At 66.2% G+C, this 54,876-nt stretch carries 61 protein-coding genes and 2 tRNA genes (2 of these 63 running past the window's edge); 29 read left to right on the top strand and 34 right to left on the bottom strand.

The genetic code is table 11. The annotated features are described in order from the left end of the window. Both AAFN89_RS08150 and AAFN89_RS08145 read left to right on the top strand, forming a co-directional pair. Positions 1-447, top strand: partial view of a phytanoyl-CoA dioxygenase family protein gene (locus AAFN89_RS08150; RefSeq protein WP_347537840.1) — the final stretch only. It extends 747 nt beyond the left edge of the window; the window shows 447 of its 1,194 coding nt (coding positions 748-1,194); its start codon lies beyond the left edge, outside the window; its stop codon occupies positions 445-447. Next, entirely contained in the window at positions 447-1,256 is an 810-nt protein-coding gene (locus tag AAFN89_RS08145) for an SDR family oxidoreductase (RefSeq protein ID WP_347537838.1), read from the top strand. The genes AAFN89_RS08150 and AAFN89_RS08145 overlap by 1 nt, the downstream gene beginning before the upstream one ends. Positions 1,257-1,263: 7 nt before the next feature. Here the strand turns inward: AAFN89_RS08145 and AAFN89_RS08140 are convergent, their stop codons facing one another. Beyond that, entirely contained in the window at positions 1,264-2,274 is a 1,011-nt protein-coding gene (locus AAFN89_RS08140; protein WP_347537836.1) for a GlxA family transcriptional regulator, read from the bottom strand. An 85-nt stretch (positions 2,275-2,359) separates the two neighbouring features. Continuing rightward, positions 2,360-2,554, bottom strand: a complete 195-nt coding sequence (locus AAFN89_RS08135; RefSeq protein WP_347537834.1) for a hypothetical protein — start codon at positions 2,552-2,554, stop codon at positions 2,360-2,362. A gap of 134 nt (positions 2,555-2,688) precedes the next feature. Here AAFN89_RS08135 and AAFN89_RS08130 point away from each other — a divergent pair, with 134 nt between their 5' ends. Further along, positions 2,689-3,909: a TIGR03862 family flavoprotein gene (locus AAFN89_RS08130; protein WP_347537832.1), complete on the top strand. Its 1,221-nt coding sequence runs from the start codon at positions 2,689-2,691 to the stop codon at positions 3,907-3,909. Positions 3,910-3,912: 3 nt separating this feature from the next. Here AAFN89_RS08130 and AAFN89_RS08125 read toward each other — a convergent pair whose 3' ends face one another. The 7 genes from AAFN89_RS08125 to AAFN89_RS08095 form a co-directional block, all read right to left on the bottom strand. Beyond that, positions 3,913-7,431 carry a hypothetical protein gene (locus AAFN89_RS08125; RefSeq protein ID WP_347537830.1) on the bottom strand — a complete coding sequence of 1,173 codons (3,519 nt, stop codon included), beginning with the start codon at positions 7,429-7,431 and terminating at the stop codon, positions 3,913-3,915. A 73-nt stretch (positions 7,432-7,504) separates the two neighbouring features. After that, positions 7,505-8,158 carry a protein phosphatase CheZ gene (locus AAFN89_RS08120; RefSeq protein ID WP_347537828.1) on the bottom strand — a complete coding sequence of 218 codons (654 nt, stop codon included), beginning with the start codon at positions 8,156-8,158 and terminating at the stop codon, positions 7,505-7,507. A 33-nt stretch (positions 8,159-8,191) separates the two neighbouring features. Further along, positions 8,192-8,578, bottom strand: a complete 387-nt coding sequence (locus AAFN89_RS08115) for a response regulator (protein ID WP_347537826.1) — start codon at positions 8,576-8,578, stop codon at positions 8,192-8,194. A 141-nt stretch (positions 8,579-8,719) separates the two neighbouring features. After that, positions 8,720-9,559, bottom strand: a complete 840-nt coding sequence (locus AAFN89_RS08110; RefSeq protein WP_347537824.1) for a hypothetical protein — start codon at positions 9,557-9,559, stop codon at positions 8,720-8,722. A 4-nt stretch (positions 9,560-9,563) separates the two neighbouring features. After that, positions 9,564-10,037, bottom strand: a complete 474-nt coding sequence (locus AAFN89_RS08105; protein ID WP_347537822.1) for a DUF6468 domain-containing protein — start codon at positions 10,035-10,037, stop codon at positions 9,564-9,566. Beyond that, on the bottom strand, positions 10,034-11,107 hold the full coding sequence (gene fliM, locus AAFN89_RS08100; protein WP_347537820.1) for a flagellar motor switch protein FliM: 1,074 nt from the start codon (positions 11,105-11,107) through the stop codon (positions 10,034-10,036). Before fliM ends, AAFN89_RS08105 begins: the two co-directional genes overlap by 4 nt. Before the next feature lie 25 nt (positions 11,108-11,132). Beyond that, positions 11,133-11,645, bottom strand: coding sequence for a flagellar basal body-associated FliL family protein (locus AAFN89_RS08095; RefSeq protein WP_347537817.1), 513 nt, complete (start codon positions 11,643-11,645; stop codon positions 11,133-11,135). Between the two features lie 272 nt (positions 11,646-11,917). Here AAFN89_RS08095 and flgF point away from each other — a divergent pair, with 272 nt between their 5' ends. From flgF to AAFN89_RS08065, 6 genes are all read left to right on the top strand, one after another. After that, positions 11,918-12,652, top strand: coding sequence for a flagellar basal-body rod protein FlgF (gene flgF / locus AAFN89_RS08090; RefSeq protein WP_347537815.1), 735 nt, complete (start codon positions 11,918-11,920; stop codon positions 12,650-12,652). 15 nt (positions 12,653-12,667) lie between these two features. Beyond that, positions 12,668-13,453 (top strand): flagellar basal-body rod protein FlgG, encoded by a 786-nt coding sequence (flgG, locus tag AAFN89_RS08085; RefSeq protein WP_347537813.1) that lies wholly within the window; start codon positions 12,668-12,670, stop codon positions 13,451-13,453. A 13-nt stretch (positions 13,454-13,466) separates the two neighbouring features. Continuing rightward, positions 13,467-14,426 carry a flagellar basal body P-ring formation chaperone FlgA gene (flgA, locus tag AAFN89_RS08080; RefSeq protein WP_347537811.1) on the top strand — a complete coding sequence of 320 codons (960 nt, stop codon included), beginning with the start codon at positions 13,467-13,469 and terminating at the stop codon, positions 14,424-14,426. Between the two features lie 28 nt (positions 14,427-14,454). Continuing rightward, a complete protein-coding gene (gene flgH / locus AAFN89_RS08075) occupies positions 14,455-15,216 on the top strand; it encodes a flagellar basal body L-ring protein FlgH (RefSeq protein ID WP_347537809.1) in 762 nt (253 codons plus the stop codon). 291 nt (positions 15,217-15,507) lie between these two features. Beyond that, a complete protein-coding gene (locus AAFN89_RS08070; protein ID WP_347537807.1) occupies positions 15,508-15,690 on the top strand; it encodes a PLD nuclease N-terminal domain-containing protein in 183 nt (60 codons plus the stop codon). Positions 15,691-15,732: 42 nt separating this feature from the next. Further along, positions 15,733-16,014 (top strand): hypothetical protein, encoded by a 282-nt coding sequence (locus AAFN89_RS08065; protein ID WP_347537805.1) that lies wholly within the window; start codon positions 15,733-15,735, stop codon positions 16,012-16,014. A 30-nt stretch (positions 16,015-16,044) separates the two neighbouring features. Here AAFN89_RS08065 and dksA read toward each other — a convergent pair whose 3' ends face one another. Then, on the bottom strand, positions 16,045-16,464 hold the full coding sequence (gene dksA, locus AAFN89_RS08060; RefSeq protein WP_347537803.1) for an RNA polymerase-binding protein DksA: 420 nt from the start codon (positions 16,462-16,464) through the stop codon (positions 16,045-16,047). A 167-nt stretch (positions 16,465-16,631) separates the two neighbouring features. Then, positions 16,632-17,066, bottom strand: coding sequence for a flagellar assembly protein FliX (locus AAFN89_RS08055; protein ID WP_347537801.1), 435 nt, complete (start codon positions 17,064-17,066; stop codon positions 16,632-16,634). 191 nt (positions 17,067-17,257) lie between these two features. Between AAFN89_RS08055 and AAFN89_RS08050 the strand changes: the two genes are divergently transcribed. From AAFN89_RS08050 to fliW, 6 genes are all read left to right on the top strand, one after another. Then, on the top strand, positions 17,258-18,376 hold the full coding sequence (locus tag AAFN89_RS08050; protein ID WP_347537799.1) for a flagellar basal body P-ring protein FlgI: 1,119 nt from the start codon (positions 17,258-17,260) through the stop codon (positions 18,374-18,376). Next, on the top strand, positions 18,376-18,693 hold the full coding sequence (locus tag AAFN89_RS08045) for a rod-binding protein (RefSeq protein WP_347537797.1): 318 nt from the start codon (positions 18,376-18,378) through the stop codon (positions 18,691-18,693). The genes AAFN89_RS08050 and AAFN89_RS08045 overlap by 1 nt, the downstream gene beginning before the upstream one ends. Next, positions 18,690-19,127, top strand: coding sequence for a hypothetical protein (locus AAFN89_RS08040; protein ID WP_347537795.1), 438 nt, complete (start codon positions 18,690-18,692; stop codon positions 19,125-19,127). The genes AAFN89_RS08045 and AAFN89_RS08040 overlap by 4 nt, the downstream gene beginning before the upstream one ends. Before the next feature lie 28 nt (positions 19,128-19,155). Beyond that, a complete protein-coding gene (gene flgK / locus AAFN89_RS08035; RefSeq protein WP_347537792.1) occupies positions 19,156-21,276 on the top strand; it encodes a flagellar hook-associated protein FlgK in 2,121 nt (706 codons plus the stop codon). 12 nt (positions 21,277-21,288) lie between these two features. Beyond that, positions 21,289-22,491 (top strand): flagellin, encoded by a 1,203-nt coding sequence (locus AAFN89_RS08030; protein WP_347537790.1) that lies wholly within the window; start codon positions 21,289-21,291, stop codon positions 22,489-22,491. 82 nt (positions 22,492-22,573) lie between these two features. Continuing rightward, a complete protein-coding gene (fliW, locus tag AAFN89_RS08025) occupies positions 22,574-23,068 on the top strand; it encodes a flagellar assembly protein FliW (RefSeq protein WP_347537788.1) in 495 nt (164 codons plus the stop codon). A gap of 60 nt (positions 23,069-23,128) precedes the next feature. Here the strand turns inward: fliW and AAFN89_RS08020 are convergent, their stop codons facing one another. After that, entirely contained in the window at positions 23,129-23,404 is a 276-nt protein-coding gene (locus AAFN89_RS08020) for a hypothetical protein (protein WP_347537785.1), read from the bottom strand. Positions 23,405-23,591: 187 nt separating this feature from the next. Between AAFN89_RS08020 and AAFN89_RS08015 the strand changes: the two genes are divergently transcribed. The 6 genes from AAFN89_RS08015 (at position 23,592) to AAFN89_RS07990 (ending at position 26,599) form a co-directional block, all read left to right on the top strand. Further along, positions 23,592-23,852, top strand: a complete 261-nt coding sequence (locus tag AAFN89_RS08015) for a hypothetical protein (RefSeq protein ID WP_347537783.1) — start codon at positions 23,592-23,594, stop codon at positions 23,850-23,852. Positions 23,853-23,915: 63 nt separating this feature from the next. Further along, positions 23,916-24,446: a hypothetical protein gene (locus AAFN89_RS08010; RefSeq protein WP_347537781.1), complete on the top strand. Its 531-nt coding sequence runs from the start codon at positions 23,916-23,918 to the stop codon at positions 24,444-24,446. A 123-nt stretch (positions 24,447-24,569) separates the two neighbouring features. Further along, a complete protein-coding gene (locus AAFN89_RS08005; RefSeq protein ID WP_347537779.1) occupies positions 24,570-24,947 on the top strand; it encodes a response regulator in 378 nt (125 codons plus the stop codon). A gap of 15 nt (positions 24,948-24,962) precedes the next feature. Then, positions 24,963-25,442 carry an MgtC/SapB family protein gene (locus AAFN89_RS08000; protein ID WP_347537777.1) on the top strand — a complete coding sequence of 160 codons (480 nt, stop codon included), beginning with the start codon at positions 24,963-24,965 and terminating at the stop codon, positions 25,440-25,442. A gap of 60 nt (positions 25,443-25,502) precedes the next feature. Further along, complete coding sequence (locus AAFN89_RS07995; protein WP_347537775.1) at positions 25,503-25,745, top strand: Lrp/AsnC ligand binding domain-containing protein; 243 nt, start codon at positions 25,503-25,505, stop codon at positions 25,743-25,745. Further along, complete coding sequence (locus AAFN89_RS07990) at positions 25,742-26,599, top strand: alpha/beta hydrolase (RefSeq protein WP_347537773.1); 858 nt, start codon at positions 25,742-25,744, stop codon at positions 26,597-26,599. Before AAFN89_RS07995 ends, AAFN89_RS07990 begins: the two co-directional genes overlap by 4 nt. A gap of 2 nt (positions 26,600-26,601) precedes the next feature. Here AAFN89_RS07990 and AAFN89_RS07985 read toward each other — a convergent pair whose 3' ends face one another. Next, positions 26,602-27,771 (bottom strand): aminotransferase class V-fold PLP-dependent enzyme, encoded by a 1,170-nt coding sequence (locus tag AAFN89_RS07985; protein ID WP_347537771.1) that lies wholly within the window; start codon positions 27,769-27,771, stop codon positions 26,602-26,604. Between the two features lie 115 nt (positions 27,772-27,886). Here AAFN89_RS07985 and AAFN89_RS07980 point away from each other — a divergent pair, with 115 nt between their 5' ends. Both AAFN89_RS07980 and AAFN89_RS07975 read left to right on the top strand, forming a co-directional pair. Beyond that, positions 27,887-28,873, top strand: a complete 987-nt coding sequence (locus tag AAFN89_RS07980; RefSeq protein WP_347537769.1) for an SDR family NAD(P)-dependent oxidoreductase — start codon at positions 27,887-27,889, stop codon at positions 28,871-28,873. A 70-nt stretch (positions 28,874-28,943) separates the two neighbouring features. Next, positions 28,944-30,881 carry a nucleoside-diphosphate sugar epimerase/dehydratase gene (locus AAFN89_RS07975; protein ID WP_347537767.1) on the top strand — a complete coding sequence of 646 codons (1,938 nt, stop codon included), beginning with the start codon at positions 28,944-28,946 and terminating at the stop codon, positions 30,879-30,881. A gap of 7 nt (positions 30,882-30,888) precedes the next feature. On the opposite strand, the gene AAFN89_RS07970 is transcribed toward AAFN89_RS07975, so the two are convergent. From AAFN89_RS07970 to AAFN89_RS07905, 14 genes are all read right to left on the bottom strand, one after another. After that, complete coding sequence (locus tag AAFN89_RS07970; RefSeq protein ID WP_347537766.1) at positions 30,889-31,764, bottom strand: DUF2189 domain-containing protein; 876 nt, start codon at positions 31,762-31,764, stop codon at positions 30,889-30,891. A 179-nt stretch (positions 31,765-31,943) separates the two neighbouring features. Continuing rightward, a tRNA-Phe gene (locus tag AAFN89_RS07965) sits at positions 31,944-32,019 on the bottom strand. Between the two features lie 80 nt (positions 32,020-32,099). Then, complete coding sequence (gene yacG / locus AAFN89_RS07960; protein WP_347537765.1) at positions 32,100-32,300, bottom strand: DNA gyrase inhibitor YacG; 201 nt, start codon at positions 32,298-32,300, stop codon at positions 32,100-32,102. 3 nt (positions 32,301-32,303) lie between these two features. Beyond that, positions 32,304-33,395 (bottom strand): ribonuclease E/G, encoded by a 1,092-nt coding sequence (locus AAFN89_RS07955; RefSeq protein WP_347537764.1) that lies wholly within the window; start codon positions 33,393-33,395, stop codon positions 32,304-32,306. Between the two features lie 8 nt (positions 33,396-33,403). Continuing rightward, positions 33,404-33,991 carry a Maf family protein gene (locus AAFN89_RS07950; RefSeq protein ID WP_347537762.1) on the bottom strand — a complete coding sequence of 196 codons (588 nt, stop codon included), beginning with the start codon at positions 33,989-33,991 and terminating at the stop codon, positions 33,404-33,406. A gap of 36 nt (positions 33,992-34,027) precedes the next feature. After that, positions 34,028-34,246: a translation initiation factor IF-1 gene (gene infA / locus AAFN89_RS07945; RefSeq protein ID WP_126618956.1), complete on the bottom strand. Its 219-nt coding sequence runs from the start codon at positions 34,244-34,246 to the stop codon at positions 34,028-34,030. Between the two features lie 190 nt (positions 34,247-34,436). Further along, on the bottom strand, positions 34,437-34,883 hold the full coding sequence (locus AAFN89_RS07940) for an arsenate reductase ArsC (protein ID WP_347537759.1): 447 nt from the start codon (positions 34,881-34,883) through the stop codon (positions 34,437-34,439). Continuing rightward, complete coding sequence (locus AAFN89_RS07935; RefSeq protein WP_347537757.1) at positions 34,883-35,365, bottom strand: UPF0262 family protein; 483 nt, start codon at positions 35,363-35,365, stop codon at positions 34,883-34,885. Before AAFN89_RS07935 ends, AAFN89_RS07940 begins: the two co-directional genes overlap by 1 nt. Before the next feature lie 4 nt (positions 35,366-35,369). Continuing rightward, the gene (gene hisD / locus AAFN89_RS07930) at positions 35,370-36,674 is read right to left on the bottom strand and encodes a histidinol dehydrogenase (protein WP_347537755.1); all 1,305 of its coding nucleotides are present in this window, start codon (positions 36,672-36,674) and stop codon (positions 35,370-35,372) included. Continuing rightward, entirely contained in the window at positions 36,664-37,341 is a 678-nt protein-coding gene (gene hisG / locus AAFN89_RS07925; protein ID WP_347537753.1) for an ATP phosphoribosyltransferase, read from the bottom strand. Before hisG ends, hisD begins: the two co-directional genes overlap by 11 nt. 43 nt (positions 37,342-37,384) lie before the next feature. Then, positions 37,385-37,888, bottom strand: a complete 504-nt coding sequence (locus tag AAFN89_RS07920) for a DUF2948 family protein (protein WP_347537751.1) — start codon at positions 37,886-37,888, stop codon at positions 37,385-37,387. After that, entirely contained in the window at positions 37,885-39,177 is a 1,293-nt protein-coding gene (gene murA / locus AAFN89_RS07915; protein ID WP_347537749.1) for a UDP-N-acetylglucosamine 1-carboxyvinyltransferase, read from the bottom strand. The genes AAFN89_RS07920 and murA overlap by 4 nt, the downstream gene beginning before the upstream one ends. Before the next feature lie 29 nt (positions 39,178-39,206). Further along, positions 39,207-39,761, bottom strand: coding sequence for a dCTP deaminase (gene dcd / locus AAFN89_RS07910; protein ID WP_347537747.1), 555 nt, complete (start codon positions 39,759-39,761; stop codon positions 39,207-39,209). A gap of 87 nt (positions 39,762-39,848) precedes the next feature. Next, complete coding sequence (locus tag AAFN89_RS07905; protein ID WP_347537745.1) at positions 39,849-40,046, bottom strand: hypothetical protein; 198 nt, start codon at positions 40,044-40,046, stop codon at positions 39,849-39,851. A gap of 113 nt (positions 40,047-40,159) precedes the next feature. Between AAFN89_RS07905 and AAFN89_RS07900 the strand changes: the two genes are divergently transcribed. After that, positions 40,160-40,234, top strand: a tRNA-Thr gene (locus AAFN89_RS07900). Positions 40,235-40,240: 6 nt separating this feature from the next. On the opposite strand, the gene AAFN89_RS07895 is transcribed toward AAFN89_RS07900, so the two are convergent. The 4 genes from AAFN89_RS07895 to AAFN89_RS07880 are packed head-to-tail and all read right to left on the bottom strand — an operon-like array spanning position 40,241 to position 44,787. Beyond that, positions 40,241-42,112: a TRAP transporter fused permease subunit gene (locus AAFN89_RS07895; RefSeq protein ID WP_347537742.1), complete on the bottom strand. Its 1,872-nt coding sequence runs from the start codon at positions 42,110-42,112 to the stop codon at positions 40,241-40,243. Positions 42,113-42,117: 5 nt separating this feature from the next. Beyond that, positions 42,118-43,080, bottom strand: coding sequence for a TAXI family TRAP transporter solute-binding subunit (locus tag AAFN89_RS07890; protein WP_347537740.1), 963 nt, complete (start codon positions 43,078-43,080; stop codon positions 42,118-42,120). A 1-nt stretch (position 43,081) separates the two neighbouring features. After that, a complete protein-coding gene (locus tag AAFN89_RS07885; RefSeq protein ID WP_347537738.1) occupies positions 43,082-43,447 on the bottom strand; it encodes a hypothetical protein in 366 nt (121 codons plus the stop codon). Next, positions 43,444-44,787, bottom strand: coding sequence for an acyclic terpene utilization AtuA family protein (locus AAFN89_RS07880; RefSeq protein WP_347537736.1), 1,344 nt, complete (start codon positions 44,785-44,787; stop codon positions 43,444-43,446). Before AAFN89_RS07880 ends, AAFN89_RS07885 begins: the two co-directional genes overlap by 4 nt. Before the next feature lie 120 nt (positions 44,788-44,907). Here AAFN89_RS07880 and AAFN89_RS07875 point away from each other — a divergent pair, with 120 nt between their 5' ends. Next, positions 44,908-45,798: a LysR substrate-binding domain-containing protein gene (locus AAFN89_RS07875; RefSeq protein ID WP_347537734.1), complete on the top strand. Its 891-nt coding sequence runs from the start codon at positions 44,908-44,910 to the stop codon at positions 45,796-45,798. 188 nt (positions 45,799-45,986) lie between these two features. Further along, the gene (locus AAFN89_RS07870; RefSeq protein WP_347537732.1) at positions 45,987-46,817 is read left to right on the top strand and encodes a serine hydrolase; all 831 of its coding nucleotides are present in this window, start codon (positions 45,987-45,989) and stop codon (positions 46,815-46,817) included. Between the two features lie 56 nt (positions 46,818-46,873). Here the strand turns inward: AAFN89_RS07870 and AAFN89_RS07865 are convergent, their stop codons facing one another. The 3 genes from AAFN89_RS07865 to AAFN89_RS07855 form a co-directional block, all read right to left on the bottom strand. Next, on the bottom strand, positions 46,874-48,379 hold the full coding sequence (locus AAFN89_RS07865) for a tripartite tricarboxylate transporter permease (protein ID WP_347537730.1): 1,506 nt from the start codon (positions 48,377-48,379) through the stop codon (positions 46,874-46,876). A gap of 15 nt (positions 48,380-48,394) precedes the next feature. Beyond that, on the bottom strand, positions 48,395-48,856 hold the full coding sequence (locus AAFN89_RS07860) for a tripartite tricarboxylate transporter TctB family protein (protein ID WP_347537728.1): 462 nt from the start codon (positions 48,854-48,856) through the stop codon (positions 48,395-48,397). Positions 48,857-48,956: 100 nt separating this feature from the next. Further along, the gene (locus AAFN89_RS07855; protein ID WP_347537726.1) at positions 48,957-49,946 is read right to left on the bottom strand and encodes a tripartite tricarboxylate transporter substrate-binding protein; all 990 of its coding nucleotides are present in this window, start codon (positions 49,944-49,946) and stop codon (positions 48,957-48,959) included. 484 nt (positions 49,947-50,430) lie between these two features. Here AAFN89_RS07855 and AAFN89_RS07850 point away from each other — a divergent pair, with 484 nt between their 5' ends. The 3 genes in view from AAFN89_RS07850 to AAFN89_RS07840 are tightly spaced (at most 17 nt apart) and all read left to right on the top strand, a layout consistent with a single transcriptional unit that may run on beyond the window. After that, positions 50,431-51,681 carry a sarcosine oxidase subunit beta family protein gene (locus AAFN89_RS07850; RefSeq protein ID WP_347537723.1) on the top strand — a complete coding sequence of 417 codons (1,251 nt, stop codon included), beginning with the start codon at positions 50,431-50,433 and terminating at the stop codon, positions 51,679-51,681. A 17-nt stretch (positions 51,682-51,698) separates the two neighbouring features. Continuing rightward, positions 51,699-52,055, top strand: a complete 357-nt coding sequence (locus AAFN89_RS07845; RefSeq protein ID WP_347537720.1) for a sarcosine oxidase subunit delta — start codon at positions 51,699-51,701, stop codon at positions 52,053-52,055. After that, a protein-coding gene (locus AAFN89_RS07840; protein WP_347537718.1) for a sarcosine oxidase subunit alpha crosses the window boundary here: on the top strand, positions 52,052-54,876 show its 5' portion. Its footprint extends 205 nt past the window's final position; the window shows 2,825 of its 3,030 coding nt (coding positions 1-2,825); its start codon is at positions 52,052-52,054; its stop codon lies beyond the right edge, outside the window. Before AAFN89_RS07845 ends, AAFN89_RS07840 begins: the two co-directional genes overlap by 4 nt.

Here is a 54,876-nt window from a genome sequence, read left to right as displayed (position 1 = left end):
CCGGAGTTCCGCAATTATTTCGACCGCTGCCGCGTCCAGCTTCCGCTGGAGAAGGGCGACGCCGTGTTCTTCAATCCGGCCGTCTTCCATGGCGCCGGGACCAACCGGTCGAAGGACATCAGGCGGATGGCGAACCTGCTGCAAGTCTCCTCGCCCTATGGAAGGGCGATGGAGAGCGTCGGCAGGGCGGGCATGGGCGCCGCGCTGTTCCCGGCGCTGAAGGCGATGCTGGCCGACGGTCGGCTGACGTCGAACCAAGCCGCCAACGCCATCGCGGCCTGCGCGGAAGGGTACTCCTTCCCCACCAATCTCGATCGCGATCCGCCCGTCGGCGGACTGGCGCCGCAGAGCCAGCAGGCGCTGATGAATCAGGCGCTCGACGAGGATTGGGATGCGGCGAGGCTGAAGGAGGCGCTGGAGGACCGGGTCCGGCGTAGCCTCACCTGATGGGCCGGATGGACGGCAGGATAGCGGTCGTCACCGGCGGGACGCAGGGGCTGGGCGCGGCGACGGCCCGTCTTTTCGCGGAGCGCGGGGCGGCCGGGCTGGTCATCTGCGGACGCTCGCGGGCGAAGGGAGAGGCGGTCGCCGCCGACATCGAAGCCGGGAGCGGGACAAAGGCCGTCTATGTCCAGGCCGATCTGGCGGAGGTCGAATCCTGCCGATCGGTCATCGACGCGGCCGACAGGGCGTTCGGGCGCATCGACGCGCTGGTCAACGCCGCGGCGATCACCGACCGCGGCACGATCCTCGACACCGATCCTGCCCTCTTCGATCGCATGTTCGCGATCAATGTCCGCGCGCCCTTCTTCCTGATGCAGGACGCGATAAAGGTCATGCGGCGGGAAAGGACGGAAGGCGCGATCGTCAACGTCTCCTCCATGTCGGGCGTGGGCGGCCAGCCCTTCATCGCCGCCTATTGCGCGTCGAAGGGCGCGCTGGAAACGCTGACGCGCAACACAGCCTATGCGCTGCTGCGGAACAGGATCAGGGTCAACGCTCTGCGCCTCGGCTGGATGGCGTCCGACGGGGAGGACCGCATCCAGCGGGATTATCACGACGCGCCGGCCGACTGGCTGGAGAAGGCGGCGGCGGACCAGCCCTTCGGCCGGTTGATCGATCCGGCGGAGGCGGCGCGGGCGATCGCGTTCCTGGCATCCCCCGAATCCGGTCTGATGACCGGTTCCGTCGTCGATTTCGACCAGTCGGTCAGGGGCGGCTACGACGATCCGCCCCACCCGCCGGCGACGCTCTGAGGCTTCCTCACCACACCACCCGCCGCTTCTGCACCCCCTGCCCCACGCTCTGCCGTTCGGCGCGGGGGCTGTAGCCGAACAGCTCACGGTAGCATTTGGCGAAATGGCTGGCCGACGCGAACCCGCTGGCCACCGCGACCTCCAGCACCGAAAGCGAGGTCTGGGCCAGGAGCGAGCGGGCATGCTTCAGCCGCGCCTCCAGATAGTAGCGGGAGGGCGTGCTGCCGAGATAGATCTGGAACAGCCGTTCGAGCTGCCGGCTGGACAGCCCCACTCGTTCCGCCAGGTCCGCCTGGGCCAGCGGTTCGTCCAGATTGGCCTCGATCTCAGCGATGGCGCTCAAGAGCTTGGGATGGCTGACGCCCGTTCGCTGACGCAGGCTCATGCGCTGGGGGGTGTCGGGACGGCGCGGCGTGGCGTGGATGAACTGGTCCGCCACGGCGGCGGAGACCTCCGGCCCGTGATCCTGGCCGATCATGTGCAGCGCCCAGTCCAGCGACGCGGTGCCGCCGGAGCAGGTAAACCGGTCGCGGTCGACCTCGAACAGCCGGCTGGTGACGTCGATTTCCGGGAAGGTTTCGGAGAAGCCGGTGAGGTTCTCCCAATGGATCGTGCAGCGATAGCCGTCCAGCAGGCCGGTGCGGGCCAGAAGGAACGCGCCGGAGCCGATGCCGCCCAGCCTGGTTCCCGACCGCTCCAGCCGCCTCAGCCACGCCGCCACTCGCTTTTCAGCTTCGGCCTCGATGGGCAGCGGATCGAGGCCGGCGCAGACGGCCGCCATGGAGAAGGGCTGAGTTGCGTCCAGCCCGCCCTGAGGATTGACGGAGATGTCGTTGCTGGCCGTCACCGGCCCGCCATCGACGGTGACCAGATGCCAGGAATATTGCTCCCGCCCCACCAGCTGGTTGGCCGCGCGCAACGGCTCGACGGCCGCCGTGAAGGCCATCAGGGAGAAGCGCGGGAGCAGGAGAAACGCAATCCGGCAGGATGATCCGTCGATGAGCCCCAGAACAGCCACTCCCCCACGCACGATTGCGGGAAGGAGCCTAATTCATAGAAGGCGTCGCTGGGAAGACCGCCGCTGAGGGAAGAATGCCGCTGCCCTAACCGCGCGGAGTGACGAAGGCGGAGGGCGGTTTGCACAGAAGCCGCAACGTGCAGCTTTCACAGGGCGCGCGCCATATGCCCTGGTCCGCCAGCACTTCATGGCACTGCTCCCAGATCTCCCAGCTCCCGTCGGCGTTGCTTGTCGCGGCGGGCTGGGGGGCGGGCAGAGGCGTGGCGCTGACGATGGACATTTCGGGGGGATGCTCCAGGCAAGGACGGACTGGTTGACTGAGAAAGGCGCGTCGCCCAAAAGCGTTCCGAAGGAAGTATCCTTGCCTCCAAATGGTCACCCCCAACCCTCGCAGCAGAAGGAGCGATCCCGGACGTGAAGGATCAGGATCGGGAGGATTTCGTGGCGGTGATCGGCGGCGGACCGGCGGGGCTGGCCGCGGCGGAGCGGATCGCGCGGGCCGGCCGTGCGGTCCGCATCTTCGACCGCATGCCGACGCCGGGCCGCAAGCTGCTCATGGCCGGGCGGGGCGGCCTGAACCTGACGCATTCGGAGCCGCTGGACCGGTTCATCGAACGGTATGGCGAGAGCGCCGGCCGGCTGGCGCCGATCATCCACGCTTTCCCGCCGGACGCGCTGCGGGACTGGGCCGGCTCTCTGGGCGTGGAGACCTTCGTCGGTTCCAGCGGACGGGTATTTCCGACCGGGCTGAAGGCATCCCCGCTGCTGCGCGCCTGGCGGCGGCGGCTGGAGGGCGCCGGCGCGACGATCCATGCCCGCCATCGCTGGGACGGCTTCGACGGCGATGCGCTGTCCTTCACGACAGACGGCCGGATGCTCCGGATACTTCCGAAGGCGATAATCCTGGCGCTGGGCGGGGCCAGTTGGTCGAAGCTGGGATCGGATGGGTCATGGGCCGATGCCCTACTCCGGCGGGGCGTCGCGGTCGCGCCCTTCATGCCGAGCAATTCGGGATTCGACGCGCTGTGGACGCAGAGGTTCGCGGACATGGCGGCAGGCCAGCCGCTGAAGAACATCGCGCTCTGTTTCGACGGACGCCGCGTCCCGGGGGAGATCGTCCTTACCCGCACCGGCGTCGAGGGCGGGGCCGTCTACGCCTTGAGCGCCGCATTGCGGGACGCCATCGGTCGAAACGGCGAGGCGACGCTGTTGATCGACCTGAAGCCGGACCTCTCCGCAACCGCCATCCGCGACCGGCTGGGCCGACCCAGGGGGCGCAACAGCCTGTCGAACCATCTCCGCAAGACGTTGAAGCTCGACCGCGCCGCTATCGCGCTGCTGCGGGAGGCGCTCTCTCCGGAAATCCTGGCCGACGGGGCGCGGCTTGCCGAGGCGGTCAAGGCGCTGCCGGTCCGGCTGACGGGGGTGCGCCCGCTGGATCGCGCGATATCGTCCGCCGGCGGGATCGCCTGGGACGAGATGACCGACGATTTGATGGTCCGACGCATCCCCGGACTGTTCGCGGCGGGGGAGATGCTGGATTGGGAGGCGCCGACAGGCGGTTACCTGCTGCAGGCCTGCTTCGCTACGGGCGTCAGGGCCGGCGACGGGGTGTGCCGGTATCTGGAGCGTTGAAGCTCAGTTCGTGGCGACGGCGGGGGTTCCGACACGGTAGCTTTCCAGGAACTCCTGGAAGAGATCGACTTCGGCCACCTGACGCTGGATTGAGGTGAGGTCCGCGACGCCGATGGCGGCGTTCGGCCGCGTCAGGACGGCGAAGGCCTCGGCCCGTTCGGTTCCCGCCATGGAGTCGCCGAATCTTTCCGCGAGATCGGCAAGGCCCGCGCGATCGTCCGCGAGGGCGAGCGCGATGGCCAGCTTCAGGACGAGGTCCGTCCTCTGTGGATCGAGCGTCCCGCCGGAGGCCGGCTGCTCGCCGACGAGACGGCTAAGAGCCGCTGCGGCAACAGGCCAGTCCTCCGCCTTCCAGGCGATGTCGGCGCGCGCGATTTCGGCAAGATGGGAAGCATCGTCGCCAAGCGCCGCGAACGCGTCGGCCGGGCGCTCGAGTTCCGACAGCGCGCGGGCGCGGAGCAGCCGGCGTTCGGACACCAGCGCCTCCGGCAGTTCGCCCTCCATTTCGCTTTCGTCGAGAGCGTCCAGGGCTTCCTCGGGGTCGTTGTCGAGCAGACGGATGCCGGCCAGCCGTGCACCGACGCGCGCCTTCTCCTGCCCTTCCAGCCGTCCGGCGACCAGTTGCTGTAGAAGGTTGCCCGCCCGCTCCAGAAGGTCGACCTCCACCAACCTCTCGGCCAGCCGCTCCACGATGCGGTCGCTCTCGACGCCGGATGGCATCAGCGGGCGGTAATCTTCATAGAGCGCCATGGCGACAAGGGGCGACAGGGCGCTCAAGCCCTCTCCCGTGAACAGGTCGGCCACCACCTTCCGCCGGTGCTCGGTCAGTTCCTCCGCCGCGGGAAGCTCGGGGAAGTCGTCGAGCGCGCGGCCCCAGGTCTCCAGCGCCTCCCGGTGCTGGCCCGCCTGCCAATAGTAGCGGCCAAGCCGATCGAGGATGTCGAACTCCACCGAATCGCCCCGCCAGGCGTAGCGCAACCCTTCCAGCCGCTCCGCCGCTTCCCCGGCGGTGATCTCCCCGGCCGCGAGGCGAAGATCGACCAGACGCGCCTCGGCAAGCGTCCGGTAGAGCGCATCATCGCTTTCGGCCGCGCGGGCATAGGCCGCCCTCGCCGCGGCCTCTTCGTCCCGCGTCTCCGCGATGCGGCCGGTCATATAGGCGACGGCGGGCAACCGATCGGATTCGCCGTCCGTCTGCGTCGACAGATAGTCCAGGCGCTGTTCGGCGATCTCGATCGCGCCGGTCTCCAGCGCGGCCTTGGCAGCCTGGAGCGCGAATCGCTCGCGGAAGGGCGGCGGCTGAAGGCTGGTCAGATCGCCCGCGGCGGCGAACCCTTCGGCCGCCGTCGTCCAGTCCCCCCGGTCGGCGGCGAGCGAGGCGCGCCACAGTTCGGCTTCCGGAGATCGACTGAGCGCCGGCAGGGACAGATCCTCTTCCGCCCCGGCCTCGTCGCCGGCCAGAACGCGCGCCGCGCCGCGCAGCATCGCGAAATCCGGATTGGAGGCCAGGGTCGGCGCGGATTCGGCCATCAGATCGAGCTGGGCCAGAGCCTCCGGCCCGAACCCCTTGGCGAAGAAGAAGCGCGCGAGATCCAGCCTCGCCCGGTTCTTCTCCTCCTCCGGCGCCTGGGCCAGTTGGGCCTGAAGCTCCTGGCGACGCCGGTTGTACTGTCCGGGCTCCACCTGCCAGTCGGAAACCGGCAGGTAGAGCGCCTCGCCCGGAACGGCGGGAACCACCAGCGCGCCACGCCTGTCGACCGGCGTCGACAGGCGGAGACCGTCGGCGGTCGTGATCTCCACCCCTTCCCGGTCGATCCGAAGCGTGATGGCATCCGACAGGGGTTGCGCGACGAGACCCTGGGCCGAGGGCAGCAGAGCGACTTCGGCGAACCGGCGTCCTTCGGGTAGCCCTCGCCCCGCGTCGGGCAGCGGCGCGATCAGGAGCACATCGCCCATGACCGGATCGATGAGCCGGACCAACCCACCGGCCCCGTCAGCTTCCACGAAGAGGCGCGCGCCCATCGTGAAATCCGGTTGGGTGACGATGGAAAGAGGTTCCGAGGGCAATGGCGGGGACGGCGACCGCGTGACGATCCAGCGGTCCCCTTCCGTCGTCACGACCGTATCCTCCGGATCGCTCGGATCGATCGGGAAGCGCAGCGCGACGCCGCCTTCCGCAGGCACGATTTCAGCCTCGCCGAGCGCCTCTTCCGCCCCGTCCGCCAGACGGTCCGGGTCGATCCTGTCGGGCGATGCGAACACGACCCAGAGGCCGCCTGCCCGCTCGAACACGGCGGTCAGCGCCTCGGCGCCGGGATCGAAGACGGCGCGTTCCGGCCCCGCCGGCTCGGCCGTCTCCGGCGGCGGAACTTCCGCCCCTTCGCGGAGCAGCCGTTCGGCGATGGTGGGCTCGACGGCCGGTTCCTCCACCAGCGGAGGCGCGACTTCGGCCGGGGGAGCCTCATCTTCCGCAGGAGGCATCGCGATCGGCGGCGGCGAGGCGAGAGGAACGGGGTCTTGCACCACCACGGGTGCTTCTGAGGGAGTCTCAACCGCCTCCGCCTCCACCTGCGCGGACGGTCCGGCGGCGGGTTCGGGCTGCGAGAGTTCCAACTGCGAGAATTCGGGCGGCGAGGACTCGGCCTGCGCGAGTACCGGCGCGGGTTCGGGCAAGGATTCCGGCGCCGGCGGTTCTACGGCTGCCGGTTCCGCCACCGGCGGTTCGGGCACCGGCGGCGGCGCCACGTTGAGGGAATCGGGTACAACAGGGTTTTCGAGCGGTGCGCTTTGTCCTGCCGGATCAAGAATATCAACGACGATTTTCATGTCGTCCTTGAAGTGACGGATGCGCGAGTCGGCAGGAATGCCGAGTACGATGGCGAGGCCGTCATCGCCCGCCGCGGGCACGATGGTCCGGATATTGGAGAGCCGCCGCACGGGCGCCAGGGAAAGGTCGACGGATGCGGCGCGGTCGAAGGCGATGGTGACCGAACCGTCATGACGGTCGACGCTGTAATCGACCGGCGAGGTCCAGTCGAAGACGACGCGGCTGTAGCCGGGATGCTGGCCGGTGCGAATGCCGATGACGCCTTCTTTGGTCTCGGCGGGCGGCGCTTCGGTAAAGGTCGAGGGGCGGGAGCGGACCGGGCGGCGCTCGTTCCTCATGCTGAGCTGGATTGCGACGCCGGTGTCGGTGGGCGTCGCCTGGACATCGATCGGCCGGCGCGGATGCAGCACGACTTCCGTTCCGTCGCCGGATATCTCAGCCCCGGAAAGATAGTTGGCGAGGCGACGGGCCGGACCATCCAGCGAAGCGTCCACCGGCTGGTCGAAATCGAGAAGGATACGGTCGTTCCCGACGACGATCCGGGGATCGACGGGAGACCCGAAATCGAAGGTCAGCCGGCCGAACAGGCCTCGATCCTCGCCCTGCACCTCAGCGGCGTCGACCGCCGCCGATCCAAGGGCGACGGACAGCGAGACAAGAGCGACGTTGGCGCGGAAGATTCTGCGGAGCGACATGGCCGAACCATAGCATCGGGGTACGTCATCCGGCGACCCGTCCGGTTGCTTCCCCGCACGTGTCCCGCTCATCTCAGTCGAAGCTGGCGAGAAGCCGGTCGATCTCATCCTGGTCGATCGCGTTCTGCGGAAGTTGCGGCCCGTTCAGCAGCTTTTCATCGCCCTTCGCGTCCGATTCCTCCACCGGCTGCGCCGTCGCCTGGGCGCGTCCCACCTCTTCGCCCAGCACGCCGACCAGCGCTTCGATCTTCGTCTCGATATGCTTCAGCGTGCGGACCACCTTGCCGATGCGCTGGCCGGTGATGTCCTGGAAGTTCGAGGCCTCGAAGATGCCGGTCGAAAGGTCGAAGAGCTGGGAGCGGGCGGGCTCCTCCAGCCCTTCGGCAATCGTCTGGATCTGCTCCGCCGCGTCGAGGATGCGGCCCGTCGCCTCCTCCGTCGCGCCGACGATGGCGTCCAGCTCATCGGTCGCGGCGGGGATATGATCCAGGCGGATATCGTCCGGCCGGATCGCCGCGATCTCCGACCGGGCCGTCTGGATGTAGCCGGCGAGCGACTCCAGCTCCTGATAGATGCGGATATCCAGCGCGGTGATGTCGCCGTCCATCGACCCCATGACCTGGGCGACGATGTCCGCGATCTCCTCACGCGTCAGCGGCTTCTCCGACTCCCGCCTTGCCTCGTCGAGCCGACGAACGAGGCTGGGGTCTGAACCGGCTGTGGGCATCGCTGCCTCCTGGTCGTTGCGGCTGAGGCGCGCTTAGAAATTGCCCACAACGGCGCTGAGCTTCGTCTTCAGCGTGGCGGCGTTGAACGGCTTGACGATGTAGTTGTTCACGCCCGCCTGACGCGCCGCGATGACGTTCTCCGTCTTCGATTCGGCGGTGATCATGATGAAGGGCGTTTCCTTGAGCTTGGAATCCGCCCGCACTTCCTTGAGGAGCTGGAGGCCGGTCATCGGCTCCATGTTCCAGTCGGAGATGATCAGGCTGTAGGGCCGCTCCCGCAGCTTGTGCAGCGCCCCCGATCCGTCGGTCGCTTCGTCCACATTCTCGAAGCCAAGCTGCTTCAGGAGATTGCGGATGATCCGCAGCATGGTCTTGTAGTCGTCCACGATCAGGATCGGCATGGACATATCGACGGACATCGCGCTCTCCAGTGTTCTTCTTCGTTTTCGAAGACCGCGGAACCATCCGGCCGGGGCTCCGCGGAACAAGTGAAACCTTCGACCGGACCCTATGGGCCGGCAGTTAATTTCCTGTAAAAAGCATGGTTAATCGGCCGCGCTTCATTCCCCGAGAACGGGAAGGGTCTGGCGCTGGGCCAGTTCGGCCGTCACCTGGCGCGCGCGGTCGGGATTCATGCCGGCCATGATGGCGGCGGATTTCTGTTCCCGCATGCGGTCCAGCACGTTGATCAGCACGTCTATGTCCAGCCCGTTGAAGATCACGGCGGCATCGGCCGGACGCATGTTCTCATAGATGCCGACTAGGCTCTGGAACTGGCTTTCCTGCTGTTCGTCGAGAGTGCCCAGCATCTGCTGGATCTGCCCGCGAACCGCCTCCAGCTCCGCCATCTTCTCTTCCAGCCGCTGCTCCGCGACGGTCAGGAGCGCCTCGCGCTCATCCAGCGTTTGCGCTCGCTCTTCCAGGGATTGCCGCCTTTCGGAAAGATCGCGGAGGAGTTCGCGCTCGCTGCGCGACAGCTCGTCGCCCAGTTCGAAGGGGGCGGTTTCGGCGGGTGCTTCGGCTTCCACCTCCGCTTCCGGAGAGGTCATGGCAACGTCGACCGGCGTCTGCGGCGCGGCCTCCGGAGCCGGGATCTGCGGGCTGGGATCGGGCTGGCCGTCCTGCGCGCGGGTGGTCGCGCCGACGGCGACGAAACCGCCTTCGTCGAAGACGCGCACCAGTTCGCCTGTCCGGACGCCCAGCATCAGGACGGAGACGAAGATGACGCTGGGCAGAAGGCGCAGCTTCGGCATCCGCGGACGGAACAGTCGGGCGATGGAGGACAGGCGCGCGAAGGCTTCCGTCGCCGCGGCGACCATCTGGTGGGGATCGTGCGGCCGGGCCTGGGCGGATTCCGCCTTCGGCACGGGGGGGTTGGCGGCGGCGGCGTTCTCGGTCATGGCGTCACCGCATGTTCTCTATGGCTTTCAACAGGTCGCTGTCGGGCTGGGGCCGACCGGCGCGCCGCGCGGTGGAGGATTCCCCCTGGACCGCCCGCAGCAGCGGCTCTCCGCCCGGCTTCGCCGGCTGACGCGCCTGGGCGGACTTGCCCGCGCCGCTGGCGGCACCCTCCATCCGCGCCGCCACGGCTTCCGCCGTGTCGACCAGGAAGCTCAGCTCATCCTTCAGGGCCTGCGCGCGCTCGATATCCTTCAGCAGGGCGGCGCCGGTGTCTCCGGCAGCCTGACGCAGCCCCTTGATCCCGGCGTCGGCGCGGCCCGCAGCCTCGCCGAAGCTGCGGACGGCCTTCTCCAGCTCCGCCCTGTTGTCGCGCAGCTTGGACAGCCGCCGGTTCAGCACGGCGGCGTAGACGATGGTCGCGGCCAGCAGGATGACGATCAGGCTGTCCAGGATGAGGGGGTAATGTTCCTGCATCATCGCGGGAATTCCTCCTGCTTGGGCGCCTCGCCCTCGACACGGACGGCGATTGCGCCCTTGCGGCGGCCCATACGCCCCTGGAACATCGGCACCTCGCCGCAGCGAAGCTGAACCAGCCCTTCAGGCCTTGCGTTCAGCATGACCTGGGAGCCGACCTTCCAGTTCAGCACCTCGTGCAGCGGCAGCGAGACCTCGTCCAGCACCGCGCCCAGCGACACGTCGGTCTGCCACAGCTCACTGGCCAGATGGTTCTCCCAGATGGAATCGCGGCCGAACTTCTCACCCATGAACATCTGCAGCAGAAGCTCGCGCACCGGCTCCAGCGTCGCGTAAGGAATCAGCAGCTCCAGCCGGCCGCCGCGATCCTCCATGTCGATCCGCAGCTTCGCCAGCATGGCGGCGTTGCCCGGACGGACGATGGTGGCGAAGCGCGGGTTCGTCTCCAGCCGGTCGAACCGGAAGGTGACGGGCGACAGGGGATCGAAGGCGGCGGACAGGTCGGAGAGGACGACATGGACCAGCCGTTCCACCAGATTGCGCTCAATCGTCGTGTAGGGACGTCCTTCGATGCGCATCGCGGCGGTGCCGCGGCGGCCGCCCAGCAGCACGTCGACGATCGAATAGATCATCGCGCTGTCCACGACCATCAGGCCGTAATTGTCCCATTCCTCCGCCTTGAAGACAGACAGCATCGCCGGCAGCGGGATGGAGTTCAGATAATCCCCGAACCGGATCGAGGTGATCTGGTCGAGGCTGACCTCCACATTGTCGGAAGTGAAATTGCGCAAGCTGGTCGACATCATGCGGACGAGGCGGTCGAACACCACCTCCAGCATCGGCAGGCGCTCATAATTGACCATGGCGCTGTTGACCAGCGCCATGACGCCCGAATTGTCGCCGTCGCCTGCGCCGTTGGCGTCGAAGCCGAGCAGGCTGTCGATCTCATCCTGGTTGAGGATGCGGTTGGAGGTCGGCGCGGGCGAGGCCGAACCGTCCTCCTCCTCATCGTCCATCATGGCCGCCCATTCGGCGGCCATGGCGTCGTCGTCTTCTTCAGTCGGATCGGTCATTGACGGCTTCGCCTGAATCTGAGGGTCAGTTGACGATCATTTCGCGGAACAGCACTTCGCGGACATGGGCCGGATGGACGGCCGCGTTGACGCGGATAAGCAGTTCCTCACGCAGGCGGGCCAGCCCCGCCGATCCTTCGAGGTCCTGAAGGGTCAGTTCCCGCAGGTACATCTGGAAATTGTCGACGATCCTGGGCATCACACGCTCCACCAACGCCACGTCCTCGGCCTTCTCAAGCTCCAGAGTCGGGCTGATCTTGAGGAAGGTCTGGCGGCGGTCTTCGGTGTTCAGGTTCACGATGATGTTCGGCAGGTCGAAGAAATGTCCGGGCGTCGCCGCCACCACCGCCGGATCGGGCGCGGGCGGATGAAGGAAGCGGTCGAGCACGCCGCTGACATAGAGGCCAGCACCGCCGCCGCCCAGCACCAGAAGCGGCAGAACGACGAACAGCACCAGCTTCTTGCCGCTCATCTTCTTCCTGGGCAGGCTCTCGATCTCGACGTTGTCGAGCGCTCCGTCCGTGGCGTTGACCGTCATCCTTCGTACTCTCGCGCATCCCTTGGAAGACGAGGCGCACTCTAGCCAAGGATAGTTAACAACTTGTTGCGCCAAACGCGTCTGCCGCGCCGCAGCAACGCCGGGGCAGTTTCTGCCGGGCATCCGCTGCCAGGGCGGACGATATCGACCATCCAAAACCTTTCGGCGGCCTGCGTAAGAGATTGAAATTAAAAAAAATAATCTTCTGGCACGCCAACTGCATCAGGAAGGGCGACGGATCGACCAACCGCCAGGACGATAGAAGACCCGCGATGGAAACCGCTTCCTATATAGGCCTCTCCCTCCAGTCGGCGCTGAAGCGCCAGATGAACGTGGTGGCCAACAATCTCGCGAACATGAACACGCCGGCCTACAAGGGCCAGCACATGCTGTTCCAGGAATACCTGAACGGTCCCGGCCGCACCCCGACGGGATCGGAATCCGACCTGTCGATGGTGATGGACCAGGCGGTGGTCCGGGACAGCCGGCCGGGCCCGATCGAGCGGACCGGCAACCCGCTGGACGTGGCGATCGAGGGCGACGGTTTCCTGGTGGTCGATACCGTCGGCGGCCCCCGCTACACCCGCAGCGGCCATCTGGCCCTCAACAGCGAGCGGACGCTGGTCGACAGCAACGGCCTGCCGGTGCTGGACGACGGCAACCAGCCGATCCGGATCCCGGCCAACGCCACCGGCATCACCATCGACGGCGACGGCAATATCAGCGCCTCCACCGGCCCGATCGGCCGCATCCAGATGGTGACCTTCGCGGACGAGTTCGGCCTGACCCCGCTGGGCGGCGGCCTCTACGTCACCAACGAAGTGCCGGCCGACGCCGAGGAGGCGAACCTGGTGCAGGGCGCGATCGAGGGATCCAACGTCCAGCCGATCGCCGAGATGACCCAGATGATCGAGATCGCGCGCGCCTACCAGAAGACCCAGGGTTTCATCCAGTCCGAGCATGAGCGCCTGCGCACGGCGATCCGTCAGCTCGGCAAGATCGCTTAAAGGAGTAGTCGTCCCATGCGTTCGCTCAGCATCGGCGCCACGGGCATGCTTGCCCAGCAGCTCAATGTCGAAGTCATTTCGAACAACATCGCGAACATGACGACCACGGGGTTCAAGCGGCAGCGCGCGGAATTCCAGGACCTGCTCTACCAGAGCATGCGGCGGGTCGGCTCGGCCTCGTCCGACGCCGGCACCATCGTTCCCTCCGGCGTGCAGATCGGCGCGGGCGTCCAGACCGCCGCCGTCTACCGCATCCATGAGCAGGGCAACATGCAGGTGACGGACAACCCGCTGGACGTCGCGATCGACGGCAAGGGCTTCTTCCAGATCGAGCTGCCCGACGGCGAGATCGGCTACACCCGCGCCGGTTCGTTCCAGTTGAGCCCGGACGGCGCCGTCGTCACCGCGGACGGCTATACCGTCGTCGGCCCCGGCGCCGTGCCGGAGGACGCCGTCCAGATCCAGATCAACGAGAATGGCGAGGTCCTGGCGGCGGTCGACGGGCAGATCGAGCCGATCAATGTCGGCCAGTTCGAGCTGGCGACCTTCGCCAACGAAGGCGGGCTGCAGGCGATCGGCGACAATCTGTTCCTGGAGACCCCGGCGTCCGGGGGCGCGATCGCCGGCGTTCCGGCCACCGCCGGCTTCGGCAACATCAATCAGGGGATGCTGGAGACGTCCAACGTCAACATCGTCTCGGAAATCACGCAGTTGATCAGCGCCCAGCGCGCCTACGAGATGAACTCCAAAGTCATCACCACGACGGACGAGATGATGCGTTCCGTCACCAACATGCGCTAAGGGGGCCCGGACAATGAAACAGATCCTGGTCATGGTCTGCACTGCGGTGATCTTCGTCTGCGCCGTCGCCGGCGCCAACGCCGCGACCCTGCGCGGGCAAGCGGACATCGTCGGCGACCGGGTGGTGCTGGGCGACCTGTTCGCCGGCCTGGACGAGGCGCGGGCGGCGACGGTCATCGCCCAGTCCCCGCCTCCGGGCCGCAGCGTCACGCTGACCGCCGACTGGCTGGCCCGTGTCGCCCGCGCCTACCGGATCGACTGGACGCCGGACAGCCGCTATCAGCAGGTCACCGTCCGCCGACTGTCGCACCGGATTGGGTCCGAAACGGTGACCGAGGCCATTCGCGCCGAGTTGGACGACCGCGCGCCGACGGGCCGGATCGACATCCAGCTCGACAATCTGGCGCTGGAGATCCACCTGCCGACGGACGTGCTGCCCAGCCTGCGCATCCAGAACTTCGCCTATGACGGCGCCACCGGCCGCTTCGCCGGGGTCGCCGTGGCCCCTGCCGACGGCACGCCCGTCGTCCGCGTTCCGCTGTCCGGCCGCGTCGTCGGCATGGTGGAGGTTCCCGTCGTCACCAGCCGCATCGGCCCCGACGCCGTGATCGCCGCCACCGACATCTCCTGGATCGAGGTCCCGGCGGACCGCGTCGGTTCGGGCGTCGTCATGGATGCGGAGACGCTGGTCGGCCTCAGCCCACGCCGGACGCTGATGCCCGATGAGCCGATCCGCCGGCATGAGGTCGCCGCCCCGATCGCGGTGGAGCGCGGCGCGACGGTCACCATGGTGGTGCAGTCCGGCGCGCTGGTGCTGACCGCCCGAGGCCGCGCTCTGGACGAAGGCGCGGAAGGCGACGCGATCCGCGTCATCAATATCGACAGCAACAAGACGGTCCAGGCGGTCGTGACCGGCCCGGACACCGTCGCCGTCCCGGTGGGCGGCGGCGCGACCTTCGCCAGCCTGAACTAAGATCAGCCGAGCATCAGGAGCAAGACCGATGACCCGTCTCCCCCTCTCCTCCCCGGCCCGGCTGGTCCTGACCATGCTGGCGGCGCTGACCCTGTCGGCCTGCGGCGCCGGGGAGCGCATCGCCAATATCGGCAAGGCGCCCGACCTGTCGCCGATCAGCAATCCGACGACCGATCCCAACTACGTCCCCGTCCGGATGCCGATGCCCGCACCGCGGGTCGACGAGACCCAGCCGAACTCCCTCTGGCAGGCCGGTTCCCGGACCTTCTTCCGCGATGCGCGGGCGAGCCAGGTCGGCGACATCCTGACGGTGAACATCCAGATCGACGACGAAGCGTCGATCAGCAACGAGACCCAGCGCAGCCGCGCCAACAGCGAAAGCGCCGAAGCGCCGAATATCCTGGGCTATGGCGGGACGCTGGACGGCCTGCTGCCTGACGATCTGGATCTCGACAATCTGATCGATCTGGGCAGCGACAGCAGCAGCGCCGGCGCCGGTTCCGTCGCCCGGGGCGAGAAGATCGAGCTTCAGCTTGCCAGCGTCGTCACCGACGTGCTGCCGAACGGCAATCTGGTGATCTATGGCCGCCAGGAGGTCCGGGTGAATTTCGAGGTGCGGGAACTGGCGATCGCCGGCATCATCCGGCCGTCGGACATCACCTCCTCCAACACGGTCTCCTACGAGAAGATCGCCGAAGCCCGCATCAGCTACGGCGGCCGTGGCCAGATCACCGACGTGCAGCAGCCCCGCTACGGCCAGCAGCTCTACGACATCATCTTCCCGTTCTGATGGCGTGGGACTCGAGTGGCATAGCAGTTCTATAGTTCAGTACGATTCTCGGCATCCATGCGACAGCGCGGATGCCGAGAATCTATTTTCTTCCTAGCGGATGTTCGACGCATCGGTCCTTCGCCGCCTGTGAAGCGGCCATGGCCTATGGATTCCGGATCAAGTCCGGAATGACCAAAAGAAAACCTCGCTCCTCTCGGGCCGCCGTCGTTTCACGGATCAAACAAGCCTCGTCGGCCGTTTATCCGGCAAGAACAAATCACGGGTAACGGGCTCGGAAGGATCGAAACGATGGAATTCCTCTTCGGCATCATTTTATTGGCCCTGGATATATGGGCGATCATCAATATCGTCGGCAGCGGCGCCAGTACCATGGGCAAGGTTCTATGGGTGCTGGGAGTGCTGATCTTCCCGCTGGTCGGGTTCATCGTCTGGTTCTTCGCCGGGCCGAGGTCCGCCCGGGCGGCTATCTAAAGGCCGCCTGGACCTTCACCCTGAAACCAGCGGAAGCCGCAAATGCTCAACGAACTGGGCGAGGCCATCGGCAGCGCCATCGCATGGCTGACGGATGCGTTCTTCTCATTCTGGGAAATCGTCCTGGGCGTGTTCGACGGCTTCTTCGAAGGGCTGGCGGAGGGGCTGGGCATGCAGGAGGCCGGCCCCCTCGCCTGGCTTCTGCTGGCGGTCGGCCTGCTGCTCATCCTATCGGCGATACAGGGCTTCCTGCGCCGCTCAATCGTCGGGCCGATCATCCTGCTGGTGCTGGGATTCGGCCTGATCGCCTGGGCGATGGCCTGACGGGAACCCGAAGCGGGCCGGCAACGACGATCAGTCGTCCCGGTGCGTCCGCTCCAGCCGCTCATGCCGCTCCTGCGCCTCAAGGCTGAGGGTCGCGATCGGCCGCGCCTCCAGCCGGCGGACGGCGATGGGTTCCCCCGTCTCCTCGCAATAGCCGTAGGACGCATCCTCGACCCGCTGCAGCGCCTCGTCGATCTTCGAGATCAGCTTGCGCTCCCGGTCGCGGGTCCGCAGTTCCAGCGACCGGTCGGTTTCGCGGGAGGCGCGGTCGGTGATGTCGGGCTCCGAGATGCCGCCTTCCTGGAGATGGTGAAGCGTCTCCGTCGATTCGGCCAGAAGCTCCGCCCGCCATTTCAGCAGCTTCATGCGGAAATATTCCCGCATGATCGGATTCATGAATTCTTCGTCTTCCGAAGGTCTGTAGTCCGGAGGAACGAGCGTGGACGACATTCCAACCCCACCGACATTGGCTGAATCATGACTGCCAGGGGGCTACCCCCGAGGCGGCGCGACTATAGGTCGTTCGGTCGCTTACCACAATCCCGGGAATCTTCGCCATAGGCGAAGATCAAGCCATTGTAACAAAGGGGGTTTTCACTTGCCGGGGCGAGAATCCCTCAGGCCGGCATACTCAGCTTCGCAAGCTCCACCTGCACCCTCAGATCGATATCGTCCAGTATCTGGACCAGATGAGGGTCCTTGACCCGCGCCCGGCGGGAACGCGCCAGGACGGCCAGCTCTTCCAGCCGGTGCTTCGGCATCTCTCCCAGAAGCAGGGCCTGGCGCAGTTCCTCAAGCCGGTCGAGAAGCTCTTCGGCCCGGTCCGTCGCCTGCCGCCGGCCCAGCGCGTCCTCATCGACTTCCTGGAGGGCGATCAACGCGTCCACGGAGCCGATGGACGCCGAACCGGCGATCGATCCGGCGGTGCCGTGATCCCCGTCCCCAAGAGCGCTGGCGAAGCCGCCGGACCCGGAAGCGCCGCCGGATTTCGCCCGCTTGACCGGGGCGTTACGCAGAGGATTGGAGCCTTGGATCTTCATGGCGCGGATCATCGTGCATCATCGTTAACGGCGCGTTAAGCCCGGCAAAAGCTGCCGACCCTCGCCCGACATTCCTGCCCGGCAGGCAGCGCCTTCCGAACCAGCGCGTCCATAAATCTCATTCATATCAGCAAGATAGACGACGTCCGGAGTTGGCACGCCGCTCGCATCAGGAAGGACATCTGACGCGGAGAACGCTTTCGATGTTCCAAATCGCCCGTTTCGCCAAGCCATTGGCCACGATCCTTGCACTCGCGACGCTTGCCCTTCCGGCGCAGGCGCAGACGCGGATCAAGGACATCGTCGATGTCGAGGGCGTCCGCGACAACATCCTCATCGGCTACGGCCTTGTAGTCGGCCTCAACGGCACCGGCGACAGCCTGAACAACTCTCCCTTCACCGAGCAGAGCCTGGTCGGCATGCTGGAGCGGCTGGGCGTCAATGTCCGCGACGACACGCTGAAGACCGAGAATGTCGCCGCCGTGATGGTCACGGCCACGCTGCCCGCCTTCACCACGCAGGGCAGCCGGATCGACATCACCGTCTCCTCGCTGGGCGACGCGGAAAGCCTGCTGGGCGGCGAATTGCTGGTCACGCCCCTTCTGGGCGCTGACGGCGAAGTCTACGCCGTCGCCCAGGGCGCCGTGACGACCGGCGGCTACTCCTTCTCCGGCGATGCGCAGAGCGTCAGCCAGGGCGTTCCGACCGCCGGCCGGATCGCCGCCGGCGCCATCGTCGAGCGGGAGATCCCGTTCAGCCTGGCCGAGATGGGATCGGTCCGGCTGTCGCTGCGCAATCCCGACTTCACCACCGCGCGCCGGATCGTGGACGCGATCAACGGATTCATGGGCCTGCGCGTCGCGGTCGCCGACAATCCGGCCACCATCACCGTCAGCGTGCCGCCCAGCAGCACCGGCGGCGTGGTCGGCCTGATCACAGATATCGAGCAGCTTCGGGTGGTGCCCGACCAGATCGCGCGGGTCGTCATCGACGAACGGTCGGGCGTGATCGTGATGGGCGAGAATGTCCGCGTCTCCACCGTCGCCATCGCCCAGGCCAACCTGACGGTGCGCATCACAGAGACGCCGCAGGTGTCCCAGCCCAACCCGTTCGGCGAAGGCGACACCGCCATCGTCGACCGTACGCAGATCGATGTCGACGCCGACGAGGAACGCCAGCTGGGCATGTTGCCGGAGACGGTCAGCCTCCAGGAGCTGGTGACGGGCTTGAACGCTCTCGGCGTCGGGCCGCGCGACATGATCTCGATCCTTCAGGGGATCAAGGCGGCGGGTGCTCTCCAGGCCGAAATCGAGGTCATGTGATGGGTATCGAACAGCCCCTCACCTCCCTGCTGCCGATCGGGACGGCCGCGCCTGCGAAGGCGCCGACCCCGACGACGGATGTCGCGGCGGCGCGCCGGGCGGCTGAGGAGTTCGAGGCGGTCTTCCTGTCGCAGATGCTGGGACACATGTTCGCCGGCGTCGACACGAACGGCCCCTTCGGCGGCGGCCATGCCGAAGGCGTCTACCGTTCGATGATGATCAACGAATACGGCCAGATGATCAGCAAATCCGGGGGAATCGGGCTCGCCGACCAGGTGATGGCCGAGATCCTGCGAATCCAGGAGACCCAGACATGAACGCTTCCATCTTCCAGGCCGACTCCCTGATCCGGACCGTCAGCCACCTGATCGAGATCCTGGATCAGGAGGTGCAGTTCCTGCGCGCCATGCAGGCCCGCGACATCGGCGCTCTGCAAGACAGGAAGCTGCCGCTTATCGAGGAGTATGAGCGTCAGACGGCCGCAATCCGGGAGGACCGGTCGATCCTGGAGACGATCGATCCGATCCTGCGCGACGAGCTGCGCGACGTCACCAGCCACCTGAACGTGCTGATCGCCGAAAACGAGTCGGCGCTGCGGGCGGTGACGAAGGCCAACGAGAAGCTGCTGAAGACGGTGATCGACACGGTGCAGCAGCAGCAGACGCAGACATCGGGCTACGGCCCGCTGATGACCGGCAGCCGGGCGACCGTGTCGGCGCCGGTTTCCGTCCAGATCGACCAGCGCTTCTAATCCGGCTCACCCAACCAGGCGGCAGACGATGTCCCTCGCGCTTACCCTCTCCAACGCGCTCAGCGGGTTGCAGGTCAACCAGGCGGCCCTTCAGGTCACCGCGAACAATGTCGCCAACGTCAATACCGAGGGCTATTCCCGGAAGACGGTGGAGACGTCGAGCCGCGTTCTGGGCGGCCTTGGCGCCGGCGCGGAGATCACCGCGATCACCCGCGCGGTCAACCAGTTCCTGACCCGCGACGTGCGGACGGAAAGCAGCGCGCTGGGCGAGCGGCAGGTCCGCGCCGAATATTACACGCGGATGCAGCAGCTTTTCGGCAACCTTGGAGACAACACCTCGATCGGGGCGACGATCAACGATCTCGCCACCGCGATGGAGGATGTCGCGACCAACCCGGAAAGCGCCGCCCACCGGATCAACGCCGTCAATGCAGGCGTCGAGGCGGCGCGAAGCCTGAACGACCTTGCAGACAACATTCAGGAGATGCGCGGGCAGGCCGATCAGGAGATCGCCGCTGCGGTCGACCTGATCAACACCCAGCTTGAGATCATCGCGGAGCTGAACGTCAAGATCTCGAACAACCGGGTTCAGGGCCTTGGCACCGCCGATCTGGAGGACCAGCGCGACCTCGCCGTCAACTCCGTCGCCGAGCATATGTCGATCCAGTATTTCGAGCGGGCGAACGGCCACCTGGTGGTCCTGACGAAGAATGGCCAGACGCTGGTGGAGACGCAGGCGGCGACGCTGGGCTATTCCCCGACGACGGCGATGACGCCGGAGCAACGCTACCTGCCGCCCAGTCATCCCGACTATCCGGGCGGGCTGTCCGGCATCATCCTGAACCCCACGCCCGGCGCCTCGCCGGCCAGCCAGGGCGCGCGGGACCTGACCGGAAGCCTGGGCGCCGGCCGCCTGTCGGGTCTGCTGGAGATGCGCGACCGCACCCTGTCGGATCTGGGCAGCCAGTTCGATGAGTTGGCCGCCCGGCTGCGTGACGAGATAAACGCCATCCATAATCGGGGCGTGGGCTATCCGGGATCGCCGGAGCTTTCCGGGACGACCAAGCTGCCCCAGGGCGGCGCCACGACGATCGAGGGGACGGGGATCGTCCGGATCGGGCTGACCGACGCCGACGGCAACATGGCGCCGGGATATCTGGATCTGGACCTGTCGACGGTCAACACGGCCGCCGACGTGGTCGCGGCGATCAACGGCGTCGCGGGCATGTCGGCCAGCCTGGACGCGGCCGGCCGGCTGACGGTCAGTTCCACCACGCCGGGGATGAACGTGGTCATAGCCGATGATTCCGCCGCGCCCAGCGAGATCGCGGTAGGCGGCGGGTCGCGCGGCTTTTCCCACTTCTTCGGGCTGAACGATTTCTTCAGCCAACCGACGAACTACAACAGCTTTACCGGCGACATCGTCAGCCCGTCGATCCGGTCGACCACATCCGGCGCGCTGACGATCCAGACCGGTACCGGAAGCTTCAACGTCGCCTACACCAACGGCATGCGGCTGGACCAGATCGCCCAGGCGATCAATGACGGGCTGTCCGGCCAGAATGTCCATGCCGAGGTCCGGCAGGTGACCGGCGGCGCGCGGCTGGTCATCACCGGCCCCGCCGGCCAGGACATCATGGTCACGGATTCCGTCACGTCGGGCGGTCTTCTAGATACGCTCAACATGCGGCCGTCCATCATCGGCGCGGCAGAGGACCTTGCCGTCCGCGCGGACATCGTCGACAGCCCCGACAAGCTGTCCCGCGGCGTCCTGCTGGGCAACGCCACCGACGGCTATTACGTCAGCTCAGCCGACGCCGAGATCGCGCGGGACCTGGCGGCGGTCTTCTCCGACAAGCTGAGCTTCAGCGGGGTCGGCGGGCTGTCGGCCGTCGACGCCACGCTGGCCGATTTCGGCGCGTCGATCCTGTCCTTCAACGCGACGAACGCCGCCGCCGCCCAGACCGAGCTGAGCTACCAGGAAACCCTCCACCGCAACCTGAAGGACAAGGCCCTGTCCTTCAGCGGCGTCAACATGGATGAGGAACTGTCGAACATGGTGGTCTACCAGAACGCCTACCAGGCCTCCGCGAGGCTGGTCCAGGCGGCAAGCGACATGTTCGACGTCCTCGTCAATCTGGGCCGGTAAGGAGACGCGGAGATGACTCGGGTCGCCACATACGCACAGCATCTGCTGACGCAATCCTATTTCACCGACACCCAGACACGGCTGAAGGACGCCCACATCCAGCTAGCCAGCGGCAAGGTCGCCCAAAGCTACGACAAGCTGGGGATAAGCAGCTTCCAGCTAGTGACGCTGGAAGCCAAGTACGATCGCGCCGAACAGTTCAGCGACAATATAGACCGCGCGCTGGGTCGGATGGACATAATGGAATCCACCATGGCCACCCTGGCGGAACGGGCGACCTATCTTCAGGGGCAGCTTTCGACGGCGCTCAGCGCCACGAATGCGGACGACATCGCGCTGGAGGCGATGGCGAGCGGCTTCCTCAAGGAAGTCGCCAGCCTGCTGAACCTGGAGCATGAGGGGCGCTATCTCTTCGCCGGCAGCAGGGGCGACGTGGCCCCGGTCGACGTTTCCTCGACGACCTACACCGCGACCTTCGATGTCGGCGACGCCACCACGGCCGACGCCTTCTCCATCCGCATCCTGGGGACCAACAATTTCCAGCCGATCACCGTCGGCGCGCCGGCGCTGCCGGCCGCGGACGGCAACGCGCTGGCCGCCGCGGTCAATGCCGAGTTGACGGCGGCCGGCGTGACGGGCGCGACCGCGAGTTGGGTGGGCGGAGCGACCAACGGCAAGCTGGTGATCACCGAGACGCAGGGACGTCCGATCAGCGCCGCCTCCCTGACAGCCGCCGGCGCGGAGATCGATCCGGACGGCGTCTCAATCCAGCAGGAATATTTCCGCGGCGACAGCATCGAGGCGGTCGTGCGCGCCGATGAGGGATTCGAGGTCAGCTACGGCAGCACCGCCGACGAGCCCGGATTCGAACAGCTCGTCAGGGCGCTTTCCTACGTCGCCTGGGCCGGCGGGTCTGACGTCGAGCCGAGCGAGCGGGACGAGGCGCTGACCCAGGCCTTCGACCTGACCAAGAAGGCCATCGACGGTATCGCGGAGTCCCGCAGCTCGCTCGGCGCAAGCTATTCGGTTCTGGAGGCGGCCAAGCAGGGCCACCAGGATTTCCTGACCTACGCCGGCAACGCGATCTCAGGCATCGAGGATGCCGACGTGGCGGAGGTGATGACCCGGATCGCCGCCGACGAGACGCAGCTCCAAGCCTCCTACATCACCATTTCGCGGCTGTCCTCGGTCAGCCTTATCGACTTCCTCAGGTAGGGAAGAACCCAGCCGCGGCGGGGTCAAGTTGAACCGGCGCCGTTAACCCTGTCGTAAGAAGGAAGAGGGTATGATGTTCTCCATGGCACACCAGTCTCTCGCAGTCGCCGCGACCGTCGGCGCCGCTCCGCCCGCCGATGGCGACGATGTCGTGATCGTCAAGAGCCGCTATGGCGACTATGAGGTCCGCCGCGATCATCTGATCACCTTCCCCAAGGGGTTGATCGGTTTCGGCGACCAGCGCCGGTTCGCGCTGCTGGACCTGCCCAATCCGGGTGCCGACCGGTTCAAGCTGCTCCAGTCGCTCGACGATCTGGCGCTGGCCTTCCATGTCCTGCCGCTGCAGCCGGAGACGAGCGGTTTCGACGCCGCCGACATCGCCGCGGCCGTTGGCCCGATGGACATCAAGGCGGAATCCCTCGCCGTCCTCCTGATCGTCACGCTGCGCCGCGCCGGCGACGGCGTCGAGTTGACGGCCAACATGCGGGCGCCCCTCCTGGTCGACGCTAACTCCCGGACGGCCCATCAGCACGTCATCGCGAACGAGAAATACTCCCTCCGCCAGCGGCTGAACTAACGCCCCGGCGCAACGCGAACCGAAGCCGGCGGCCGCGCGCCGCCGGTCTTCCTTTGCCTGTCATATCTCGATCACGTCATCCGGCGACAACGGCCTGACCGGCGGCTCCAGCGGCGGTTCGCGCCGGGGAACCAGGATGTCGCCATCCTCGGTGATCCGGGGGATGCCGTATCGGGGCAGGTCATCGACCCATTGCTGGAGCCGGTCGGCCACGGCCGCCAGATCGTCCAGCGCCTGGGACAGATCTCCCCAACCGTCCGATGGGGTGTCCTCGGCGGCGGCCGGCACGGAAAGCAGACCGATCGCGACAATCAGCGATGGAAGCCAACGGGCCATTCTCACGCTCCCCGGCCAAATGAAATCGACCATCCGAACGATCCTCCGGAAATGTGGCGGAGGGACGACAAACAGCGGTCCTCGCAGCTCCGTTTCATGCGCCGTTAAGGTTTGGCGCGTATCCTTCACCAGTATGCGATCCGCCGGACAACGAGGCCGGCCAGCATGAGAAGGACGATCGCCGCGCATGTTCGAATTGCTTTTCGTGGCCTGCATCGGAACCTATTGTTCGCTGGAGCCGATCCCCATCGCCTATCCCACGGAAGACCGCTGCGTCATCGCGGCCGCGATGACCGCGGGCCGGATCAGGGGTCGGCTCGGATTGGCCGGGAGCCTCGACTACCGCTACAACTGCCAGACCTCCGGCGAAGAAGGTCAATGGTACGCCGTCGTCGACGGAGAGGCCATGGCGATCAACTTCCAGTACAAGATCGTCGAGCAACGCTGAACGCCGGCTTGGCGGATCGGGATATCCGTGGTCCTCTATCCTTGGGAAGGCGAGGCGGGGGCCATGGCCGATCATAGCGCACTTCATCGGATGCACGGCATCAAGGAAGCTCCGGTCGACAGCGCGACGGTTTTCGAAAGCGGGCGATGCGCCCATCTCCACGGCTGGTGGGCCGCGTGCGAAGCCGGCGAGCCGCCACCGAAGAAGGCTTTCGACATCACCGACCATGGCGGCATCGTCGCCCATCTTTTCCTGGTCCAGAGAAATGCGTCCGGCTTCACCTTCCGCCTCTATGGCGAAGAGGCGATCCATATACTGGGCGTCAATCCCTCCGGCATGAGCGTCAGGACGTTCAGCATGGAGCGCTATGGCTACGATCTGGAGGAATACTACCGCACCGTCTGCGACAGCCGCCGGTGCTATCGCTGCAGCGGGCGGCTTGCGATGGCGGCGCGGGAGCATTTCCGGTTCGAATCCGTCGATTGTCCGCTGACCGACGCCGCAGGCGGGATCAGCCATATTATCGGCGTCATAGACCTGATCGAAAGGGTCAACGCCCCTGCCCTTGCGGAAGGCGACGACGAACGGCGTTAGGGATGGTCTCAACCTTCAGCGGGCTCCGGATTTCGGCCCCGCCCACGCAACCGGATCGGCGTTCAGCCGTTTGTTGATCCGATGAGCCCTGTTCAAGTCACGTCGACGGAGAGGCCGGACCACGTGATCCTGATCGTGGAGGACGACCCGATAATCGCCCGGCATATCCGCGCGGTGGTCAAGGGTCTTGGCCACGGCAGCGTCGAAACGGCGGCCGATGCGGAAACCGCCTTGTCGAAGGCGCTGCGGACGCCGCCGACGATCGCGTTCCTGGATGTACGGCTGCCGGGCGGCATCGACGGAGTCACCGTCGGCCGTGAGTTGCATCAGAAATACAGAACCACGCTGATCTTCGTGACCGGAAGCCTGGACGAGGCCGTCAGGCAAATGGCCGATCCGGGCGTCTTCTTCATAGGCAAGCCCTTCCGGGATCAGGAAATCGTCGAGGCGCTGGCGATGGCCACCGCCGCCGAACGACAGGCCGCCGACGGCGAGCCGTAGAACGGGGAGAGCGCCATGTGGGAGGAAACGGCCACACCGACATTCGACATTCTCCTGAGGCTGGGGGCGGCGGCCGTGGCGGGGATGATCCTGGGCATCGACCGGGAGGCCCGGGGCAAGCCGGCCGGCCTTCGCACCCATATCCTGATCGCCGTCGGAGCCGCCGCGACGACGCTTGTCGGGTTCGAGCTCTATCGGACGGCAATCGAGATCAGCGGCCAGAGCCGCAGCGATCTTCTGCGGATCATCGAAGGCGTCATCGCCGCTGTCGGATTCCTCGCGGCCGGGGTGATCATCAACGGGCGGGGCGAGGTCCACAACATGACCAGCGCCGCGAACATCTGGATCTGCGGGGCGATCGGGATCGCCTGCGGCGGCGGCTATTTCACGATCGCCGGAATCACCTTGGCGCTGGCGATCCTGGTGCTGACGGGACTTTATGCCGTCGAACGAATGTTGGGCCGGAAAAACGGTTCGGCGACGAAGGATGGGTAGGCCGCGGGCTGGCGCCAAGGCTATAGTCGCTTCCCACCTCACCAGAACCAAGGAAGCCCCATGCGCGCCATCTTCGTCATGATGAAATGCGATCTGGGCAAGGCCTACGACGTCGCGGCGCAGGCGGTCGACACGATCGAGCAGGTGTCGGAAGTCTATTCGACCTCCGGCGAATACGACCTGCTGGTGAAATGCTACCTGCCCGGCGACACCGATGTCGGCAGGTTCGTCACCAGCCAGTTGCAGACCCTGCCCCATGTCCGGGACACCTACACCATCATCACCTTCAACGCCTTTACGTGACCGCCCTCTATCGCGGCATGACCGCCGAGGCGCTGAGCTTCGAATACAACCTCCGCGCCCGCACCCCCGACCATCCCGCCTTCATCGCGGGATGGGAAACGGGAAGCATTGCGGCCGGCGAGACGCTGCGCGGACGCCGCGACCTGCCCTACGGGCCGGGGCCTAGGCGGAAGATCGACATCTTCCCGGCGGCGAAACCCGACGCGCCGGTGCTGGCCTTCATCCATGGCGGCTACTGGCAGAATATGAGTCGGGAGATGTTCCACTATCTGGCGCCGACCTTCGTGGAGAACGGCGTCACCTTCGCCGCCATCGGCTATGCGCTCTGCCCCGACGTGACGCTTCCGGCGCTAGTCGACGAAGTCCGGGAGGCGATGGGCTGGCTGCACGCCAATGTCCGGGACCATGGCGGCGATCCCGACCGGCTGCACGTCGCCGGGCACTCGGCCGGCGGCCATCTTGCCGCGATGATGATGGCGACCGGCTGGGGCGAGCGGGGCCTGCCCGCCGACATGATCAAGAGCGGCTGCGCGATCAGCGGCGTCTATGACCTTGAGCCCGTGCGGCACACCTATCTGAACGACGTCCTGAAGCTGGACGCCGGAACGGCGCAGGCGGTCAGTCCGATCTTCACCCCGCCACGTGGCGGCGCGCCCCTGATCTGCGCCGTGGGGGCGCACGAACCGTCGGAGTTTCTTCGCCAGCAGGACGATTTCGCCACGGCATGGCGATCGGCCGGCATGAATGTGCATATAGTCGACCTGCCCGACAGGCACCATTTCAGCGCCGTCAACGCGCTGGGCGAAGCCGATCATCCGCTCCATCGGACGGTCCTGGCGATGATGGGGGCGTAAGGTCAGGCAAGAGCCGCCGCGACGGCGTCCAGCAGAAGGTCGATATCCCGCGCCTCGTGATAAAGGCCGAAGCCGACGCGCAGCCGGTCTCCCCGCACGTCGGTGACGACCCGCGCTTCGGACAGAATTCGATGAAGTTCGGCGGCCCGGTCGGTTCGGAAGGTCAGGAAATTGCCCCGGCGCGGCTCATCCAGCGGGACCATCAGCAGGCCGGGATCGAGAGCGGCCACCGACCGCGTCCGCAACCCCTCGACGAACAGGCCCTGGAGGGCGTGGGCATGGGCGTGGATATCCGCGACCGAAACCCCGAGGCCTTGAAGCCAGCCCATCACCGCGTTGAGGCGATAGAGGCCGACCGGATCGAAGGTCGCGCCCATGAAGCGCATCGCGTCCGAGGCGTAGCCGACGCCGCTCTGCCGTTGGGAAAGGGCGAAGAAATCGGCATACCAGCCGGTGTCGCGTGGGCGGGCGCCATAGCCCGGCGGACAGGCCATGAAGCACGCGCCCTCACCGGCCATGGCGTACTTGTAGCCGCCGGCGATGTAGAAGGCGCGGGAAGACAGGGCCGAAATGTCGGTCGGCATCGCCATGAAGCCGTGATAGCCGTCGATCGCGACCAGCGTCGCCGGATCGGGCGCGGCCTTCACCATCCGTTCCAGATCGCCGATCGCGAAGCCGGAATTGAAGAAGACCTGGCTGAAGAAAATGAGGTCGTGGCCGCCGCGCGACGCCGCTTCGGCGAACCGGTCCTCGAACGTATCGAAGGGTTCGGTGGAAATCCGCTCGACCTCCAGCGCCCCTTCCTCCTCAAGCCGCGCCGCCTGGCGGGTGAAGCTGTGGAATTCCGAATCGGTCGTCAGAACGCGCGGTGCGCTGGTCGCCGGCAGGCACGAGAAAAGCCGCCGCACAAGATCATGTGTGTTGGGAGCGAAGACGATCGCGTTCGGATCGCCCACATTGAGAATGCGCGCGATATGTCGCTGCGCCTGGGGGACCACCTCTCCGAATATCGTCGACCATTTGTCGTCCGCCAGGACGGCCGCCTGCTCCCATGCGGCCGATTGGGCGGCGCGCGTGACATCCGGCCACAGGTGATGGCTGTGGGCGGCGGCATGGAGCCGGCCGGGCGCGGCGTTGAGGAAACAGGAGAAATGCGACTTCAGGCGAAGCATCCGATTCCCATAGCAGGCGCGGGGAGTGAGGGCGAGGAAAGGCTGACATTGGCCGCCGCGTCGTCCATATAGGGGCGCGACTTGCGGACGCCGCATATCATCGGAAGCTTCTGGCATGACTGTTCTCGTTACCGGCGCGGCCGGCTTCATCGGTTTCCATACCTGCCGGGCGCTGCTGGCGCGGGGCGAGACCGTGGTCGGCGTCGATAACCTCAACGACTATTACGACGTCCGGCTGAAGCAGTCGCGGCTGGCCCGGCTGGAGGGCGAGCCGGGTTTCTCCTTCCACAAGGCCGATGTTTCGGATCGCGAGGCGATGACGGCGGCGGTGGACGCCCAGGACGATCTGTCCGGCATCATCCACCTGGCCGCCCAGGCCGGCGTCCGCTATTCGCTGGAGAACCCCTACGCCTATGTCGAGGCCAACGTCATGGGCCAGCTCGTGATGCTGGAGGCGGCCCGGCGGGCGAAGGGGCTGAAGCATTTCGTCTACGCCAGCTCCTCCTCCGTCTATGGCGGCAACACCGAACTGCCCTTCGCCGTCGACCAGCGCGTCGATTCGCCGGTCTCGCTCTATGCCGCGACCAAGCGGTCGGGCGAGCTGATGGCCCATACCTACAGCCATCTCTACCGGATGCCGACGACGGGCCTGCGCTTCTTCACCGTCTACGGCCCCTGGGGCCGGCCGGACATGGCGGCCTACCTGTTCGCCGACGCGATCGAGGCCGGGCGGCCGATCCGGGTGTTCAACAACGGCCAGATGCGCCGGGACTTCACCTTCATCGAGGACATCGTGGCGGGCGTGCTGGCGGCGCTGGACCATCCGCCGGCCGACGATGGCGCAGCCCCGCCCTTCAAGCTCTACAATCTCGGCAACAGCCGGACTGAGGAGCTGAGCCATTTCATCGAGGTCCTTGAGACCGCGCTGGGCAAGAAGGCGGTGCGCAGGCTGGAGCCGATCCAGCCGGGCGACGTGCCGGCCACCAGCGCGGACATCGAGGCGAGCCGCCGCGAACTGGGCTTCGACCCGAAGACGCCGATCGACGTTGGCATTCCGAAGTTCGTCGAATGGTACAAGGATTACGTTCGCGGCCGGAACTGAGGTCCAGAAACGGATACCCGTCGCGATGACGCAATGGTAGATTGCGAATTCTTCCTTCTGGACGAATTTTTTGCTGAATTATCTAAATTCCCACCTTAAACGCGCTTACCTCGCCTATAGCCACGATCTCGTGGTCACCGGCGCGGCCGTCGTTCTGGCGCTTTACTTCCGGGTGGGTTCGCTTGCCTTCGGCCACTATTTGCAGGCGCTGCTGCTCTATACCGCGATCGTCGTCGCCCTGGCGGCCGTGGTCTACCGGGTGGTCGGGCTCTATCGCGGCATCTGGCGCTATGCTTCCGTCAACGATCTGATCCAGCTCGCCAAGGCGGTGACGCTGGTGATCGTCGGGTCGCTGGTCATCCTCTTCCTGATCAACCGGCTGGCGCCGATCCCCCGATCGGTGCCGATGATCCAGTGGTTCATCACCATCGTCTTCCTCGGCGGCTCCCGCTTCGCCTACCGGATCCTGAAAGACTGGAAGCTGAAATCCCTGTTTCGCGATGGGACGGCGGGCAGGATTCCCGTCATCCTGATCGGCGCGGGTGACGAGGCGGAACTGTTCATCCGGTCGGTCCAGCAGAACGTCGCCGGGTCCTACCGCGTCGTCGGCGTGGTTGGGCTGAAGCCGGCGCGGGTTGGCCGCGACATGCGCGGCGTCCCGGTGATCGGCAGCCTCGCCGATCTGGAAAGCTGCGTCGTCCGGGCCATCCGCGCCGCCGACCGGCCGCAGCGCGCCATCCTGACCGTGGATGTGGAGGCGATGAACGGGCCTGAGGTGGCGCGTCTGGTCGAACGCTGCGACCGGTTGGGCCTGCCGCTGTCGCGCCTGCCGAAGCTGACCGACTTCCGCGACGCCGGAGAGAAGATCGAACCGCGGCCGATCGCCATCGAGGATCTGCTCGGCCGGCCGCAGGTGACGCTCGACCGCGACGCCATCGCCCGGCTGATCGACGGCAAGCGGGTGCTGATCACCGGGGCCGGCGGATCGATCGGCAGCGAGCTGACCCGCCAGATCTCCCGCCTGAACCCCGACCGGCTGACCCTGTTCGAAAGCTGCGAATTCAATCTCTACGCCATCGACGGGGAGATAAGGGCGATGGGCCGCCCACCGCCGGTCGACGCCCTGATCGGCGACGTGCGCGATCGCTCCGCCGTCGACCGGGCGTTCGAGACGGTGCGCCCCCAGGTGGTGTTCCACGCCGCCGCGCTGAAGCATGTGCCGCTGGTCGAGGGCAACCCGTTCGAGGGCGTGCTGACCAACATCGTGGGCACCGCCAACGTCGCCGACTCCGCCCGCGCCTTCCGGTCGGAGGCGATGATCCTGATCTCCACCGACAAGGCGGTGCGGCCGGCCAACGTCATGGGCGCGACCAAGCGCATAGCGGAAAGCTATTGCCAGGCGCTGGACGTGGCGGGACGGGAAGACAGCGCGGTCGGCACCCGCTTCATGACGGTGCGGTTCGGCAACGTGCTCGGCTCCTCGGGATCGGTGGTGCCGCTGTTCCAGCGCCAGTTGCTGGCGGGCGGCCCGCTCACCGTCACCCATCCCGACATGCGCCGCTACTTCATGACCATCCGGGAGGCCGTGGAACTGGTGATCCACGCCTCCGCCTTCGGACTGGACCAGCAGAACGGCCGGGGCACCATCTTCGTTCTGGATATGGGCCAGCCGGTCAGGATCGTCGATCTGGCGCGCCAGATGATCCGCCTCGCCGGCTTCCGGCCCGACACCGACATCCCCATCACCTTCACCGGGCTGAGGCCAGGGGAGAAGCTGTTCGAGGAAATCCTCGATCCCGCCGAAACGCCGCTGCCGGCCCCGGTCGGCGGCCTGTTCGTCGCCTCCCCCCGGATCGTCCAGCAGGAAATCCTCCACCGCGCCATCGGCCAGTTGAAGGACGCGGTGGAAACCCGGAATGTCGAGAAGATGAAGGCCATCCTCACCAACATCGTGCCGGGCTATGGAGCCCAACCGGTGGTGGTCGACCTCTCCGTGAAGGAACGATAGTCCGCCCTCACTTGTGGCCAGGAACCTCGACAACCTTCCGGTAGAGGTGCCAGGTCGCGTGCCCCAGCACCGGCATGACGATCGCGAGCCCGATGAAGAGCGGGAGCGATCCCAGCACCAGCCCGCCAACGACGATCAGACCCCACGCCCCCATGGCGATCGGATTGGCGGCGACGGCGCGAACCGATGTCCAGACGGCGATGTCGACGCCGACCTTCCGGTCGATCAGCATCGGGAACGCCACCACGCTGACCGCCAATGACAGCACGGCGAACAGGAATCCGACGCCGACGCCCACGCCGATCATCGCCCACCCCGCCTGGGTGGTGAAAACCGCCTCGACGAACGACGCCATGGAGGCCGGCGGCTCCGGACCCAGCGTCGCCATGTAGATCAATTGGGCCGCGAACAGCCACAGCACGAAGATCGCCAGCATCGCGAGGCCGAGCACGAGGATCGCGCCGAAGGAGGGCGATCCCAGCACGCCGACGGCGTCCGTCCAGGTGACCGCCAGCCCCTGCTCTCGACGCCGGCTCATCTCATAGAGCCCGACCGCCGCGAAGGAGCCCACGAGCGCGAAGCCCGAGGCGAGCGGGAAGAGCAGAGGCAGCATGTCGTAGCCGAAGGCCGCGCGGGCCAGGACCAGCCCGACGACGGGATAGATCAGGCAGACATAGACAACATCGGTGCGATGGGCCGCGAAATCGTCCAGCCCCTTCGCCAGCGCGTCCTTCAGATCGGCGATCCCGATGCGGTTGATCTCCGGCCGCGACGCGGCGGCGTGGTCTTCGGCATGATAGACAGAGCCGCTTGCCAGCCGCACGGCATGAGCGCCCGACTTCAACTGATCGGCGCCCCATTCAAGGGGATTTCGAATGGTCATGTTCGTTCCTCCCGAACCGTTGGTTCGAGGGGCCGCGCATCAATCGTGACGGAGCGCCAGCAGCCACTGGTCACGATGGGAACGCGACCCGCTATGGAGGAACTATACTCCCGATCGGCCGAGGCGCGAAGGGGGCTGGCCAGCCGTCACATGGGATATGGAATCGGGGAAGAAAAGAATGGTGCCCAGGGACAGATTTGAACTGCCGACACGGGGATTTTCAGTCCCCTGCTCTACCAACTGAGCTACCTGGGCGTCGCTGTCCGGCCGGGTTTCCGGCCGCGCGGAGCCTGCTTATAGGAAATGAAGTCGGGCCTGTCCAGCGCCTTCGACATCTATTTCTCGTCCTCCGGAAGGGCTGGAGAATCCGCCTCGTCAAGCTCCGCCCCGGTTGCCGGAACGCGATAGGTTTCGCCGAACCACCGCGACAGGTCGACGTCGCGGCAGCGCTTCGAGCAGAAGGGCCTAGCGGCCGCTTCAGCCGGTTTGCCGCAGATCGGGCAGCACCCGTACTTACCATTATCGTTGGCGGTCATCGGTTACCTCGCGCTTTTATCGACGCCCAGCGCCTCGGCTAGGCCGAGGCCCCGTCTTTCCCGCGCCAGCTCGACCAGGCCCAGAGACGATATTCCGGGGCCTATCGTGATGGTCGCCGGGTCGTCGGCCAGGGCATCCTTCAGAAGATCGAACAGTACGGCCTCCTCCCGCCGGAAGACGGAGATGAAGTCGATCACCATCAGGCCGCCCAGATTGCGCAGCCTGAGATGCCGGGCGATGGCCCGCGCGGCTTCGCGGTTGGCGAGCGACTTGTCCCGCGCCGCGCCCGCATTGACGTCCACCGCGATCAGCGCCCGTGTGGGTTCGATGATTATCGAACCGCCGGAAGGAAGAGGAACCTCCGCCTCCAGAAGCTCCGGCAGATGGTCCGTCAGCGCCGCGTCGCCCATATCGAGACGGACAGGGATGCCGGCACGTTCCAGCCAACCGAAGAGATGGGGGTCGAGGGCGCGGCTTTCCAGCCGGACCGCCGCGAGATCCGGACCTGCATCGAGGATCATCCGTCGCGACGCGTCAGGCCCGTCGAGCAGCAGCGCTGGCGCACGCGCAGCGTCCAGACGTTCGACGATCGCCGCCGCCTGATGCCGCAGCCAGGCGATTTCGGCCTCGATCGATTCCGGATCGGCGACGGCCGCCGCCGCCCTGACGATCCAGCCACCGGACAGGCGGTTGCGCCAGATCCGTTTTGCATCGGGGCCGAGGCGACGCGACACGGATACGGTATCGCCATATGGCCTGTAGACCAGGAAGCGCCCTGGCAACGCGATATCCATCGTTACCGGCGGCCCCTTCTCCTCCCGTGCGGCCCCCGTCACCTGGACCGGAAGAAAATCCCCGGCCTTGGGCGGCCGCGCGCGGGACGGCAGTTTCAGGAAGGCCTGCCTGTCCAGCCCGATATCGAGGAAGCACGCCCCGGCGACAGTATCGACCCGTTCCACCCGGCCGCAATAAACCGCGCCCAGCCTGCCGCGCTCGTCCGCCGGTTCGGCCAGGACATCGGTCAGCACGCCATCCTGGTAGAGGCCGGCGACGATCGCGCCTTCATAACCGATGATCTCTATGTCCCGACGCATTCGGAGGGTCAGCGCCAGCCGGCGCCGGACAGCATCTTCACCGTCTCATGGAGGCAGAGGCCGACGACGTTCGTGTAGGACCCGGAGAGTTGTCGGACCAGGGCGGCGGCGCAGCCCTGGATGGCGTATCCGCCGGCCTTCCCCCGCCACTCGCCGCTGGCGATGTAGGCGTCGATCTCGGCATCGGAGAGGCGCTTAAATATGACGGCCGTCTCCACCCGGCGGGCGAGCGCGCGGCCATCGGGCGCGACGATGGCGAGGCCGCCATGAACCTTGTGCCGGCGTCCCGACAGCAGGGCGAGGCATCTCCGCGCCTCCGCCTCATCCTCCGCCTTCGGCAGGATGCGGCGGCCCACGCCGACGACGGTGTCTGCCGCCAGCACCAGCGCGCCCGGATGACGCGCGGCGACGGCAACCGCCTTCTCTCGCGCCATCCTCAGCGCATGGGGGCCCGGCAGCTCCCCGCGAAGGGACGTTTCGTCCAGATCGGCGGGATCGACGATATCGGGAGCGATCCCGATCTGGGCCAGGAGGTCGAGCCGGCGCGGCGACGCGGACGCAAGAACGAAGGAAGGGCGCGGGGCCGGGTCTGTCATTAGCAAGGGACTGGCATCAGTGAGGAACAGACCGGACTATTTGAAACGGAAGGTGATGCGGCCCTTGGACAAATCGTAGGGCGTCATCTCGACATTCACGCGATCGCCCGCGAGTACCCGGATGCGGTTCTTCCGCATCTTGCCCGAAGTGTGGGCCAGGACTTCGTGATCGTTATCGAGTTTCACCCGGAACATGGCGTTGGGGAGCAATTCAACGACCGTACCCGAGAACTCGATAAGGTCTTCTTTCGCCATGGTTTCCGACAGCTCCACATCGACGAGCGCAATAGGTGCTGTAGAGCACGCTTCCGGTCAAGGGATTTCCGGAGCCTAGTGTTCCGATGCCGACGGATGGTTCCCATCCGTCGGCATCGGAACACCAACCTACTGAATCTAGTGCAATTCAGCTTTCAACGCTTGGGAACCAAGCGTTGAAACCATCGCACTAGATCGAGGGTCCGCCACCGCTTGCGAACACGCCTTGGATGCGCTCCAGCAGCCCGTCGCGGGCCTGCCGGAACGCCGCCAGCCTGGTGTCGCGATTGCCTTCGACGATGGTCGGATCGAAGGTCGGCCAGTACTGCACCTCGCACGCCATCGTCCGGGTCATCTCCAGCGCCCGGTGATGGGCTTCCGGCGACAGCGTGACGACGAGGTCGAAATTGTCATCCTCCATCTGGTCCAGCGTCTTCGGACGGTGGCGGGCGACATTCATGCCGATCTCCTCCATCACCGTCACGGTGAAGGGGTCGATCTCTCCTTCCCTCACGCCGGCGCTGTCTACATAGATCCGCTTGCCCTGGAAATGCTTGAGGATCGCTTCGGCCATCGGCGAGCGGATGGCGTTGTGCGTGCAGACGAAGAGCACGCTGGTATAGGGGGGAGTATCCATCACGCCCGTATGTGAAGGACGCAGAGGAGCGTGAACAGCCGCCGCGCGGTCGGGTGATCGATATCGACCTTCCGCGCCAGCCTTTCGGCCAGAAGCTGCGCGCCTTCGTCATGCAGCCCGCGACGGCCCATGTCGATGGCCTCGATCTTCGAGGGAGCGGCATGCCGGATGGCGTCGTAATAGCTTTCGCAGATCAGGAAATATTCCTTGATCAACCTTCGGAACGGCTGGAGCGGAAGGGCCACCCGCTCAAGCTGCGCCTCATCCTCGTTGCGGACATTCAGGATCAGGCGGGTATCCTCGATCGCCAGATGGACGCGGTAGGGGCCGGGCGGGCAGCCTTCGGGGGAGAAGCAATTGTCCTCCAGCAGATCGTAGATCGCGATGCGCCGTTCATGCTCGACCTCCGGGCTGCGGCGGGAGACCAGCCTCTCGTCGAGCGTGATCGCGGAGATGCGCTGCCGCGGATCCGCCTCCGCCATCTGGTCAGGCCGATCCGGCGCCATCCAGGCGCAGCGATACCGAAAGGGCGTGGGCGTGCAGCCCTTCGGCTCCCGCCAGCGCCACCGCCGCCGGGCCGATATCGGCGAGGCTTTCGGCATGACAGCGGACCAGCGTCGTCCGTTTGACGAAATCCAGCACGTTGAGGCCGGAAGAGAAGCGCGCGCTGCGGAATGTCGGCAGGACATGGTTCGGACCGGCGACATAATCGCCGATAGCTTCCGGCGTATGGCGGCCGATGAAGATCGCGCCGGCATGGCGCACCTTGCGGGCCATCTGTTCGGCGGACGTCAGCGCCAGCTCCAGATGTTCTGGCGCGATGCGGTCAACGATCGCCGGGGCCTGCTCCAGCTTCGGCACCAGGATCACCGCGCCATGGTCCCGCCAACTCGCCCCGGCGATGGCGGCGCGAAGCAATGTCTTCAGCAGGTCCGTGATCGCGGTTTCCACCGCGCTGGCGAATTCGGCATCGTCGGTGATCAGGATCGACTGCGCGCTCTCATCATGTTCGGCCTGGCTCAGCAGGTCGGCCGCGATCCAGACCGGATCGTTGGAACTGTCGGCCACGACCAGGATCTCCGACGGGCCGGCGATCATGTCGATGCCGACCGTGCCGAAGACCTGCCGCTTGGCCTCCGCGACATAGGCGTTGCCCGGCCCCACGATCTTGTCGACGGGTGCGATGCTTTCCGTCCCGAAAGCCAGCGCCGCAACGGCCTGCGCGCCGCCGACGCGGTAGATCTCATCGACTCCGGCCAGACGGGCGGCCGCCAGCACCAGCGGGTTCAGCCTGCCATCCGGCGTCGGCACGACCATCGCCACCCGTTCCACGCCCGCGACCTTGGCCGGCAGGGCGTTCATCAGGACGGAGCTTGGATAGGCGGCAAGCCCGCCGGGCACATAGAGGCCGACGGCGTCGAGCGGGGTGAAGCGCGCTCCCAGGGTAACGCCGACGGCGTCCTCATAGTGCAGTTCGGGAAGCTCCTGCCGCTTGTGGAAGGCGGCGATCCGGTCGGCCGCCAGTTCCAGCGCCCGCAGCAGCGCCGGCTCGACCTCCGCCATCGCGGCGTCGATTTCCGCTTCCGTAATCCGGAGCCTGTCGGCCGTCAACGTCAGCCGGTCGAAGCGGGCGGTATAGTCGATGAGCGCCGCATCGCCCCGCCCCCGGACATCCTCCAGGATCGCGGCGACCACGCCCCGCACATCCTGCTCCGGCGCTCGTGCGGAGGACAGGAAGGCCGTGAAGGCCGCCTCAAAATCCGCGTCGGCGGCATTCAGCCTATGCGGCATCGACGACCTCCCGGAACGCGGAGACCCATCCGCCCAGCTCCTCTGGGCGGGTCTTCAGTGCGGCGCGGTTGACGATCAGCCGTGAGGTGACGTGCGCGATATGCTCTATCTCCCGCAACCCATTCGCCTGAAGTGTGGAGCCGCTGGACACCAAATCGACAATCCGCCGGCAGAGGCCGAGCGAGGGCGCAAGCTCCATCGCCCCGTTCAGCTTGATGCATTCCGCCTGGACGCCGCGCGCGGCGAAATGGCGGCGGGTGATCTCAGGATATTTCGTCGCGATCCGGATATGGCTCCACCGCGCCGGATCGTCGGTTTCGGAAAGATCGATCGGCTCGGCTACGGCAAGCCGGCATGGCCCGATGCGCAGATCCAGCGGCGCATAGATCTCCGGATAGTCGAACTCCATCAACACGTCGTTGCCGGCGACGCCCAAATGGGCCGCGCCGAAGGCGACGAAGGTGGCGACGTCGAAGGACCGGACGCGGATGATCTCGACATTCGGCAGGTTGGTGGCGAAGCGCAGGCCGCGATGGCGCGGATCGTCGAAGGCCGGCTCGGGTTCCAGCCCGACCCCGCGCATCAGGGGCCGCAGCTCGTCCAGGATCCGGCCCTTCGGCACGGCGATCACCAGCGGTTCGTTGGTGCGGAGGGGAGAGGCGGACAAGGGATCGGCCCTTCGGGGATGTATCGGACGGTAGAGGAAGACCTTAAGCGCTCGCGCCCTGGTCTTCAAACAGGTGGGACGGCATTCGCGTGGTCGGCCAGGGTTCGCCCAGATCCTCCAGCCGGGCCTCGACGCCGTCGACCGTCAGCAGGAGGGCGACGCCATCGGCGAAATCCAGCCGGATCGCGCCTTCCTCCGCCCGCAAGGCCAGCATGTCCAGAAGCTGGCCGCGATTCTTCAGGTCGACCCCCCGGCTCTGAACCGCGGCGACATTGTCGAACCGCACCGCGCAGTTGGTCCGCAGGTAGATGTTTCCGGTGGCGGGATCGTCATCGGCCTCGTCGCTGCCCAGGAGATCGGCCGGCTGTTCCCCCGCCTCCCATTTGAAGCGGTTGACGACCATCATGAAGCGCCGCTCCGCCGCCAGGAACGCGACATCGACGATCGGCACGATCGCATCCTGCAAGGCCGTGGAGAAGACCAGCAGGTCGTCCCCATCCTTCGCCCGCAATCTCAACGGGCCGTCATTGCGGCTTCCGTCCATCATTCCTCGCCCTTGATCCGCTCCACATCGGCGCCGCATCCCGCCAGCTTGGCCTCCAGATGCTCATAGCCTCGGTCGAGATGGTAGACGCGATTCAACACCGTTTCGCCGTCCGCGAACAGGCCCGCCAGCACCAGCGACACGCTGGCCCTGAGATCGGTCGCCATCACCGGCGCGCCGGTCAGGCGCGGTACGCCGCGCACCAGTGCCGACGCGCCATGCACAGTAATATCCGCCCCCATGCGCGTCAGCTCCGGCACATGCATGAAACGGTTCTCGAAGATCGTCTCCGTGATCATCGCGGCCCCGTTGGCGGCGCACATCAGGCTCATCATCTGCGCCTGGAGGTCGGTGGGGAAGCCGGGGAACGGCTCCGTCATCACGTCGACGCCCTTCAGTTCCGCATCCGTCCGGCTGACGCGGAAGCCGTTCTCCGTCGGCTTGATCGAAGCGCCGGCCTTGCGCAGGACCGCGACCATCGCCGTCAGATCCTCCATGCGGCCGCCCAGAAGCTCGATATCGCCGCCGGTGATCGCGGCGGCCATGGCGTAGGTCCCGGTCTCGATCCGGTCGGCGATCACTTCGTGCGTGGCGGCGTGGAGGGACGGCACGCCCTGGACCCGCAGCGTATCGGTGCCGATGCCCTCGATCCGCGCGCCCATGGCGACCAGGCAGTGGGCAAGGTCCGACACCTCGGGCTCCCGCGCGGCGTTGGCGAGGATGGTCTCCCCCTTCGCCAGCGTCGCCGCCATCAGCAGGTTCTCCGTCGCGCCGACGGAGACCTTCGGGAACAGGATGCGCGTGCCGGTCAGCCCCTTGGGCGCACGGGCGACCATGTAGCCTTCCTGCAGTTCGATCTCCGCACCCAGTTGCTCAAGCCCCTGGATGTGCAGATCAACCGGCCGCGTCCCGATCGCGCAGCCTCCCGGCAGCGACACCTTTGCCTGCCCGCACCGCGCCAGCAGCGGCCCCAGCACCAGGACGGAAGCCCGCATCTTGCGGACGAGGTCGTAGGGCGCGGTGGTGCTTATGATCTCCTTCGCGGTCAGTTCGACCACCCGGCCGGTATGCCCGCCATTGGAGGCGTGGCCGTTCATGTGCATCGCGACGCCGTGCTGGGACAGCAGGTTGGCCAGCGTGGTGATGTCGGCCAAATGCGGCAGGTTGACCAGCGTCAGCGTCTGGTCGGTCAGCAGGCTGGCCGCCATCAGCGGCAGGGCCGCGTTCTTCGCCCCGCTGATGGGAAGCGTGCCATGCAGCGCCTTGCCGCCGCGGATGCGAATCTTGTCCATGGAGAAACCGGTCCGGTGTTGCGGGGGGATCAGAGCTTCGGCAGGGTAACGCCGCGCTGGCCCATATATTTGCCGGCGCGGTCGGCGTAGGAGGTCTCACAAGGCTGGTCGCCCTGGAGGAACAGGAACTGGCAGGCGCCTTCATTGGCGTAGATCTTGGCCGGCAGCGGCGTGGTGTTGGAAAATTCCAGCGTCACGTGGCCCTCCCAGCCCGGCTCCAGCGGCGTCACGTTCACGATGATGCCGCAGCGGGCGTAGGTCGACTTGCCGACGCATATCACCAGCACGTCCTTCGGCACGCGGAAATATTCCACCGTGGAGGCCAGGACGAAGCTGTTCGGCGGGATGACGCAGATCGGCGTCTTGCGCTTCACGAAACTGGTGTCGGAAAAGGATTTGGGGTCCACCACGTCATTGTCGACATTGGTGAAGATCAGGAATTCGTCGGAAACGCGTGCATCGTAGCCATAGGAGGACAGGCCGTAGGAGATCACGCCGGCGCGGGTCTGCTTCTCCACGAACGGTTCGATCATGTCCTGCCGCTCTGCCTGCTCGCGGATCCAGATATCCGACATGATCGCCATGGTCGTCCCTTTGCCTTCCAGAAATATGGGCTGACGCCCTTCGGGCGGCGCGCGATCGGCCCTTTTTAGACGAGCGCCTCTTGCGGCTCAAGCATCGCCGCCCTCCTCTTCCGCCTTCCCCGACGACGGCTGGGCGGAGGCGGGGCTTGCGTCGCGGCGCCCCCGCTGCTGCTGCTTTCGCCGCGCAAGGTTGGCCCGCAGCGCCGCCGCCTCGCGGGCGCGCCGGTCATCGCCGCCGACGGTTTCGCCGGCTCTCTGTTTCGGTTTATCGCTATCGGACGCCATCAAGGCTTTTTCATGCCCGATCGCGCCGCGAAGGGCAACGGTGCGAAGCGGCCAAAAGCGCTTGCACCTCTCCATCCCCTGTGGCAGTTTCCGCGCGCCCCGAAAGGGCCAGGGCTGCCGTAGCTCAGGGGTAGAGCACTCCCTTGGTAAGGGAGAGGTCCAGAGTTCAAATCTCTGCGGCAGCACCACTTAAATCAACGACTTACCGGAAAATCAGGGACCTGTCGGCGAGTTCCGATGAAATCCCTCGCGATGATCGCCAGCAGCGCCACGGCTGCAATCGCCGTCAGCGTCCAATGGGGCGCGAGCCCGCCGAAAGCGATGGCGATCCAACAGGGGATGTCGACGAACCGCCGGCCGAAGATCGACCAGCCGCCGAACATGGCCGCCGTCGCCAGGATGAACACCGCACCGGCGACGATTGCGTGGAGGTATGCCACCGACAGGCTGGGGTGGAGCGTCGCCGGAATCAGCAGGAAGAGAAACGGCAGTCCGTAGGCGGAGGCGCCGATCGCCAGCGCCCGACGGGCGACGGCCGGCCATCGTGTGTCGGCGAGCGACGCGGCCACGAACACGGCGACGCAGACCGGTGGAGTGATCACCGACAGGGTCGCGTAGTAGAAAACGAACATATGCGCCGTCAGCGGCTCCACCCCCGCGCGGATCATCGCCGGAGCGAGCACGGACGCCACCAGCACATAAGCGGCGGTGGTCGGGATGCCCATTCCCATCACCATGCAGGTCGCCGCCACGACGAAGCCGAGGATCAGCACGCCGCCGCCAATGGTCGCCAGCATCGACGAAAGCGTCACGCCCAATCCGGTAAGGTTGATCATAGAGACCAGGATTTGCGCGCCGGCGAGCAGGATGCCGACGATGACGAGACCGCGGCCTGCGTCCTCGACGGCGTCCATCATTGCATGCCGCCAGTCGCCAAAGCGTTTCTCGGCAATCGCCATCAGGATCGAGACGATGACGACGCCGGCCATCGCGAAGAAAGCTGAGCTTTGCAACGACCGGCCGTTGACAAGCCCGTAGGTCAGGCCGGCGAACGCCACGATAACCGGGGCAAGGCGGCTGGGGTTGAGCGCGTCACGCCATGACGGAAGTTCCTCGCGAGGGACCGCCCCCAACCCGTTCGCGGCCGCCATCGAATGGACTGTCACGAAGACCCCGGCATAGAAGAGAACGGCAGGCAGCGCCGCCGCTGCGGCGATCGTGACATAGCTGACGCCCAGTATTTCGGCCATGATGAAGGCGGCCGCACCCATGATGGGCGGGGCGAGTTGACCGCCTGTCGACGCCACAGCCTCGACCGCGCCGGCGAACGGCCGCGGATAGCCCAGCCGCTTCATCATCGGGATGGTGAACGCGCCGGTGGTCGCGACATTGGCGACCGAACTGCCGGAGATCATCCCGAACAAGCCCGAGGCGATGGTGGCTATCTTGGCAGCGCCGCCCGTCGTCCGGCCGCCTATCCGCATGGCGAGCTTCATGAAGGCGTCCCCGCCACCGCTATGAAGCAGCAGCGCGCCGAACAGGGTGAAGGCGGCGAGCGTCGTGGCCGCAACACCTGTCAGCAGCCCCCAGAAGCCTAGATCGCCGAGGAAAAGGGTTTCCGTGACGAAATATATGTCGAACCCCCGATGCCCGAACCGTCCGGGGATGAACTGGCCCAGCAGCGCGTAGGCCAGGCCCGCGAGCACCAGCAGTGGAAAGATCAGGCCGATCGTCCTGCGCGCCACCTCCAGAATCACGACGATGAGGATAACCGTCAGAAGGATATCGCTCATCTCCGCGAAGGGCAGTGACGACATGATGTCGTTGGCCCGTCGCAGAATGGTGAGGCAGGCCACCGTGGCGCCGATCGCCAAAATCCCATCGATCACGATACCCAGCGGCCGCCACCGGGAGCCAACGAAAAGCGGATAGGTCGCCAACCCGAGCAGGATGACGAGTTCCACGAAGGCGGCGCGCTGAACGAGGCTCGAGAACTGACCGAACGCGGCCGTCCAGATCACGAACCCGCTCAGCACGGCGGCCAGCGCCTTTCGGAGATTGGTCATCCGGATCAGTCCGCGATGAGCCGCTCGGGGATATCGTATCCCTGTTCGGTCAGATAGCGGATTGTTCCCGGATGCAGCGGCGTCGTCGCATATTCCAGAGTCGTCTCCGCGAGGTCGAGATCGCCCACGCTCGCCATCGCCGAGCGCTGGAACTCGTCATCCTCCATTATCGCCTTGACGATCTGGTAGGCCGTCTCTTCGTCAAGATTTGAGGTGGCCGCCGCCCCGACCGCGAAGGCCCAGGTCTGGTATGCTTCCGTCCCCTGTCCGGAATTGGCCGGAACCTCCACAATGGACAGTTCCGGCAGCGCTTCCGCGATTGCGGCCGCCTGCTCGTCGGTGAGGCCAAGGATGTTGATTTCCGTCGACGTGGCGATGTCGAGCGTCGATGCGTCAAGCGCGAGACCGGCCCCGGACTTCACATAGCCGACAATGCGGGCGTCCTTCACCGCATCGACCATGTCGCCGGTCGATCCGCGAACCCACGCCGGCGCGACCCCCAACTCCGCGAACACGCGCTCCGTCGTAGCTTCCGTCGCGGAGCCGCGAATGCCCGGATTGAACTCCTGACCTTCCAGGTCGGCGAGTTCGGTGATACCGGAGTCCGCACGCACGACAGCATTCTGCGGCGCGATCGAATAGACCCAGAGCAGTTGCGCGTCCAGCGGGTTGCCCTCGAAGTCGCCGAGGCCATTGTAGGCGCTGTAAAGCACGTTGGTGGTGACGAGACCGATATCGACCTGGTCGCGCGCCAGACGCCGAAGATTGTCCAGCGTCGCTCCCGTTTCCGCGACCGAGGTGGAGACACCTTCGACCTGGTTGTTGATGACCTGCGAGACGGCAACGAAATATCCATAGTGGCTGGACGACGCGGAGGTCGAACCGATCAGCAGGTCGGTCTGGGCGACTGCGGCGCCCGGGGCGGCTATGGCGACGGCGAAGGCCGCGGCGGCGATTGGGCTTCTCATCTCAGTTTCCTCCTTGCTTCATGGAAGCGGCGGCCATTCTTTCGGAGCCGTCCGCCAGGGATATCGACAGGTCGAGCAGACGCATCGAAAGCGTCTTGCCGTGCCGGTCGAGGGACAGGGAACGATTGACGCCGCCTTCCAGCGCGCCGTCGATCACGATATTGAGCGCCCCAAGCCGTTCCAGGACGTGGACCTTGACGGAGCGCGGCTTGCGGGAAGCGAAAAGGGCGGCAACCCGTTCGGGCGTCACCTCACGGCGAATTGTCGCGAAGTCCTCCGCCCGGTAGGCGATCACGGAAATGTTGAGGATGTCGCCCTTGTCGCCGGCGCGGCCATGGGCGATCCGCCAGAGAGGAACGACTGTCATTCGCCGTCCTCCGCGAATACGACCCTCGGTCGGACGATGTCTCTATCGACCAGAGCCGAACTGGTGGCGATCGACCGTTCCAGGCGCGACCGCACGCCGCCGCCGCCCGCCGGCCCGTTCGTGTAGAGACCCTCGACCTCTTCGATCAGCCGTTCCGCCGCCTTCCGGTCGCGGGCGCGCAGGGCGAAGCGCGCGCGGACATCGTCCGGCGGCTGCCCCCGCCATGCCTCCAGCATGATTCCGGCATCGTCCGCGAACACGCTGGCGACGCCCACGATGTCGGCGCGCACGGCAAGGCCTGGGGCAAAGCGACCCATGCGGCGTCGCACAATGTCGATCGCCAGCTTCGCCCGTTCGAAGGCCCGATGCCCGGCGTAGGAGATTTCGGATTCCGCCAGCCACCCGTTCTCGAAGCAGATCGTCGCCTTCAACCTTGCCGGAGGAGCGAATCCGCGAGCCCCGCACACACGAACCCTGTCCGATCCGACCGCTTCAACATCGACGGCCGTGATGTCCAGCGTGATATCGGGCGTCAAATAGGCGGCGGGATCATGGATTTCGTAGAGGATCTGCTCCTTGACCGTCGCGCAATCGATGCGACCACCCGTCCCGGCCGGCTTTCCGATGACGATATCGTCGTCGATCTCCGCTACCGGGAATCCCAGATCGTCCAGCCCTTCTACGTCCTTGAGGCCGGGGACTGCGAAATAACCTCCGGTGACCTGTCCCGCGCATTCCAGGAGATGACCGGCCAAAGTACCGTGGGCGAGGCTGTCATGGTCCCGCGCGCCGGTCACGTGCAGGAACGGCCCAAGCGCCAGCGACGGATCGGACACGCGACCGGCAACCACGATCCGCGCTTCATCATCGAGCGCCTGGCGGATTGGATCGGCGCCGATATAGGCGTTCGCCGCGACGACGCGGTCGGCGGGATCGAGCGGCAGGTCGAGGTCGAGCGCCCGTACCCCTTGTTCGCCGAGCGCCGCAAGAAGGTCGTCGCCAACGATCGCGGCGACACGCGGAGACGTTCCGGTTGTCTCGCGCCCCATCGCCGCAACGCGACGCGCGACGGCGAGAGGGTCGCTGCCGCCGAAATTGCCGACGATCCGGATGCCCTTCGCCAGGCAGGCGTGCAAGATTGGCTCCAGGAACCGTTCGGCAACCGCCGCGCGGCTGCCGCCAGCTTGCTGCGCCAACGCCAGTGTGCGTTCGGCCAGCGTCTCATAGATGAGAAAGCCCGGCGCCTCGTGCGCGGAGAGCGCATCGACGACCGCGATCGCGGGGTCGACCCGGTCTCCCGCGAACCCCGATCCTGCGCCGATAAGCAGTCGTGCCGCCACTGAGTCTCCCTTCCCCCATACGGGTTTGCCTCCCTCCGCTTGAGAAAGATTGAAACAAAGTCCGGCTTATAGGAGAAATTGAAAGTTCCGATGTAATTATCGGCTGGAATTATCAATCCTATGATCGAGCTACGCCATCTACGCGCCTTCATCGCCACCGCCCGTGAACGGAACTTCACCCGCGCGGCCGATATGCTGGCGATGACTCAGCCGACTCTCAGCGGCACGATCCGCGACCTTGAGGATCGTCTTGGCTTCGTCCTCTTCGACAGGACGACCCGCAGCGTCGAACTCTCCGCCGCCGGCAGGGAGTTCCACGGGTCCATCGTGCGGGTCATGGAGGATCTCGACCGTGTGGTGACGGACATGCGCGATTTCGCCGAGGTTCGACGCGGACGCCTTACGGTAGCCGCGCTGCCGTCGATCGCCGCCGGCCGCTTGCCGCTGCTGCTGGCGAAGTTCAAGCGGCGGTTTCCGGAGATCGAGGTAACGGTGATCGACGCGCCGGCAGGCGCGCTGGGCGAACTGGTCCGCCGCGGCGGGGCCGATTTCGGTCTCGGCCTCGCCGGCGCCGGTCCCCGCGATCTGCGACACGAGCCGCTCTATGACGACGAACTGATGCTGGTCTGCCTGGAGCATGATTCTCTCGCCGGAGCAGGCGATCTGCCCTGGGCGGCGCTGGATGACCATGCGGTCGCCGTGATGAATACCGGGACAAGCGTCCGGGAAATGATCGACCGCGCCATGGGCAACGCTGATATCCATCTGCGGATCGAGGCGGAGGTGGAACAGATGGCGACCGCCGTCGGCTTCGTACGGGCCGGGTTGGGCGTGACCATCCTGCCCTCCGAAGCTCTCCCGGTATTCTCGCTTGAGGGGCTCGCGGTCCGCCGGCTCTCCAGGCCCGTGATGAGGCGGCACCTGGGCGTCATCAGCCGGATTGGTCGAGCTTTCACACCGGCGGCGACGGAGATGATAGAGATGCTGCGCCGGGACGTGACAAGGAGATAGGCTCCGCTAAAGGAACCAAGCCTGGCCCGCGTCACCGGAACCGCCCGGGCGCGTTGCGCGGACAGCGCTGGAACTACGGGGATTCGCGCATTACCTCTCGCACGAAATCAAGAGCGTTCACCTTTACGAACCGGAGAAACCGCCGGGCTGGTTGCAAAAGCTGAACCTTCCCCTGGCATCTAGAACCGATGAACAAAGCCTCTGCCATAACCGCGCTGGCCGGACGTGCTCCTGATGTTGAGTGGAGTATCGAGGTTCGCGACATCGCCAGTAACATTCCTGTTTTTTCGTTGCACCCCGAGCGCGTGCTGAAAACAGCGAGCCTGGCAAAGGTATTCCTGCTTGTCGAAATAGCCGGACGACTTAGCGAGGGAAGGTTGATAGGCAGTGATCCTGTCGATCGCCGCGATGTTCCAAAGATCGAGGACTCCGGCCTCTGGCGGTATCTGCAGATTGATGTGCTTCCTCTTGCCGACGCCGCAACGCTCGTGGCGGCGGTTAGCGACAACTGGGCGACCAATGCCCTGCTGCATCGCGTCGGGCTTGATGCCGTGCAGGCCAGGGGCGATGCGCTGGGATATTCCGAAAGCCTGCTGGCCGACTACATCCGCGACGACCGTGGACCCCAACATCCGCCAACCGTGAGCAAAGGCCGGGCATCGGACTGGACCGACCTGTTCACCCGCATGCACCGCCGGGAGCTGGTCTCCACGGAAGTTGATGCGCAGGTCGAGCACTGGCTCGGTACAAGTCTCGATTTTTCGATGGTGGCCTCTGCGTTGAGACTGGACCCATTGATTCACGGATCGGAACCGGGAGGCATCAGCATCTTCAACAAGACCGGGTCGGATCAAGGCGTGCGCGCCGATGCCGGGCTCGTGGTTGGCGGCACCGCCTGCAGCTATTGTGCGATCGCCAACTGGAACCCCGATCGTGAGCGTGTCGATGCCGTTGGCGATGTCATGCTTGAGATCGGTAGGCTGGTGCGCACCGTGGCCCTCGAAGAAAGCGGTCGATAGCAGGCGCGTAGGGCCAGGTTTCGCCAATGGGACGGAACCTGGCCCGGAGCCACTCGTCAGTCTTCCTCCTGGAAGACCTCTTCTCTCTTCGCGCGCACCGCCGGGATCACGGCGACGATGACCGCTATCACCGCCAGGGCCAGCAGGCCGGCGCTGATCGGGCGTTCGAGGAAGACCATCGCGTCGCCGCGGGAGATGATCATCGCGCGGCGCAGATGTTCCTCCAGCAACGGTCCGAGCACGAAGCCCAGCAGCAGCGGCGCGGGTTCGCAGTCGAACTTCACCAGCACGTAGCCGATGATGCCCAGTACGGCGATCGCATAGACGTCGAAGGCGTTCAGATTGATGCTGAACGTGCCGATGCTGGCGAAGGCGATGATCGCCGGGAACAGCACGCGGTAGGGGATGGTCAGCATCTTCACCCACAGCCCGATGAGCGGCAGGTTGAGAAGCACCAGCATCAGGTTGCCGACCCACATCGACACGATGATGCCCCAGAACAGCTCCGGCTCGTCGGTCACCACGTTGGGACCTGGCGTGATGCCCTGGATGATGAACGCGCCGATCATCAGCGCCATCACCGGATGGGCCGGGATGCCCAGCGTCAGCATCGGGATGAACGAGGTCTGGGCGCCCGCGTTGTTGGCCGATTCAGGCCCGGCCACGCCTTCGATGGCGCCCGTCCCGAACTTGCTGGGATCCTTGGCGATCCGCTTCTCCAGCGAGTAGGAGGCGAAGGCCGACAGCACGTGGCCGCCGCCCGGCAGCACGCCCAGCACCGATCCGAGCGCGGTGCCGCGAATGACCGGAGCGATGATGCGCTTGAAGTCCTCCTTGCTGAGCCAGAGGTTCTTGACGTGCTTGACTGCGACCTCCCGGACCGACTCATGTTCCAGGTTCTTCAGGATCTCCGCGAGGCCGAAGACGCCGACGGCGACGGAGACGAAGTTGATCCCGCTATAGAGTTCGAACCGGCCGAAGGTGAAGCGCGGCTGGCCGCTGTAGATGTCCTGGCCGACGAGGCCGAGCAGCAGGCCCAGCACGATCATCGCCAGCGCCTTGATGATGGAGCCGTGGGCCAGCGCCACCGACGCCAGCAGGCCCAGCACGATCAGCGAGAAATATTCCGGAGAGCCGAACTGGAGCGCCATTTCGGCGAGCGGCGGGGCGAACACCGCCAGCACGAGCGTCGCCACGGTGCCGGCGAAGAACGATCCCAGCGCGGCGGTGGCGAGCGCGGCGCCCGCCCTGCCCTGCCTGGCCATCTTGTAGCCGTCGATCGCCGTCACGGCGGATGATGATTCGCCGGGCAGGTTGATCAGGATGGCCGTTGTCGAGCCGCCATACTGCGCACCGTAATAGATGCCGGCGAGCATGATGAGCGAGGTCACCGGCTCGAAATTAAAGGTGATGGGCAGCAGAAGGCCGATGGTCGCGGTCGGCCCGATGCCGGGCAGCACGCCGACCAGCGTGCCCAGCAGGACGCCGACGAAGCAATAGAAGAGGTTGGTCGAGGTGAGGACGGTATCGAAGCCGAGACCGAGATTGGCGATGAGTTCCATTGACGCGGTCCCGTCTTAGAAGGAGAGCCAGGGGCCGAACATGCGGAGCGGCAGGCCGAGCGCATAGACGAAGATCACGACGCAGAGGACGGTCAGTCCGGCCGTCATCACCGCCGCCCCCACGAGGCTCGTGCGGCGGCTGGCGAACGCGCTCATGAAGACCGCGATCATCAGGGCAGGCACAAGCCCCAGCCCCCTTACCGTGAAGCCGAAGATGAACAGGGCCGCGATCAGCAGCGCGCCGGCGAACCAGGGCGTCGGGCCCATCGGCTCCTCAGACGGCGCGGTGATTCCCTTGAAGAGGATGACTGCCCCTAGCAAGGTCAGGATGCCCGCCAGCACTAGAGGGAAGTATCCCGGTCCCATGCGGGTCGCGGTGCCGAGCTCATAGGTGAGGCTGGCGTAGCCGAAGGCGAGCCCGAAGGCGATGAAGACCAGCCCCGCCAGCAGATCCTTCATAGATTTCTGAACGTCCATGTACCTATCCGCGTAGACCGCATCGCAGCCGATTGAACCTCAAGGCAAAACGGGACGGTCGATCAGACCGTCCCGTTCCGTTGCCAAACAGGGCAGCCGGTCAGTCGGCGTAGACGCCGGCGGCCTCGATGATCGGACGCCACAGTTCGATCTGCGCCGCCAGCAGCTCGGCATGAGCTTCCGGCGTGGCTTCCTCCTGCGTCGCCGGCGCGGTGCCGAGCTCAGCGAAGCGGGCGACCACGTTCTCGTCCTGGAGGGCGGTCTGGAGGGCCGCGCTCAGTTCCTGGACGATCGGCTCCGGCGTGCCGGCCGGAACGTAGAGGCCGTGCCAGACGCCGAGATTGAAGCCTTCCAGGCCGGCCTCGTCGGCGGTCGGCAGGTCCGGCAGGCTGTCAAGCCGCTGCTGGGTGGTGACGGCGTAGGCCTTGACCTCGCCGGCCTTGATCTGGCCGCTGGTGTTGGTGGTCTGGTCGCACATGAGGTCGACCTGGCCGCCCAGAAGGTCGGTCAGCGCCGGGCCGGTACCCTGGTAGGGAACGGTGGTGAGCTGGGTGTCGATCGCATCCATGAACAGCATGCCGCAGAGGTGCGACGCCGCGCCGATGCCGGCGTTGGCGTAGGTCACCGTCTCCTGGTTGGCCTTCACATAGTCGATCACCTCCGCCAGCGTCTCCGGCTCGAAGTCCGGCCGGGCGATGATGGTCATCGGCACGGTGGTGACCAGGCCGATCGTCTGGAACGCCTCCAGCGGATCGAACGGCAGGCTGCGGTAGAGCGTCGGCGCGGTCGACATGCCGATATGGTGGATGAAGACGGTGTAGCCGTCGGGCGCCGCGTTGGCGACCTGGGTAGCGGCCAGCGTGCCGCCGGCGCCGGTCACGTTCTGCACCACGATCTGCGTGCCCAGAACCTCGCTCATCGGCTCGGCGATCAGGCGGGTCACGGTGTCCGTCGGGCCGCCCGCGGAGAACGGCACGACGAGGGTGATCGGCTGCGAGGGATAGTCGTCCTGCGCGAAGGCCTGGCCGGCCAGCGTCGCGGTGAGAGCGGTGACGCCAATGATCGCGCTGCGAATTATCTTCGATTGCACGGGAATTTCCTCCTGCATTGCATGTTGAACAGACGCTTTTCGATGCGCGCCTTTGTTCCGTCTGGGACCGCTGCTGTCAAGGCTGCCTTTTGCATAAGATGCTCAAAGTATAGCGCAACGGCTTCGAAAGATAGACTTTGCTGTATCTCCTGCGAATTAACGTTATCTAAAGGAATGGATGCCTGTCGCGCGCCATCCCCCAGACAGCCGGCGCGGAGCGTGCCGACGCGAATATTACCGCAAGCGCCGTGCCAGAACATCCGATCCGTTGAATACTCCCCGGACAACGCCGGATATCGGCGGAAAACCGCCGACAGAATGAGGACGCGAGGCAAGAAGCCGCCGAGTTCCACGCTTCCCCCTGTCGCAAATGCGGCGTTTGGCGTCGATGGGATGTCGCACGCTGGATTGTCGGGGCGGTATCGGTTTGCAATCATGCGGCTGACCCAAGGCCGCCTTCCCGAGGACACGCCCGAAAGCGACGATGTCGAAATATTCGATCTTCACCCTGGCGCGAAACGCCTTCAGCCAGCATGAGAACTGGCCTGAGGCCTGGCGCAGCCCGGAGCCCAGGCCGGAATACGATGCCGTCATCATCGGCGGCGGCGGGCACGGGCTGGCGACCGCCTATTATCTGGCCAAGGAGCATGGGCTGACGAACGTCGCGGTGCTGGAGAAAGGCTGGATCGGCGGCGGCAACACCGGCCGCAACACCACCATCGTCCGGTCGAACTATCTGTTCGACGCTTCGGCCCATCTCTACGAGCATGCGCTGAAGCTGTGGGAGGGGTTGAGCCAGGAGCTGAACTACAATGTGATGTTCAGCCAGCGCGGCGTGATGAACCTGGCGCATGATCAGCATGAGGCGCGGGACTTGAAGCGCCGGGTCCACGCCAACCGGCTGAACGGCATCGACTCCGAATGGCTGGACCGGGAGCAGGTGCTGGATTTCTGTCCGGTCATCAACAGCGACCCGGACATCCGCTTCCCGATCGTCGGCGCGACGCTGCAGCGACGGGGCGGCACGGCGCGGCATGACGCCGTCGCCTGGGGCTATGCCCGTGGCGCGGATGCGCGCGGCGTCGACATCATCCAGAACTGCGAGGTGACGGGCTTCCTGATCGAAGGCGGCGCGGTCAAGGGCGTGGAGACGACGCGCGGCACGATCCGGACCGGCAAGGTCGGCATGGTGGCGGCCGGCCACACCAGCGTCCTGGCCGATCTCGCCGGCTTCCGGCTGCCGCTGGAGAGCCACCCGTTGCAGGCGCTGGTCAGCGAGCCGGTGAAGCCGGTGCTGGACACCGTCGTCATGTCCAACGCGGTCCACGCCTATGTCAGCCAGTCCGACAAGGGCGAGTTGGTGATCGGGGCTGGCATCGACGGCTATGTCTCCTACAGCCAGCGCGGCGGGTTCGCGATCATCGAGGAGACGCTGGCGGCGATCGTGGAGATATTCCCGATCTTCTCCCGCATGCGGATGCTGCGCCAATGGGGCGGAATCGTCGACGTGGCGCCCGACGCCAGCGCGATCATCTCCAGGACGCCCGTCGACGGCCTCTATGTCAATTGCGGCTGGGGCACCGGCGGGTTCAAGGCGACGCCCGGCTCCGGCCATGTCTTCGCCCATCTGGTCGCGACGGGGCAGCCCAACGCGCTGGCCGCGCCCTTCGCGCTCGACCGCTTCTCCTCCGGCGAACTGGTGGCCGAGCATGGCGCCGCCGCCGTCGCCCACTGATCGATAGGTCACCCGGAATGTTCCTGATCCCCTGCCCCTGGTGCGGCCCCCGCGATCAGCGGGAGTTCAAATGCGGCGGCGAAGCGCACATCGTCCGGCCGCGCCTGCCGGCCGACCTCTCCGACGATGAATGGGGCGACTACGTCTTCATGCGGAAGAATCCGAAGGGCGTCCATCATGAGCGGTGGGTCCACGCCCATGGCTGCCGGCGCTGGTTCCATATGGCGCGCAACACCGCGACCGACCGTATCCTGGCCGTCTACCGGATCGGCGAAGGACCGCCTGCCATCGACGCCGCCCAGTCCCCGACGCCGTGCGGCGAGCCGGCTGTCGGCTCCGGCCAGACACCGGTTGAAGGGCCGGCAAACCGATGAGCGGGCAGCTCAACCGCCTGCCGTCCGGCGGCAGGATCGACCGGACGCGCGCCATAGGCTTCCGCTTCAACGGCCGGACGCTGACCGGCCATGCCGGCGACACGCTGGCGTCGGCGCTGCTGGCGAACGACGTCCATCTGGTCGGCCGCAGCTTCAAGTATCACCGGCCGCGCGGTATCGTGACCGCCGGCGCGGAGGAGCCGAACGCGCTGGTCCAGGTGGGGGACGATCCGGCGCGCACCGATCCCAACATCCGGGCGACGCAGGCCGAGATCTTCGACGGCTTCTCCGCGCGCAGCCAGAATTGCTGGCCTTCGGTGGAGTTCGACATCGGCACGGTCAATGACGCGCTATCTCCGCTGTTCCCGGCCGGCTTCTACTACAAGACCTTCATGTGGCCGAAATCGCTGTGGATGACCTATGAGGGCTTCATCCGCCGCGCCGCCGGCCTGGGCGAAAGCCCCCGCGCGCCGGACCCGGACCGCTACGATCATGTGAACGCCCATTGCGACGTGCTGGTGATCGGCGGCGGGGCGACGGGGCTAGCCGCGGCGCTGGCCGCGGGGCGGACGGGCGCGCGGGTGATCCTGTGCGACGAGCAGTCGGAACCGGGCGGCGCGCTGCTGAGCGAACGTCCCGACGGCGTAGCGATCGGCGGCAATCCGGCGGAAGAATGGCGGGGCGCAACCCTGGCTGAACTCGCAGCGATGCCGGAGGTCCGGCTGCTGCCGCGCACGACGGGCTTCGGCTATTACGGCGACAATTTCGTCGGCCTGCTGGAGCGGGTGACGGACCATCTGCCGGTCGAGGGCGTCTCCCCTGGTACGCCGCGCCAGCGGTTCTGGAAGGTCAGGGCGAAACAGGTCGTGCTGGCGACCGGAGGCATCGAACGGCCGCTGGTCTTCGCCGGGAACGACCGTCCGGGCGTGATGCTGGCGGGGGCGGTGCGAACCTACCTCAACCGCTATGCGGTCGCGCCGGGGCGGCGGGTGGCCCTGCTGACCAACAATGACGGCGCTTATCGAACGGCGCTGGACCTGCTGTCCGCCGGCTGTTCGGTCGAAGGCATCGTAGACATCAGGCCGTCGCCGGAAGGCGCGCTCGTCCGACAGGCGCGGGATGGCGGCATCCCCATCCTGGCCGGCTACGGCGTCGCTGGAACCGAGGGCCGAAACCGCGTCACTTCGGTAAAGGCGATGCGCCTTTCGGCCGACGGCTCGGCGGTGGAGCGTGGTCTGGAGACCCGCATCGATTGCGATCTTCTGGCCGTCTCCGGCGGCTGGAACCCCGCCGTCCACCTTTTCTCCCAGTCTCGGGGCAAGCTGGCTTTCGAGCCGGAACGGGCGACCTTCGTTCCGAAGCAGAGCCATCAGGCGGAGCGCTCCGCCGGAGGCTGCAACGGCGCGGTCGATTTGGCGTCCTGCATCGCCGAAGGGCTGGAAGCCGGCGCGGCCGCCGCGCGAGAGTGCGGATTCGACGCCGCCGCGCCTTCCGTTCCGGACGTGGAGGAGCCCGCTTTCGCTCCGCAGCGCAATCTCTGGCTGCTACCCAGCGACCGGCCTGCGGGCAAGGTGAAAGCCTTCGTCGACTTGCAGAACGACGTGACGGCGAAGGACATCAAGCTGGCGGTGCGGGAGGGTTTCCGCTCGGTCGAGCATGTCAAGCGCTACACCACCACCGGCATGGGCACCGACCAGGGCAAGATCGGCAACGTCAACGCGCTGGGCATCGTCGCGGGGGCCCTTGGCGCGGACATGCCGTCGATCGGCGTCACCACCTTCCGCCCACCCTATACGCCCGTCACCTTCGGCGCGATCGCGGGGCGGAACACCGGCCGCTTCCTGGCGCCCTTGCGCAAGACGCCGATGGATTCCTGGCAGGCTGCCCATGGCGCGGCGTTCGAGAATGTCGGCGGCGGCTGGCGGCGCGCCTGGTACTACCCGAAGGATGGGGAGGACATGCATGCGGCCGTCCAGCGCGAGGCCAAGGCGGCGCGGGAGAGTGTAGGCATCTTCGACGGGACGACCCTGGGGAAGATCGACATACAGGGCCGTGACACGGCGGAATTCCTCAACCGCATCTACACCAACGCCTGGACGAAGCTGGAGCCGGGACGCTGCCGCTACGGGCTGATGCTGGGCGAGGACGGCATGGTCAAGGATGACGGCGTGACGGCGCGGCTGGCCGAAGACCGTTTCCACATGACGACAACGACCGGCGGGGCCGCGGCGGTCATGGGATGGCTGGAGGAATGGCTCCAGACCGAATGGCCGGAGTTGAAGGTCCGGCTGACCTCTGTCACCGAGCAATGGGCCGTCATCACGTTGAACGGACCGCGCAGCCGCGACGTGCTGGCCGAACTGACCGATACCGACCTGTCGAACGAGGCTTTCCCGCACCTTTCTGTCAAGGAGGCGACGATCGCCGGCGTGCCGGGGCGCATCTTCCGGATCAGCTTCTCCGGTGAGATGTGTTTCGAGATCAATGTCCCCGCCTCCTTCGGGCTTTCGGTCTGGGAAGCGGCGTGGGAAGCCGGCCAAAAGCATGGCATGACGCCCTACGGTACGGAGACGATGCATGTGCTTCGCGCCGAGAAGGGTTTCATCATCGTCGGACAGGAGACGGACGGCACCATGACGCCGGACGATCTGGGCATGGGCTGGATCATCGGCAGGAAGAAGCCTGATTTCCTGGGCAAGAGGTCGTTGACCCGCCGGGACATGGTGCGCGACGACCGCAAGCAGCTTGTCGGACTGGAGACGGACGATCCTTCCCTGGTGCTGGTGGAAGGGGCCCATCTGATCGCCGACGAGATCGAGGC

It is taken from the genome of Inquilinus sp. CAU 1745, from assembly GCF_039839375.1.
Taxonomy (GTDB): Bacteria; Pseudomonadota; Alphaproteobacteria; order DSM-16000; family Inquilinaceae; genus JBDOQU01.
The sequence above is the reverse complement of the archived record's forward strand: the minus strand, read 5'-3'. Positions and strand labels throughout refer to the sequence as shown.

Coding starts and splice junctions, on each gene's coding strand:
- AAFN89_RS07860 (WP_347537728.1), bottom strand. CDS start 48,856: ATGGACGTTCAGAAATCTATGAAGGATCTGCTGGCGGGGCTGGTCTTC.
- AAFN89_RS08115 (WP_347537826.1), bottom strand. CDS start 8,578: ATGTCCGTCGATATGTCCATGCCGATCCTGATCGTGGACGACTACAAG.
- AAFN89_RS08030 (WP_347537790.1), top strand. CDS start 21,289: ATGACTCGGGTCGCCACATACGCACAGCATCTGCTGACGCAATCCTAT.
- murA (WP_347537749.1), bottom strand. CDS start 39,177: ATGGACAAGATTCGCATCCGCGGCGGCAAGGCGCTGCATGGCACGCTT.
- AAFN89_RS07955 (WP_347537764.1), bottom strand. CDS start 33,395: ATGCGTCGGGACATAGAGATCATCGGTTATGAAGGCGCGATCGTCGCC.
- AAFN89_RS08000 (WP_347537777.1), top strand. CDS start 24,963: ATGTGGGAGGAAACGGCCACACCGACATTCGACATTCTCCTGAGGCTG.
- AAFN89_RS08040 (WP_347537795.1), top strand. CDS start 18,690: ATGAACGCTTCCATCTTCCAGGCCGACTCCCTGATCCGGACCGTCAGC.
- AAFN89_RS08105 (WP_347537822.1), bottom strand. CDS start 10,037: ATGATGCAGGAACATTACCCCCTCATCCTGGACAGCCTGATCGTCATC.
- AAFN89_RS08070 (WP_347537807.1), top strand. CDS start 15,508: ATGGAATTCCTCTTCGGCATCATTTTATTGGCCCTGGATATATGGGCG.
- AAFN89_RS07865 (WP_347537730.1), bottom strand. CDS start 48,379: ATGGAACTCATCGCCAATCTCGGTCTCGGCTTCGATACCGTCCTCACC.
- flgK (WP_347537792.1), top strand. CDS start 19,156: ATGTCCCTCGCGCTTACCCTCTCCAACGCGCTCAGCGGGTTGCAGGTC.
- flgG (WP_347537813.1), top strand. CDS start 12,668: ATGCGTTCGCTCAGCATCGGCGCCACGGGCATGCTTGCCCAGCAGCTC.
- AAFN89_RS07985 (WP_347537771.1), bottom strand. CDS start 27,771: ATGCTTCGCCTGAAGTCGCATTTCTCCTGTTTCCTCAACGCCGCGCCC.
- AAFN89_RS07890 (WP_347537740.1), bottom strand. CDS start 43,080: ATGAGAAGCCCAATCGCCGCCGCGGCCTTCGCCGTCGCCATAGCCGCC.
- AAFN89_RS07995 (WP_347537775.1), top strand. CDS start 25,503: ATGCGCGCCATCTTCGTCATGATGAAATGCGATCTGGGCAAGGCCTAC.
- AAFN89_RS07885 (WP_347537738.1), bottom strand. CDS start 43,447: ATGACAGTCGTTCCTCTCTGGCGGATCGCCCATGGCCGCGCCGGCGAC.
- AAFN89_RS08010 (WP_347537781.1), top strand. CDS start 23,916: ATGGCCGATCATAGCGCACTTCATCGGATGCACGGCATCAAGGAAGCT.
- AAFN89_RS08015 (WP_347537783.1), top strand. CDS start 23,592: ATGTTCGAATTGCTTTTCGTGGCCTGCATCGGAACCTATTGTTCGCTG.
- AAFN89_RS07845 (WP_347537720.1), top strand. CDS start 51,699: ATGTTCCTGATCCCCTGCCCCTGGTGCGGCCCCCGCGATCAGCGGGAG.
- AAFN89_RS07970 (WP_347537766.1), bottom strand. CDS start 31,764: ATGACCATTCGAAATCCCCTTGAATGGGGCGCCGATCAGTTGAAGTCG.
- AAFN89_RS08020 (WP_347537785.1), bottom strand. CDS start 23,404: ATGGCCCGTTGGCTTCCATCGCTGATTGTCGCGATCGGTCTGCTTTCC.
- flgF (WP_347537815.1), top strand. CDS start 11,918: ATGGAAACCGCTTCCTATATAGGCCTCTCCCTCCAGTCGGCGCTGAAG.
- fliM (WP_347537820.1), bottom strand. CDS start 11,107: ATGACCGATCCGACTGAAGAAGACGACGACGCCATGGCCGCCGAATGG.
- AAFN89_RS07895 (WP_347537742.1), bottom strand. CDS start 42,112: ATGACCAATCTCCGAAAGGCGCTGGCCGCCGTGCTGAGCGGGTTCGTG.
- yacG (WP_347537765.1), bottom strand. CDS start 32,300: ATGACCGCCAACGATAATGGTAAGTACGGGTGCTGCCCGATCTGCGGC.
- AAFN89_RS07980 (WP_347537769.1), top strand. CDS start 27,887: ATGACTGTTCTCGTTACCGGCGCGGCCGGCTTCATCGGTTTCCATACC.
- AAFN89_RS08110 (WP_347537824.1), bottom strand. CDS start 9,559: ATGACCGAGAACGCCGCCGCCGCCAACCCCCCCGTGCCGAAGGCGGAA.
- AAFN89_RS08125 (WP_347537830.1), bottom strand. CDS start 7,431: ATGTCGCTCCGCAGAATCTTCCGCGCCAACGTCGCTCTTGTCTCGCTG.
- AAFN89_RS07875 (WP_347537734.1), top strand. CDS start 44,908: ATGATCGAGCTACGCCATCTACGCGCCTTCATCGCCACCGCCCGTGAA.
- AAFN89_RS08045 (WP_347537797.1), top strand. CDS start 18,376: ATGGGTATCGAACAGCCCCTCACCTCCCTGCTGCCGATCGGGACGGCC.
- infA (WP_126618956.1), bottom strand. CDS start 34,246: ATGGCGAAAGAAGACCTTATCGAGTTCTCGGGTACGGTCGTTGAATTG.
- AAFN89_RS08120 (WP_347537828.1), bottom strand. CDS start 8,158: ATGCCCACAGCCGGTTCAGACCCCAGCCTCGTTCGTCGGCTCGACGAG.
- flgA (WP_347537811.1), top strand. CDS start 13,467: ATGAAACAGATCCTGGTCATGGTCTGCACTGCGGTGATCTTCGTCTGC.
- AAFN89_RS07870 (WP_347537732.1), top strand. CDS start 45,987: ATGAACAAAGCCTCTGCCATAACCGCGCTGGCCGGACGTGCTCCTGAT.
- AAFN89_RS07935 (WP_347537757.1), bottom strand. CDS start 35,365: ATGGCGGAGGCGGATCCGCGGCAGCGCATCTCCGCGATCACGCTCGAC.
- AAFN89_RS07850 (WP_347537723.1), top strand. CDS start 50,431: ATGTCGAAATATTCGATCTTCACCCTGGCGCGAAACGCCTTCAGCCAG.
- AAFN89_RS07920 (WP_347537751.1), bottom strand. CDS start 37,888: ATGATGGACGGAAGCCGCAATGACGGCCCGTTGAGATTGCGGGCGAAG.
- AAFN89_RS07940 (WP_347537759.1), bottom strand. CDS start 34,883: ATGGATACTCCCCCCTATACCAGCGTGCTCTTCGTCTGCACGCACAAC.
- flgH (WP_347537809.1), top strand. CDS start 14,455: ATGACCCGTCTCCCCCTCTCCTCCCCGGCCCGGCTGGTCCTGACCATG.
- AAFN89_RS07950 (WP_347537762.1), bottom strand. CDS start 33,991: ATGACAGACCCGGCCCCGCGCCCTTCCTTCGTTCTTGCGTCCGCGTCG.
- AAFN89_RS07905 (WP_347537745.1), bottom strand. CDS start 40,046: ATGGCGTCCGATAGCGATAAACCGAAACAGAGAGCCGGCGAAACCGTC.
- AAFN89_RS08145 (WP_347537838.1), top strand. CDS start 447: ATGGGCCGGATGGACGGCAGGATAGCGGTCGTCACCGGCGGGACGCAG.
- dksA (WP_347537803.1), bottom strand. CDS start 16,464: ATGTCGTCCACGCTCGTTCCTCCGGACTACAGACCTTCGGAAGACGAA.
- AAFN89_RS08050 (WP_347537799.1), top strand. CDS start 17,258: ATGTTCCAAATCGCCCGTTTCGCCAAGCCATTGGCCACGATCCTTGCA.
- AAFN89_RS08065 (WP_347537805.1), top strand. CDS start 15,733: ATGCTCAACGAACTGGGCGAGGCCATCGGCAGCGCCATCGCATGGCTG.
- AAFN89_RS08055 (WP_347537801.1), bottom strand. CDS start 17,066: ATGATCCGCGCCATGAAGATCCAAGGCTCCAATCCTCTGCGTAACGCC.
- AAFN89_RS08095 (WP_347537817.1), bottom strand. CDS start 11,645: ATGACGGTCAACGCCACGGACGGAGCGCTCGACAACGTCGAGATCGAG.
- fliW (WP_347537788.1), top strand. CDS start 22,574: ATGGCACACCAGTCTCTCGCAGTCGCCGCGACCGTCGGCGCCGCTCCG.
- hisD (WP_347537755.1), bottom strand. CDS start 36,674: ATGCCGCATAGGCTGAATGCCGCCGACGCGGATTTTGAGGCGGCCTTC.
- AAFN89_RS08135 (WP_347537834.1), bottom strand. CDS start 2,554: ATGTCCATCGTCAGCGCCACGCCTCTGCCCGCCCCCCAGCCCGCCGCG.
- dcd (WP_347537747.1), bottom strand. CDS start 39,761: ATGGCGATCATGTCGGATATCTGGATCCGCGAGCAGGCAGAGCGGCAG.